The sequence below is a fragment of the Pseudoalteromonas 'SMAR' genome, assembly GCF_048515945.1.
GTDB lineage: Bacteria > Pseudomonadota > Gammaproteobacteria > Enterobacterales > Alteromonadaceae > Pseudoalteromonas.
Map to the genome: position 1 here is coordinate 1 of NZ_JBLWMW010000009.1, position 57,671 is coordinate 57,671.

Below are 57,671 nucleotides of genomic sequence, written 5' to 3' on the forward strand. Positions count from 1 at the left end.
ACCACCGACACGAGGATTTTCAATCCTCTGCTCTACCGACTGAGCTATCTGGGCGTGCGGCGTATTAAACGGGTTTTGCGGTGCTAAGTCAACCCTTTTTTTAAATACCTTTATCGTTTGCACAGTTTTCAGACAAAGCGGTTAAAATACCGCTTTTTCGATGAAAAATCAGCCTTTACTGCTCTTTTCAGCGCAATGCCGCCTCTATACATAAGCCATAGTCGCAGACAGCCAAGTGGTGGCATAGCGATTGTTGCACTTTATAATTAAGCTCGCCACCTGCGGCAAACGAATCTTGGCAATACAACCAAGCATTATTGCACTATATAAGGTTAAACAGGTCTATTGCTGGTTTACTTCCGATAGCTATAAAAACGAGAGGTAAAAAGTTAAACTAGGTGATAGGATACGGTAACTTCATTGTATATAAACGTGTTTTAGGATAGAGCATGACAGAGAATGCAAACAACGGGGTAAATGGTCGTCTACTCTTGTTAGTTATTACCATGTTACTCGTGGGCTTACTCAGTGGTGTAGGCGCTTATTTGCTTCCCAAATCAGAACCCGCGGATTCGAGTAGCAGTACCATTGACCTACCACAACAAGCACAACAGCTTGCCGCGCCTCTAGCTAGAATCACAACACAACTTGGCTTTGATGACGCCAAACAACTAATTCAAGCGTTCAGCGCCAGTAACCCTGATATTAATGCGGCACTTTATATAAACACCGGAATGGGCAGTAATAGCCTTATTTTCAAAGACGCCTCTATCACAGTAGGGCCACTTGGGCGTACAGAGTCTTACAATAAAGAACAACAGCAAGTGCACCACCAGCAACTGGTGTTAGATGAGCAAAACGTCGGCGAGCTTATATTAACCCTCGCCCCAGCCAAGCCTCAGAGCGACACTTCCGCTTCTATATCCTATGCTTTTTTTGCCTTGGCCATCGTTGTTGCGTTAATAGCGGCCTATTTACTACAGCGCAAACTAGGGAGCGCACCAAACCAGCATATTGAGCAATTAATCACTGAGATTGAACAAGTTACTGCCGAGAAAAACTACAAAGCAAGTATCGCTACTTATTACAGCGGTGGACTGGCACAAATAGCCGAAGTGATCAATAACCTATTGCAGCAAGTGCAAGCCTCCATCGAGTCGGATCAAGCAACGCAAAACGAGCTCAAGCAACTACAAGAGAGTTTAGAAACCGAAGTTCAGGCGCGCACCATAGCCTTAGAAAAAGCCATATTAAATGCCGAGCGGGCCAGTGACGCTAAAACCACCTTCTTAGCCACCATGAGTCATGAGATCCGTACTCCAATGAATGGCGTGATTGGCACTATAGACCTGCTGCGTCAAACTGAGTTAGATGGCGCACAACATCGCCTTAGTACCATCATTCGAGATTCCGCCTTCTCATTGCTGGGTATTCTTGATGACATTTTAGACTTTTCAAAAATTGAAGCGGGTAAATTAAAAATTGATAACAGCCCGTTTTCTGTTGCCGAAACCACCGAGGAAGTCGCTCGAGTGCTGTCGTCGGTGGCTAAAAAGCGCAAACTCGACCTGCAACTGTTTATCGCCCCTGACATCCCCAGCAACCTAGTGGGCGATACCGTACGTGTTAGGCAGGTACTCTATAATCTATGCAGTAATGCCATTAAGTTTACCACCACCGACGAGTCTCATCAGGGCTATGTTAAGATCGCCGTTGAAGTGGCGCAAAATACCTCCGAGCATTACACCTTAAGGTTTACCGTTACCGACAATGGTAAAGGCATGACCAAGGCGCAATTGCGCGAAATCTTCAACCCATTTATTCAGGCTGAAGGGTCTATCACTCGAGAATTTGGTGGTACTGGGCTTGGCTTATCGATTTGTAAAAGCTTAATCGAACTAATGCTTGGCAGCATTCAAGTGAACTCAGACATTGGCATGGGCAGTGAGTTTATTGTCGAGCTGCCCTTTAGCGTCGATGGCCGGGTTAACCATGTACACAAACAAGAGCTGAATGGTCGCAGCGTTGCCTTACTTACCAACAATGACGGCCGCAAGAGTATTTTATCTCGCTACTTGTCGTTTATGGGCGCTAAAGTGGCTGTGATTGATGAATCTGAAATACCTGATCATCAACATGATGACAAGTTGATCTGGGTACTCGACGGTCTCGATGGCATGGATAAGGTCAATGAACAATTACGCACTTTGGTGTATTCATTAGAGAATCATGACCAACAAGTGGTGGTGTTAAGCAAGATGGACGAAGCGGCACTGAACCATAAGAGCATCTTCTACCTCAACGCATCGCCGCTGTGTAAGTCGAGCTTTATGACCTCAATGTTGGTTGCTGCAGGGCTGCATAAGCCAAAAGAGCTCAAACCATCACGGACCCTCAATGACTTTTTAAGTGTCGATGAAGCCAGAGCCAGCGATAAGCTGGTGTTATTGGTCGAAGATAATATGCTTAACCAGCAGGTTTTAACCGATCAGCTGCATTTGCTAGGCTATGGTGTAGAGGTCGCCGAAAATGGCGAAGAAGGATTGCAACTTTGGAAACAGGACCACTTCCCTATCGTCTTAACCGATCTGCATATGCCTAAAATGTCGGGCTACGATATGGTCAAAAACATTCGTGATTTTGTCGAGCAGTCTGATGACTACGATCAGCCTTATGTCATTGCCGTTACGGCTAATGCCCTAAAAGGTGAGCGAGAGCGCTGTGAAGCGGCTGGCATGAATGACTACATCACCAAGCCGGTAGAGCTAAATATTTTAGAAAAAGCGCTAAACAAGTACGCTGAGAGTAACACTAAAAAAGCCGCTACGGCAAAGCAGCAAACCACCGCAGTGGATGAGCAAAGTGATAAATCTGTAGTAGACGAACAAAGCGATAAACCTGCTGATAATGACAATGCCACGTCACAACCAAGTACCCCAGCTGAGCAAACGGTGGTTTCTGAGGTAGAGGATGAGCCTACAGCGGCAGAAGAGGTAGAGGGACAAGAGCAGAGCGAGCAGCCGGCTATTAATCTCGATATGCTCGATAAGTACGTTAACTACGATGAAGCCAAACGTAACCGCTTCTTTAGAATGTACCTCGAACAAAGCAGCCAGCTCACTCGAGACGTTAACGGTGCAATTATTGCCATGAGCCAGGAAGAAATCATCGAAGCCTGCCACCAGCTGAAATCGATATCCAAAACCATAGGAGCTGAACAAGTCGCTGCTACCGCCGCTGAATTTGAGTCTATGTGTAAAGAAAACACCCTAACAACAGATCAGCTCATTCAAATGCGCGACAAACTGGAGCAAGACTTTTTAGCAGCCACAGAGTTTATTCAAGCGTTTTTAAGCCAAGACGCGTAAAACCCGCTCCCACGCACAGCCCTAACCTTTCTAGGGCTGTGTTTGCGCCTCCTAATTACTCCCCCCCAAAATCACCGCTTCTCCCAATGGTTGTCAATAATGTTGCCATGCAAATTTCTATCTGATCTGGGCCTGAACCACTGAACGCAATATAGACTATTTCTGCCGCCCAGCTCTTCCACTAGCAACACCAGCTGAGTATACTTACGCGCTTTTTAAATTAGTAAGTCGTTACAAACGACAAAAGCTAATAGTAATAGGTACTGGCCTCCCGTTCAAAAAAAGTACAACTGGGTTTTAGGTGTGTGGTTGCGGTTTATTTTTATAGTTTAATATAGTTAAAAAACCAAAACTTAGCGCTTACCCCATCAATCTGTAATGAAAAGTGATTGTGCTTATTGCGCATGTGCACTTGCTGCTCACTACTCAATATAGATTGCTCACAATTAACATGGCCAGATACAACAGTTTGATTAGATTAGGAAGTACATATGAATTCAGTTCCGAAGGCTGGAGAATTTCTGGGTCACCCGAAAGGGCTCTTCTTATTATTTGGTACCGAAATGTGGGAGCGTTTTGGTTACTACGGCATGCGTGCCATCTTAGTGCTGTACTTGGTTGCACAAGTGCAAAGCGGCGGCTTTGGCTGGAATAACGCCGATGCCCTAAGCCTTTATGGTACCTTCACCATGGCTGTATACCTCACACCGCTATTTGGTGGTTGGTTAGCCGACAATGTTTTAGGGCAACGTAAAGCGATTATTATTGGTGGTGTGCTGATGGCCGCCGGTCACTTTATCATGGGTATTCCCCACAGCGTAGTTGCAGGACAAGAAGAAAACGTTTTTTATCTAGGTCTGGCGCTACTTTGTATTGGTAATGGTTTATTTAAGCCTAATATTTCTACTATGGTAGGTGACCTGTATCAAGAAGGTGACAAACGTCGCGATGGCGCTTTCACTATTTTCTATATGGGCATTAACTTAGGTGGTGCTTTAGGCCCACTTATCGCCGGCTACGTGGCCGCCGTTATCAATTGGCAGGCAGGTTTTATTGCCGCGGGCATTGGTATGGTTATCTCAGTCGTGATGCAATTATTGTTAAGCCAAAAGTATCTTGGCGATATTGGTAAAGTGCCTGCTGCAAAGCTGTCTCAGCAACAGTCTGAGTCACAAACCAAAGCACCATTAACCAAACAAGAAAAAGACCGTATTCGCGTCATTTTCACCATGAGTGTGTTTTCTATTATTTTCTGGATGGGATTCGAGCAGGCCGGCGGCCTTATGAACCTGTTTGCCAATGACTACACCGACCGTGTATTTATGGGCTTTGAAATTCCCGCTTCGTGGTTCCAATCGCTGAACTCGCTTTTTATCATCATTTTCGCTCCTCTTGTGGCCATGATTTGGTTGCGCCTTGATAACAAAGAACCCAACTCACCAGTGAAATTTGCTATTGGTTTGGTGTTCTTGGCGCTGGGCTTTTTAACTATGATGCTAGCGTTGGCAACAGAAGGCGGTAACAGCGGCGACACCTTACAGATCAGCATGATTTGGCTGGTGCTATTTTACCTGTTCCATACCCTTGGCGAGCTATGCCTGTCGCCCATTGGCCTGTCGATGGTGAGCAAGCTAGCTCCACTGCGTTTAGCCTCTTTATTAATGGGGATTTGGTTCTTATGTACCGCGGTGGCTAACAAACTCGCGGGCCTTGTGGGATCATTTATTGGTGAAGGCCAAGAAGCCATGAACAACGCCATGAGCATCTTTATTGGTTTAGGTGGCGTTGCACTCCTTTCTGCCGGACTTATGTACCTACTCAGTAATAAGTTAGTGGAGTGGATGCACGGCGCAGAAGGCCAGCACGAACCGCATACCCAAGAACATTACCTGGCAGAAGAGCTAGAAGTGACCGCTGAGAAGCAATAATTTTAGTCGAAAACCACACCTTTTCGGTGTGGTTTTCACCCTTCACCACCCTAAAGTGTAAAGATTTAAATACAACCTTACCCCATTCCAAGCCATTTCAGCTTCAAACTCATCCTCAAGGGACTCGCCACCCCGAAATAAGAAAGAATCATATAACCCATTAAAAACAGAAACTTAAAAATCATTAATCACAATTACAGTCAAACAAACCGGATAAAAAGCAAACATTTTTTAGGCTAAAATTAATTTCTCGCTCTTGCCGTCAACTGGGCTTAGTTTTTCTGACTTTTGTGCAACTAAATTTACATTCCTGTTAGCCACTATTTATAGCGCAAATCTTCCCCTTTGTGCTGTTTTGATTAATCATCCATGGCACAAATTAAAAACAGTCACCCAGTGCTTAATTGCGGGAGTATTACAATGAGTGAAGTAAATAATCCACTTGGCCTTGAAGGCATCGAGTTTACCGAATACGCGACACCAGACGCAGATTACATGGATAAAGTGTTCACTGACTTTGGCTTCTCAAAACTAAAGAAGTTTAAAGACAAAGACATCGTTTACTACAATCAGAACGACATCCACTTCTTAATGAACAATGAGCGTGAAGGCTTCTCTGCAGAGTTCGCAAAAAGCCACGGTCCTGCAATCTGCTCAATGGGCTGGCGTGTAAAGGATGCCAAAAAAGCATTCGAAACAGCGGTTGAACGTGGTGCGAAGCCTGCTACAGACTCGGCACACAAAGATTTACCCTACCCGGCTATCTACGGCATTGGCGACAGCCTAATTTACTTCATCGAGAACTTTGGCGACAAAGGCTCTATTTATGAGCAAGACTTTGTTGACCTAGACGAGCCAAGAATCGTTGAAAGCAAAGGCTTTAAGTGCATCGACCACCTAACCAATAACGTCTACAAAGGCACCATGGAAACTTGGGCCAACTTCTATAAAGACGTGTTTGGCTTTACCGAAGTGCGCTACTTTGACATTAAAGGTCAAAAAACAGCGCTACTGTCTTACGCATTGAAATCGCCTTGCGGTACCTTCTCTATTCCAATTAACGAAGGTAAAGACGATAACAACAACCAAATCGATGAGTACCTTGACGAGTACAATGGTCCTGGTGTGCAGCACTTAGCGTTCTTAACAGACGACCTAGTGGGCTCACTCGACAAGCTAGACAAGAGCACAATTGCCACTTTAGATATTGTTGACCATTACTACGACACTATTTTTGACCGTGTACCTTGGGTTAAAGAAGACAAAGATAAGATCAAAGAGCACCAAATCTTAGTAGATAGCCAAAGTGAAAACTGCTACCTACTGCAGATCTTCACTAAGAACCTATTCGGTCCTATCTTTATTGAGATGATCCAACGTGTTGATGACGGTGGCTTCGGTGAAGGTAACTTCCAAGCCCTGTTTGAGTCAATCGAGCGCGATCAAGAGCGCCGCGGCGTAATCTAAACCACATTGATGCAATAAAAAAAGCAGCTAACCTTAGCTGCTTTTTGTGGTTTACCGAAACACCATAAACCACCTAGGATCATTTAGCCTTATTGAGGCGAATTGATATTATTTTGCATTCAGGCTTGAGTTTGCGCGTTTCGGCCATAACTCAAGTGCAAAGCCCAAATTAAAGGAAAAGTAATGTCTCATATTAACGAAACTCACGACATTCAATTGAAAAGCTGGGTGTCTAGCGCCAATCAAGCTGGCACCGATTTCCCTATTCAGAACTTACCGTTTGCCGTATTCCGCCGTAAGAACAGCAATGAAGAATTTCGCGGTGGCGTGGCGATTGGCGATCAGGTACTAGACCTTGGCGCGGTTGCCGCAGCCAAGCTTTTTTCAGGTGAAGCACAGGCCGCCGTCGAAGCAGCAAATGCACCCGCTTTAAATGAGTTTATGGGCATGGGCCAAAACTACTGGTCGGCACTGCGTTTAGCACTTTCTCGTGCGTTGCGTGAGGGCTCTGAACATCAAGCGGCGTTAGAAGGCGCGCTCGTGGCACAAGACGAAGTGGAATACTCACTGCCTTGCCACATCGGCGACTACACTGACTTCTATACTTCAATCTACCACGCAACGGCTGTAGGTAGCTTGTTCCGCCCAGATAATCCTTTATTACCGAACTACAAGTGGGTACCCATTGGTTACCACGGCCGTGCGTCATCTATTGACGTTTCTGGTCAAACGTTCCCTCGTCCTAAAGGCCAAACCAAAGCGCCAGACGCCGACACTCCTTCGTTTGGTCCGTGTAAGCGCCTTGACTATGAATTAGAGCTGGGTATTTACCTTGGTAAAGGCAACGAGCTTGGCGACTCAATCGCGATTAAAAATGCTGAGGACCATGTGTTTGGTTTCTGTTTGTTTAACGACTGGTCAGCTCGAGACTTACAAGCTTGGGAATACCAGCCTCTAGGGCCATTCCTGGCGAAAAACTTTGCCTCTACGGTATCACCTTGGATTGTTACCACAGAAGCACTAGCTCCTTACCGTACTACTTGGCACCGTGATGAGAACGACCCACAACCACTGGACTACTTAGAGTCGAGTGAAAACCGTGAGTCTGGTGCCATTGATATTCGTATGGACGTATTGCTAGAAACAGAAAAAATGCGCAGCGAAAACGCGAAGCCCAGCAAGCTTTCTGAATCAAGCTTTAAGCACAGCTATTGGACCGTGGCGCAGATGGTGACTCACCACACCGTCAATGGTTGTAACTTTATGCCAGGCGATATGCTGGGTTCAGGTACTCAGTCTGGTCCAGAGCATGAAGAGGCAGGCTCATTACTGGAACTGTCACGTGGTGGTAAACAAAGCATCACTCTAGACAATAGCGAAGAGCGTAAGTTCTTAGAAGATGGCGATAAAGTGATTATGCGCGGCTGGTGTGAAGCCGACGGCTTTAATCGTATCGGTTTTGGCTCGGTAGAAGGCACGATTCTACCAGCGAAATAATCGCACATTTTATTTACTTTTAAATCAAGGGCATGGTTATTCCATGCCCTTTTTTTGTTGGTAAAACTAGAATTTTGCATAAAAATTGTTAAAGTGTCATACCAATTCGCTTAATTAAGTGGTCTATTTGAGGCAAGAAAATTCTGTCGATAACAAGGCGAAAATTTTGCTATTTAGTTGTTCTAAATAAGAAATTTTTAACGCAGTTAGCGTCGAATTTGCTCCCTCAAATTGAGTAAGTATTAATGCGGGTTGGTATAACGCTACTATAATTTTGAGGTTTCATGTTGCGAGTACTAAAGCGCCTATATAACAAGCTGTTTAAGCCTACCCAACTCATTATCCGCCAAGATGCTGAGATGAAAGTATTACGCTTACCAGCATGGCTGCAAGCGTGTACCTTAATGGTATTGCTGCTATTGGCAATCTGGTTGCTCAATAACACGGTTGCGCTCTACAAAAATAATCAACTACTGGCATCACAGCAGCAAACTCAAGCAACACGCGAAGCGAAATGGCAAGCTGAAAAACAGCAGCTAGAGCAGCAACTTCTAGAGCAGCACACCGCTTTGCAAAAGCTTGCTCAACAGCACCAAGTATTAGCGTCGTTATTAGACACAGGCGATGAGCCAACCTTAATAACCAATAGCAACACCGAGACCCTCGCTGTAACGCAGAACGTCGACTTTAGCCCTGCCGCGGAAACGTTGTTACAACAACAGCAAAGCGCCAGTGAAGCGATTAGTAGTAAACTTGCTGAAGACATCACCGCCATAGAGCAAGCAGCGGAGGAGGCTGGTGTTGAGCTTTCAGAACCAAAGCAAGTTGCCCAAGGCGGCCCCTATCATCAAGCAGAACTAAACTTGGTGGATGATAGCTTCATCACTGCTATCGATCAGCAGTCCACCTACGCGCAATTAAGTGCTTTGGTTAACCAGCTGCCTAGTAGCCTACCAGTGGTTCAAGATAAATATTACGTTTCCAGTTTGTATGGCTACCGTAAAGACCCCATAACTGGCCGCCGTGCTTATCACAAGGGCATTGATATGGCAGGTTGGGTAAAAACCGAAATCATCGCCCCTGCTGCTGGTGAGGTTGTCCGAGCCGGAAGAAATGGCGGTTACGGTAACTTTATCGAGCTAAAACATGGCAATAATATTAAAACTCGCTATGGTCACCTTCATACCTTGAAAGTCAAAAAAGGACAAACGGTCGATAAAGGCGACGTGATTGCTCTTATGGGCAGCACGGGAAGAAGTACAGCGACACACTTGCACTATGAAGTAATTCAAGGTAAAAAACACCTAAACCCAATTAAAATCACCCGCGCATTCAATCAGTAAGCTTTCAAATTGGATGCCGTGATATCGAGGTAACTTTGTTTAACTCTTTTAAAAGTACGCAGTCAGATGTACCTGCAATTATTGCCAACAGCACCACTATTACAGGGGATGTTACCTGTGACGCTGAACTGCAACTCGATGGCTGCGTTAATGGTAATTTAGAAGTGCACCAATTAACCATTGGTGAAAAAGGCGTGGTAAAGGGCAACATTAACGCCGACACCTTAATTATCTTAGGCAAGATTGAGGGCGATATTCATGCTAAAGAAGTCACATTACAGCCCAGCGCTAAGGTCTATGGCAATATTGAACATGAAACCCTAACCATTGCTGCCGGCGCCCATATCGATGGCAAGTTAACCCATATTCATGAAAAAAGTAATGTCACGGCCATCGCCAGCTCAGACAAACAATAGCCGCTCGATAACTACTTTTTCTGCTTGGCGCTGATATACATATTAATATCAGCGTGAAAGACTTTTTCTCCAGAGCTATTAAATACCTCCACTGGAACAATTAAATCTTCTTTGTCTTGCCATGTGCGCGGGTAGTCGATTTGCGCAACGGCTTCTAAATCCGTTTCCGCCTTGGCGAGATACTGCACCGTCATCCCTTTGGGGATCCAGCGATGGCTTTTATGATCAATTGTGGCATCCGTCATGACTCCACCAACTAACTCAGCCAAGTTACACATAGCAATGGCGTGTACCGTACCGATGTGGTTGTGCACCGCTTTGCGATTAGGCATGGTTGCTTTACACAGCCCTGGCTGAAGTTGCGTAATTTTAGGCTTGATGGTGCCAAAATAAGGTGCTTTTCGGCATACGGCCTTACTGAATAGCCATTTACCAAACGGTAACCAGTTTAAACGTTTATAGGTTTTTACTATCGCAGATGCCATAACATATTATTCCAATCCAATTTTGTTAAAATTAACACATCTGACCAGTTAATCAACTGGCGTCCTGACGACCATAGAAAAATTTTGTCAAATCGGCGCTTTGTCCTGTCTTTTCTATTTTCTCGCAATACAATAGCCGGCAAAAGGAGACGTCATGGCACAGTCAAATTCAAAAGCCCTTATTTTTATTCTCGCACTGCTTATTATTTTTTGCCCCCTGGGTATCGATCTCTACTTGCCAGCTTTTGTGGCAATGGAAAATAGCCTTAATGCCAGCATAGCTCAAATCCAACAAACGGTAAGCATCTACATGTTGGCGGTGGGCTTAGGGCAACTGATTGCAGGACCGTTAGCTGATAAGTTTGGTCGCAAACCCATAGTGTTAATTGGCATCTGCTTGTTTGCTCTCGGCGCCATTACCGCGAGTCTTGCAACCACCTGGTTGACCATGATGGCCGCACGAGTGTTACAAGGCTTTGGGGCCTGTGCCACCTTTGTCTGTGCCTTTGCTATTGTTCGAGATAGCTTTGGCCATAAAGGCGCGGGGCAAATGATCACCTACCTCAATGGTATTGTTTGCTTTATTCCAGCCTTGGCCCCCATCTTAGGCGCCTGGCTTACGGTGAAATTTGGATGGCAAAGTAACTTTAGTTTCTTGGCTGGGTTTGCCTTATTAGGCTTACTATTGGTTGCTGTTTTATATCGTGAGACACGCCCTAGTGACACCCATTACAGTGGTCATATTCTTGATTTGCGGCGCTTTAAGCCCATGTTTAATGACGCTACGTTTGTATTTAATGCTGCCTTAACCATGCTCGGCATGGCCGCCATGCTGGTGTTTGTTATCTCCGCACCGGGTTGGATCATGGAGGAAATGTCAGGCAGTGTTGCGGATTTTACCACTTGGTTTACCGGCAATGCGGTAGTGAGCATTGCTGCAAGCTTTATCGCACCACACTTTATTAAGCGCAATAGTCAGCGTGCGCTTATTTTTGGCCTATCGCTGTTTAGCTTTGGTGGCTTGTTGCTGCTGATGTTACCGCAAACTCAGGTCATGCATTTTGTGTTACCTATGTACCTCGCTTCCATCGGCTTTGCCTTTACCTTAGGCGCTGCAGCAGGTAAAGCGCTATCCGGGTTTGCCAAACAAGCGGGAACAGCTTCCGCTCTCATTGGGGTACTGCAGATGAGTGGTGCCGGAGTACTTGCCACCTTAACGCAACCACTGGGATTAACTGCACCAATGCAATTAGCACTGCATTTATTGCTGGTCATACCCTTTTTGTTGTTACTGGCAAGTGAACGTCGCCACCAGTTACATAGCGCCAGCTGATCTAGTCCCCATTTTGATAACTGTGATGTATGGTTAGACGTCCTGTCATAACCATACATTATATAGAAGCAATTAAATATTCTTATTCATTTCATAAATCCGCATAATTTACCTTTTACGTGACCACGAAACTGGTTATATGCTAACCAACGTTACTAGGTTGTTACCTTTTATTTACAAATGTATTCACGCAATGTAAATGAGAAAATAACAATGAAATTAAACAAGTTAACTGGGGCACTTCTAATCGCAGGCGCTTGCGCTATGGCACAGGCAAACGCATCTGATGACAGATACATCATTCAAGTCGATAACTCTAAAAAAGGTGTTGTAAAGGCGCTTGCTAAGAAGCTAGGAGCTGAGCTACATGTTGATGGCAATGGCTTCTTCGCCGCTACATTTGCAGGAAAGGATTTAAGCCAAGTTAAAGGACTTCTAAACAACCCACATATCAAACTGATTGAAGCTGACCAAAAGCGTTACCCGCTAGGCATTTATAATGATGATGCTGGTGATCCAATGCAACAGCAGATCACTCCTTATGCGGTATACCAATCACAAGCAGATCAACTCACTTTTGATGCTAACGCTGGCATGAAAGTGTGCGTTATTGATTCTGGTCTTGATCAATCTAACCCTGATTTTATCTGGGGCAATATCACTGGTGACAATGACAGTGGCACTGGCAACTGGTACGAGCACGGCGGCCCTCACGGTACTCACGTAGCAGGTACCATAGGTGCGGCAAACAATGGCCTAGGTGTAGTAGGTATGGCACCAGGTGTACCAATGCACATCATTAAAGTATTCAACGCAGAAGGCTGGGGTTATTCATCTGATCTGGCTCATGCAGCAAACCTGTGTTCACAAGCAGGTGCTAACATCATCAACATGAGCCTTGGTGGCGGTGGTTCAAACAGCACTGAATCAAATGCGTTTGAAAACTTCAGCAATGCCGGTGGTTTAGTGGTTGCAGCAGCAGGTAATGATGGCAACGACGTACGTTCATACCCAGCTGGTTACCCATCAGTAATGATGATTGGTGCAAACGATGCGGATAACAACATTGCAGACTTCTCACAGTTCCCAAGCTGTACTTCTGGCCGTGGCAAAAAAGCCACTAATGACGAGCACATCTGTGTCGAAGTAACCGCAGGCGGTGTTGATACCCTTTCAACTTACCCTGCAGATATGGCTACTTCTGCCAACATGACTGCAGATGGCAGTGCCTACGCAAGCTCAGCAATGGAAAACAGCGGATCTGCAACCGGTGACTTCTACTTTATGAGCACAGCGGAAGCCACAGACAGCGCAGCAAGCGGTAAAGTCTGCTTAATTGACCGTGGCAATATCTCATTCCATGACAAAGTGGCAAACTGCGAAGCGTCAGGCGGCATTGGTGCGGTTATTGTGAATAATGAGCCAGGCATGCTATACGGCACGCTAGGTGACACTAACACTACGACTATTCCAGCGGTTGGTGCCGCATACGAAGATCGCTCAGCACTAATGGCAGCAACAACGGCGAGCATTAGTATTGGTACTAGTGATTATGGCTTCATGAGCGGTACATCCATGGCAACTCCAGCGGTTGCAGGTCTTGCAGCACTGGTTTGGTCAAATCACCCAAGCTGTACTGGTGAAGAGATCCGTAGCGCGCTTAAGGCAACAGCAGAAGATGCCGGTGCTGCAGGCAAAGATAACTACTTTGGCTACGGTATTGTTAAGGCTGCAGATGCTAGCGCCTACTTAACAGCTAATGACTGTGCCGGTGGCGGCGATGGTTCTGGCGGTGGTGATAACCCTGCAGCAATCGACCTAACGGCATCTGGCTATAAGCAAAAAGGCACTAAGTATGCCGATCTGAACTGGTCAGGCGCTGGTACTTCACAAGTCGATATTTATCGCAATGGTAGTAAAATTGTAACAACCAGCAATGATAATAGTTACACAGACACTATCAATACCAAAGGCGGCGGCTCATACGGCTACCAAGTTTGTGAACAAGGCAGCACAGACACTTGTTCAACGACACAAACGGTGGTGTTCTAACCTCCAACCGATTGCAAAATGCCGGTCACTTTGATCGGCATTTTTTATCGTATTGAGCAAATTTTTTCGTGCTTATTTTTATTGCATCCAGAAATCTTCACCACTACTATTGCAGCGCTTCTTGCTGATAGCCAATCCGAGTACATCACCCTAATGGGTGGCAAGGCGATAGAGCAACTATCCAAGAGTGACTTTAACTGTGCCGTAATGAATTTGGCACGCTTGATGACGCTCATTCCCATTTGGAGGCTCTATGGCACAACCAGCGTTACCCCTTGGACCCGTTCACTTGCCGTTTGCGGTAGATGAAACCTTAATAACCAATCTAGTACAGCAATTTGGTTCGCCGCTATTACTGCTCGACTGTCAATCAGTGCGTCAACAGTACCAGCTGTTATGCCAGGCGTTGCCAAGCGTGGTGCATCATTTTGCGTTAAAGCCGCTGCCGCACCCTGCAGTAGTGAGAACCTTATTGGCAGAAGGCGCACATTTTGATCTTGCCACCAGCGGTGAAATCGAGTTAGTACGTTCTGTTGGCGTGCCAGCTGAGCGTACCATACACACCCACCCTATTAAGCGAGATAGCGATATTCGTGATGCCCTCGCTTATGGTTGCAACGTGTTTGTGGTGGACAATATTAACGAACTAGAAAAGTTTCGCCCTTATCATGGCCAAGTGGAGCTTTTGATCAGACTAAGCTTTCGTAACAGCGATGCCTATGCCGATTTATCGAAAAAATTTGGTTGTACCCCACAACAAGCCATTGCACTGATGACCCAAGCAAAAGCCTGGCAGATCCACATTAAAGGGTTATCGTTTCATGTTGGCTCGCAAACCAAAAGTGCAAGTAAGTATGTTGCAGCCATAAATAGCTGTAATGAGATTATGCAGCAAACCGTCAAGCTCGGCTTGCCGGCATTAAGTACATTGGATATTGGTGGTGGTTTCCCTGTTAGCTATGCAGATGAAAAAATTGATATTATTGATTTTTGCAAGCCAATTAATGCTGCTCTAGCAGGCCTGCCACAAACAGTTCAGGTTATTGCCGAACCGGGACGCTTTATCGTAGCCAATGCCATGTTAAGTGTGGCCTCTGTCATGGGGCAAGCACAAAGAGGTGAGCACACTTGGTATTATCTTGATGACGGTATTTATGGTTCCTTCAGTGGTTTGATGTTTGATGCAGCGCCGTACCCTATTCGAACGCTAAAACAAAGTGCTGAGCTATACCCCAGTGTGTTAGCAGGGCCTACTTGTGACAGTATTGATGTAATTAGTGAGAATATAGCCTTACCACAGTTAGATAATGGTGACATAGTTGTCACCGCAATGATGGGGGCTTACACCAGTGCTACGGCTACTGATTTTAACTTTTTTAAACGTGCCGAAGTAATCGTAATGAACGAAGCGGCATTAGCGAACGTAGTGATGGCTTAAAGCGAAGTCAATAATAAGATGAACAGATAGGATTTTTACCTACTGTTCATTTTCTTTTCACTTCGAGTGTCTATACTAATGAATAGTTTTGTGACAGAAGGAGTCTTACATGAGTACATCGGGTTATACCCCACCCAAAGTATGGCAACACGCATGGCAAACAGATGATGGCAATAAGTTTGCTAGCATAAACCGCCCCACGGCAGGTTCCAGATATCAACAGTCACTCCCTCAAGGTAAACACCCTCTGCAATTATACTCCCTAGCCACACCCAATGGTGTTAAGGTCACCATATTATTAGAAGAACTGCTTGCTGCTGGCCACAGTGGCGCCGAATACGATGCCTTTCTCATCGATATTATGGCTGGAGAGCAATTTAGTTCTGGTTTTGTTGCACTAAACCCTAACTCCAAAATCCCCGCCTTACTCGATACCAGTACAGAAACACCGACCAAAGTGTTCGAGTCAGGCTCTATCTTGCTGTACCTCGCGGAGAAGTTTAATGCTTTTATTCCGCAAGACTCGGCGAAACGCACCGAATGTTTAAACTGGCTCTTTTGGCAAATGGGCGCCGCCCCCTTGCTTGGCGGTGGCTTCGGTCATTTTTATGCCTATGCACCAGAGTATTTCGAGTACCCAATTAATCGTTACACCATGGAAGTAAAGCGGCAACTCGATATGCTTAACCAACATCTGGCTAATAATCAGTACATTTGTGGCGATGAGTATACCATTGCCGATATGGCCATTTGGCCTTGGTATGGCGTGCTGGCGCAGGGGCATCTGTATGATGCCGCAGAGTTTCTCGACGTCAATGGCTATGAGCATGTCATCCGCTGGGCAGCCGAAATTGCTGCGCGCCCGGCTGTAAAGCGTGGCAAGATGGTGAACCGAACTTGGGGAGAGCCCCATGAACAGCTCCACGAGCGACATGATGCCAGTGATTTTGATAGCAAAACACAAGATAAACTAAACTCTGACTAATCATCCAGCGCCGCTGCCCTGCGGCGCTTTCTCTACACAACCCTTCTTACTTTAAAGCATATAATTACCACCGTGGTCACCCACTCTGTCGTTTTGATGTTATCCCCTATCTAGATTTATTTACGCTCGCAAAAAGCCCTAAAAGTGATTATATTTAAGCAACTTTTTTTGTTAGGAAGAACTCATGCCCAAGGCTAGTGAAATAAAAAAACATGCTGCCATTGAATATAACGGCCGCGTAATGATTGTTAGAGACATTGAGCGCTCGGTACCACAAGGTCGTGCTGGCGGCAGCTTGTATCGTATGCGGATGTACGATGTGGTTGATAACTCTAAGGTTGACCAAACTTTTAAAGCAGAAGAAATGCTCACATTAGCCGATCTCAATCGCCGCGGTGCCGTGCTCTCTTACATCGATGGCGATGAATACGTGTTTATGGATGACGAAGATTACACCCCGTATCACCTCAATAAAGACAGCATTGCCGAACAACTGCTGTTTATTGACGAAGCCACTCAAGGCTTATCGGTGGTACTGGTACAAGGCTCTCCTGTTTCAATCGACTTGCCATCCAGCGTGGAGTTGGTCATTACAGAAACATCACCGTCGATAAAAGGCGCTTCTGCTAGTGCTCGAACTAAACCTGCCACCCTCACTACGGGCTTAGTGGTGCAAGTTCCAGAGCACATCTCAAGCGGTGATAAAATTAAAATCAATACCGCTGAATCTAAGTTTATGGGTCGCGCCGACTAATTTTCTCTGCTAGGCGGGTTTTAATCAGCCTTTTACAGCGCCGGTCGCATCCGCAAAAAGCGTGCAAACCTTGGCTTGCCAAACTTGGTGTAACCTTGGTAACGAAAAGTGATGCGACTACCAACCGCTGGCGGCGCTTTGCGCTCGGCATCGCTAAAGCCGGTGCCGATTTTAAATTGCTTACCTCGCTCGTCCTTTACCAACAACGACCCCATCATGCCTTTATATTTGCCATTACCAGGTAAGTGCTTAAGCACAATGGCCTCGGCATCTTGATAAGGCTTATACTTGACAATATCACTGCTGCGCCCAGGTTTATGTAAGGCATTTTTACGATGTAGCATGAGCCCTTCGGCCCCTTTCTCTAACACGGCATCATAGTAGTGATTTAACGCTTGGCGGTTTTGCAACGCAAGCTGCTCTACGGCTTGAATATGAGGGATATTTAACTCGTCAATAAGGCGTTTATAATGCTGATACCGCTTAACAAAAGGAGTCGTTTTATCGGGAGCATCAAAAATATAATAGGTGATTTGCCGCCAATGGCTATCGTTTGGTTGCTGACGGCGAGCAACCCCACTGACAAAGGCAAAGTTTTTGTAGCCAGCCCATAACTCACCATCTAACCAAACATTGGGCAAGCCTTGCGTAAACCAATCTGGCGCATGGATCACATGGCCACCACGACTAAGCAGCTGCTCACCATTCCACACCGCCCTGACGCCATCGTATTTTTCACTCACTAAATACTCTGATATGGCTTCATGACCTTGATAAATAGCGGCAAGCTGAGTGGCTGGAGGCTCGGCACTAAACAGTGAAAAGCTGTAAAAAAGCAGTCCTAAAAGCATCGTTTTCATAGCAATATCCTTTGCAGTGAAGAGTAACATCTAACTGCTTAAACATTGCACAGCTCAGCTGGTTTGTAAAATTCCTTTCGTGGCTAATTTCTAAGCCACTGATAAAACGCAGCTAAATTATTAAATTGCTGATCCGCTATGCTTAAGTCTTGCACCTGAGAGTGGCTATTGGGAATAGCCACCGCACACAGCCCAGCAGACTTTGCTGATTGCAACCCTGTGTGGCTGTCTTCAATGGCAACAGCTTGGCTGGCGGCGACCCCAAGCTGCGCTAACGCTTGTAGGTATGGCTCTGGGTGAGGTTTTGGCTGTTCAACATCGTCTTTACAGATCACCACATCAAACAATGGCAAGAGATCATGGCTGACTAACGCTGGAATGGCTTCAGCACGGCTGCTCCCCGTCACCAAAGCGATGGGCATTTGCTTGGCACTTTGCTCGACAACGGTTTGAGCGAAAGGCATGAGGGTCGGCGCCACTTCGCTTACCACGGCAACAAAGTGTGCGTTTTTATCGTCACATAAAGAGGCTGCCGATGGCGCTAGCTGATGTCGCTGTTTGAGTATGTTTGCCGCCTCTAGGGTCGGTATACCAGAGAACTCATGGCAAAACGCTTGCTCAGTGTAAGATACCCCAAGAGGCGCCAACACTTGCATCCAACTTTGATAGTGCAATGCCTCTGAATCCACTAAGGTGCCATCAAAATCAAACAATACCGCTTGAAAACGCATTATACTCTCTACCTTACTCTTGCTTTTCTCAATTCAAGCAGAAGCGCTGAGCGGTTCTGCCCTTCCAGCTCAAGCGTGTTTATACTGTGTCTCGTATTAGGCCATTATTGCTGTAGACCAGCAGGCGGCTCTGCCGACGCTTCCTCGCCCGACTCCACTTCAACCAAGGTGTAACCCCGAGGCTGTCTTACCACTTTTAAAATGGGTTTTTCGAAAGCAGATTGTAACCTTTGGCTATCGGCCTGCAACTCTTCTATGGTACGCCCAAAAGGTGCGGCACCGGTTTCAGACCAATTCGTCACCTTACCGTTAAGGTTATATTCTACTTCGTGGATTTGATAGAGCTCAGGCTCTGTTTTGGTTGCTTCACAGAAAATTACACGGTAATTCCAAAAACCTGACATAGCGACTCCCATCATAAAAATGTCAAAATAAAAGCTGATAGTAAAAAGCCCGCATTAAGCGGGCTTTGGCATATTCATTATAATCACTGTGGTGTGAATTAGAAGAATTTTACTTTAAATTCTGCACCAACAAAGCGCTCTTGATTCAGCATACCGGTGTTGTTGTTGAAATCAACTCCACCAATAACAACCTGCTCGTCGAATAAGTTACGAGCAAATACTGAAACTTCATATTCATTGTCACCGGAGAACCATAGGTAACCAGCTCGTAGGCCGGTTTCAAACAGAGCTTCACCTTCAAACTCTACCGATTTATACAAGAAGAAGTCGATTTCGCTGCGGTATGACATATCGCCGTATACAAAAAACTCACCATTTTCAGTTTCTTTGGTATAGCGTAATGTTGCATTGGCAATCCACTCTGGCGCGTGCGGTAGGCTGTTGCCATCAAGCACAGCTAGGCCTTCAGTATTAAGCGGATCTGTTACCGTACACTGAGCACAGACCTGAACAGCTAAGTTATTGTCGTTAAGCTCGGTGTTGTTATAGCTAAGGTTGAATGTTGCATTAAGCTCGTCTGTAAGTACCCATTCAGTATCAAGCTCAAAACCATAGCCGGTGGTCTCGTCGGCATTAACTAGGCGGTTAAAGTTAGCGCCACCACCTACAGCAGTAAGCTGCTGATCATTCATTTTGTAATAGAATACGGTTGCGTTAACACGACCTGAGCCATCTAACACGTCTGATTTAATACCCGCTTCAATCGAGTTAGTCGTTTCTGACTCAGCTACTGTGACGACATCACCGAATAAGATGCGACCCTGAACACTTGGCGCACGGAAACCATTAGCAATACGACCAAACAGATTAACATCATCGGTAAGTTTATAAGTAGCACTTAAATCCCAACTAACGTGGCTGTCGCTTGGATTTGCACGACCATCAAGTACATCTGGCGAACCGTTCCAAGGAGTTGGGTTTTTAGTTCGCATAGCGTAAAAGTCTTTGTCATCGTCTGAGTAACGAAGACCTGCAGTCACTTTAAGTGCATCAGATACTGAGTAGTCAAATGAACCAAATAACGCCCAAGCAGAAGTCTCTTGCTGCTGCAGTGCGAAACCGTTTTGCGCACCGAATTGGTCAAGGCTAGCATCGTAAGCAAAGGTATCAAAGCTATAGCTTTCGATTTCTAGGTCTTCTTCAAATAAGAAAACCCCAACTTGATAGTTGTAGTCACCGGCAAAGTTGCTAGATAGGCGAAGCTCTTGAGTATATTGGTCGTGATCTGGAATAACATCTGCGGTTTCTGAAGCAAACGGGATCACTCCTGGACCTTGTGTATCAAGGAATACCGCACCGTAACCACCGTCAACGTCGGCACGAGAATAAATTTCAGCACTCTCCCAAGCAGAGATTGATGTCACAGTGTGCTGATCCAAATCCCACTCAAGCTTTAAGCTCGCACCTTGAGTTTGAACTTGTTGTGTCGCACGAGAAGCAGCGTCGTGGTATACCACGTCGTTGTCATAAATTGGGTTGATGTTATTGCTGCCAGCTTCAATTAAGTTGGCGCGGAATGCGATAGGACGACCATCAAGATCACGATAATGGTAGTTAAGTAAGCCGTTGAAGTTATCACCTTCATATAAGAACTGCACACGTACAGCTTGCTCGTTGTAGCCACCTAGTGAGTCTGCTTTTTCAAAGCCTGGGGCTTTGACGTCGATGTAGTCTTCTTTTTCTTGCCATAGCGCTGAAATACGAGTTGATAAGCGATCCGTTACAGAACCACCTACCGCACCTTCAAAGTCAGTGGCACCACCGCTACCATATGAAAGGGCTGCATAACCATCAAAGTCTTGACTAGGCTTTACTGTATCAAACTTTACTAGGCCCGCAGGCGTGTTACGACCAAATAGTGTGCCCTGAGGACCACGTAACACTTCGATGCGTGCAATATCAAAAACTGGAAAGCCTTTAAGAATAGGGTTTTCTTGAACCACTTCATCGACAACCAACGAAACCGGTTGTGATGCGTTTAGATCGAAATCCGTGTTACCTAAACCACGAACGTAAAAGCGTGGGAAAGTACGACCAAAAGAAGATTCCACAGATAAACTTGGAATTTTCGCGTTCATGAAACGAATATCCATACCCGCAGAACTATAAGCGTTTAAGCCATCACCTTGCAGTGCTGATACTGAAACAGGCACCTCTTGTGCGTTCTCAACACGCTTACGCGCAGTAATCTGGATTACTTCTAGTTGGTTTGATTTTGCTTGCTCTTCTTCAGCAAGGGCAGAAAATGAAGTACCTGCTACAGCAGAGAACAACGTAGCATTGATTAACGTTGCTAACGTGGATCTTTTCATTGCTTTCATGTTGGATTTCGACCTTTTAGTGCACTCTATGTTCAACGGTATATGTTTTGGGCGCCGTTTCACGTGGCGTGAACGTTCAATTTTACGCGTTTTTCTATTAACGCGGACCTTGCAATTGAGAGTGCGATACAAATTTGCACGGCTGAACGAGACGGCGCTAATTATAGCAGCAAATTTTTACTTTGCTTCATAAACCGAACTAAAAAAGTCAATTTTTTACAACTTTTAGCTATGTTAGCTGACAGTTCACAACATTTAGCAACAAAAAACCACAAAAAGCGGACATTTGTCCTTTCGAAAACCAAGCACAAATGTTCACCCTTCCAACCTTTACCGACAACAGAAACAACATCAATTGAAGCGTTCACGAGGTCGAAGTCGTGATAACTCATAATAGATGCTGTGATGTTTTGCCACTTGCGCCCAAACAAGAACCAAAACATAGTCGGTAACGGTCATATTACCGAAAGTCGTTACTGGTCAATATGACTGTGGCAGAATAGTAAAGTTCAATATGAATTAGAAATAGGACATTAGACCGATTTAAGGAAAAAAACCGGCCTGAGTTTAATCGCTTCAGCGCTCTGGAGTTTCCATTGCTACAAACTCGGCGCGGCCAGACTCTTCATTGTAGTTAATCACTGCTATTGCTGCAGTATTAAAAATAGGCATATTGTCTGGGCACAATTGATCAACTAAGTAGCTGACGATGGGCATGTGTGCCACCAGCAACCAAGTGTTTAACTGCGGGTTTAATGAGATTAAGGTTTCAAGATAATCAATAGCCGTATTTGCCGTACCACTTGGCACAATATCTTCACAGGTTTCCACAAATTGTGGGGATTGTGGCTGCAACACCTGGGCTGCCGTTTGCTGGGCACGTACAAATGGGCTGATCAATGCCGCATCAACTTGATAATGCTGCTTTAACCAAGTGGCCATGTGTTGTGCTTGCTGTACTCCGTGCTCGGTTAACTCCCTGTTGGCATCAGTGCTGCGCAGCGCTTGCGCTTCGCCATGACGCATAATCAGGATTGTCTTCATACTATTCAGCACCTTATGATTAATTTAGACTAAACCGGTAGCTAAATCACCGATTTGTTCGCTATATTAAAACAAATGAAGCATTAACGGGAAATGAAATTCCAGTTACCTGCAATTACTTTTAACTAATTTATCGGCAGCAGCGTATTGAAACTGAGTAATAATGATAGTCGGCAGTACCAATTTATAACACTGGACAATGGTCTAAGAGTGCTCCTTGTTAATGATGCCTCTATTGCAAAATGCGCCGTGTCATTAACCGTTAATGTTGGCCACTTTGATGACCCCGAACACCGTCAAGGCATGGCTCATTTTCTTGAGCATATGTTATTTCTTGGCACCGAGGCTTATCCTGAGTCGGGCAGTTTTTCTCAATTTATTAGTCAGCATGGCGGCCAAACCAATGCTTGGACTAGCACTGAGCACTCTAGCTATTACTTCGATTGCGACGCTGAGCAACTGCAGCCGGCATTAGAGCGGTTCAGTCAGTTCTTTATTGCACCACTTTTAAGCCCCAATGACAGCGAAAAAGAACGTGAAGCCATTGATGCCGAGTTTAAACTAAAAATAAAAGACGACGGCCGCCGCATTTATCAAGTGCACAAAGAAACCATTAACCCGGCTCATCCATTTGCCAAGTTCTCTGTGGGCACACGCGAAACACTTGCCGATGGTGAACAAAATATAGCGCTTGAGTTAAAGGCTTTTTTTCAGCACCACTATCAGGCGCAATGGATGACCTTAGTCATCGCAGCACCTCAACCGCTGAAACAGTTAAATCATTATTGCCAAGTGTTTCAATGTATTCGTGGCAGCAGCGAAGTTAAGCCGGCTATTGAAACGCCAATGTATCGCCCTGACGATCTCTGTCAGGAGTTACAAATAAAGCCTCGTAAGCATATGCAAAAGTTGATCGTCAGCTTTGCCATGCCCAACCCGGCCGACCTCTACAAACACAAAAGCGTTAGTTTTCTTGCCCATTTATTGGGATATGAAGGCAAAGGCTCTTTGTACTCGATATTGAAGTCTCAAGGTTGGATTAACGCCCTGTCTGCCGGGGGCGGTATCACGGGGAGCAACTTTCGCGACTTTAACGTCAGCTTTGCACTTACCGACGAAGGCATTGAGTACTACGAAGACATTGTCGAAATGCTGTTTGAATACTTGGCACTGATCAAGCAAAACGTCATTGCCCTGCCACGGCTCTATCAAGACAAAAGCACGCTATTAAATATTGCCTTTGATAACCAAGAAATCGGCCGCACACTAGAGTGGGTGAACTCGGTTAGTGTCAACATGCACCATTATCAACAACAAGACTTTCTTTATGGCGATTATCGTATGGATGGCTTTTGTGAAGCTCAGCATAATGAATTGTTGTCATACCTAACACCACACAATATGCGCCTAGTGTTAATCCATCCTGATGCCTACGTTAACAAGCAAGCTAAGTGGTATAACACGCCATACAGTATTCAACCTTTAGCACCTGAGTGGTTAGAATCGTTAGCAAAAGTAAGTATGCCTTTGCCGCAAATGGCACTGCCAGCGATTAACCCTTATTTAAGTGCCAGTAACCCACTCCACCCGGTTGAATCATCGCAAGACAAACCGATTCGCTTAGCCGAGCAACCAGGGTTTGAGTTTTGGTTTAAACAAGATGTGACCTTTCGAGTAACTAAAGGCCATTTTTATCTTGAGATAGACTCAGCACCATCGGTGCAATGCTATAAACACATGGCGTTATCACGCTTATTTGCTGATCTGTTTATGGACGCCGTAGCGGAGCGTTTTTACAGTGCCGAGTTGGCAGGGTTAAGCTATCATATCAACTCCCACCAAGGGGGGCTGACGCTGCACACTGCAGGTCTTACAGGTAACCAAACCACCTTAATTTTGGAATTAGTAGATGCCCTACTACACCAGCCAATCCATGCCGCACGCTTTGCTGAGTACAAAAAGCAGCTGATCCGCCATTGGCGCAGTCACAATAAAAACAAACCCGTTAGTGAGTTGTTTAGTCGCCTCGGTGCCCATTTGATGCCGTGGAACCCAAGCCCTGAAGACTTAGCTAGCGCCCTGAAAAGCGTCAGCTTTAATGAGTTTCAATTGTTCCGCAAAGCATTTTTCTCCGCCATTCATGTCAAAGCGTTTATGCATGGTAATTGGCAAATAAAGCATGCTCAGCAATTGAAAACAGCAGTACACGCCTTGTTTGTCGACAGCGAAATACTCGATGATTTAAAGCGACCATTAACCGAGGTTACTGACACACTAACCGATGCCATTACCCGTGATGGCAGTGATCATGCATTTATAGAATACTTCCAGTCGCAAACTGACTCAGTAAAAGAAAAAGTCACCATGATGGCGGTGAATCACCTCATCAACCAAGACTATTTCGATCAATTGCGTTCGCAAGAGCAACTGGGCTACTTGGTTGGCGCCGGTTACGCACCTTTTAATACCCGCGCCGGAATTGCCTTCTACATACAATCGCCGAACTACGACAGCCAGCATTTGCTTGACCGCCACCGCTTATTTTTACAGCAGTTCGCTGCCCAGCTAGAAGCAATTGATGAAGACACTTGGCAACGTGCCAAAGAAGGCTTGCTACTGCACATTTCAGAGCGGGATAAAAACTTACGCCTGCGCGCACAACGGCTCTGGATTGCCATCACTAACGACTTCCACCAATTTGATATGCAAGCTCGCTTAATAGAAGCGTTAGATATGTTGACCTTGGCAGAGGTAAGCAATTATATCAATGACATGCTGGATGCAAATAGAGCAAGGTTAATTTTCACCTGTAACTAACTGCAACCACATAAAATTTCAGCTTGAAAGCCTAGCGAGTAGGCTTTCAGCCACTCTTTACCTTAACCACCCACTTGCTCAGTGCAATGTAATTCATAGTTATTTTATCTCAAGCTTAGAAAAAGCGGTCAGTTATCGTGCTTTTTGCGGTAATTGCCTTTTTCTTTTTGACTCAGCCCAAGGCTTGATTTAGATTAGAGATTGCAGTTTTAAATTACATACTCTATGAGCCGACACCTAACAATAATAAAGATTGTCTTTGTTTTATCGCTTTTCACTAGCCCAAGCTACGCTAGTGTATCTCTGTTAACAGCCCCGCAACTTGCTTGGCTGTTTCCGTGTGCGTTGGCTTTACTTTCGATTCCCTACTTATTGTGGTCAAATCAACGGTTAAAAAAGTCAACCCGACAATTAAAGCATTCAGAGCAACGCTTTAAAAGCACCATTGAAGGCAGTGGCGATACGCTGTGGGACTGGAACATTCAATCTGGTGAAATCATCCGGATTAATGACAAATACAATATGAATTCCGCCAAGCAAGGCAATAGCATCCCCAACCAAAACCGCATTCACCCCCAAGATGTCCACATTGTCGAAAAACTATTAAAACAACATTTTGCTGAAAAAACGCCTTTCTTTGAGGCCAGCTACCGCATTAAAGACGATTTAGGTCAGTATCACTGGGTGTTAGACCGCGGCAAAATAATTGAAAAAGACGATAACCTAAACCCGCTACGGATGACAGGTACGGTTCGCGATATTGGTCACTTTAAGAACACCGAAGAGCGTTTAAACCTATTTGCTAAGTGCGTTGAATCACTTACTGATGCCATCGCCATTTACGACAAAGATTACTTTTTAGTCGACCTCAACCCCAGTTACCTTAAGCTCTTTGGCGGTCAACGGGAGCATTACCTCAATAAACAATTTACCCTGCCAGGGTACGACAATAAGTTTATTGCTCAGGTTAAATCGCAATTACAGCAAACTGAGCATTGGCAAGAAGAGTTAAAGCTCAGAAATGCCGCGGATGTGTTATTGCCAATGGAGATCACCATTGACGAGATTAAGAATAACCATGGCCAAATCACCAATTACGTGGTGGTCTACTCCGATTTAACCGAGCGTAAAAAAGCCGAATCACAACTGCATAACCTCTCAAACCGTGATAGAACCACTGGGCTGCCTAACCGTAATTTGTTTTTCACCAATCTACAAAAACTGTCACAGCAAGGTACCCACCATGCGCTGCTGGTGTTTGACCTCGATAACTTTAAAAAAATCAACGATTCTCTGGGCCACCAACTAGGCGACACCCTACTGGCAAAGCTTGCCATGCGCCTCAATAAGTTAGCACGTCAGCAAGATACCTTTTACCGCCTTGGCGGCGATGAGTTTGCACTTATTATTACTGGCACCAACGACATTCACACCATAACCCGCACGGCAAAACAGTTTCTAGCCGCGATAGCAACGCCGTTTCGCATCGCCAATCATGAGCTGGTGATCACCTCATCGGTGGGCATTGTGCTATGCCCAGAAGATGGCAAATCGCCAGAAAGCCTGCTGAAAAATGCAGATACTGCGATGTATCACGCGAAACAAAAAGGCAACCACTACTTATTTTTCAACGATTCGATGAATGAGCAAGCGGTTAAGCGACTGCAAATAGAAAACTTGATGCGCTATGGCCTTAAAGAAGATCACTTCGTGGTCTATTACCAACCTAAAATGAACATCAAAACCGGTGAGCTGGTAGGTATGGAAGCATTAGTGCGCTTTATTACGCCCAAAAAAGGCGTCATCAGCCCGGGAGTGTTCATTCCCATCGCCGAAGAAACTGGGCAGATTATCGACATTGGTGAAGTGGTGCTCGATAAAGCATGCCAAGATGTTAAACGCTGGATAGACAAGGGACTGTTTAATGGTCGAGTAGCCGTCAACCTATCAGCGAAACAATTTAGTCTGCCAGACTTAACTACTCGCATTGATATCATTTTACAAAAGAACCAACTGCCGTCTTACTTTCTTGAACTAGAAATCACGGAAGGCACGGTAATGGATGACCCCAAAGAAGCCATCGACATCATGCAGTCACTCAGTGCTCGCGGTATACATTTGGCCATGGATGACTTTGGTACCGGCTATTCGTCATTGGCCTACTTAAAACAGTTCCCACTGAATACGCTCAAAGTGGATAAAGCCTTTATTGATGACATGGGGAACGAGCGTGGCCGTAACATGGTCGATTCCATCGTTACCATCGCCCATAACCTCGACTTACATGTCGTTGCCGAAGGCGTTGAGCAAAAGCAGCAGCTGCAATTATTAGAGCAGCTCAACTGTCAGACGGTGCAGGGATACTATTTCTCAAAGCCTTTATCTAGCGCTGAGTTTGAGCAATTCCTACTGCAACACCAACAACCCGAACATGCCCCGAACCTGCAATTAGTGCAGTAACACTCATATCTGTTATGGCAGCCACCTCACCAAATTGCCACAGCGTCGTAACCAAGCTCTACGGTAATGCACTCGAAATAAGATTAATGCAATTGGGCCACTAAACAACGCCAAGGTGAACCAGCGCCGTTGCGGCATCCCGGTTTTCAGCGCTTGGGTATAAATGGTTATGGCACACAGTAAAGCTAGGATGACAAAAATCACGGCGACTCCAACAAATCGTTTTCTACTTAACAGCGTAGCTGCATACATCGTTAGCGATAACTCATTTCCATGTTATGACCTTGAACTGCACAGTACGGCAAAGCCAATTAGCTATTGCTTTGTTTCTTAATAGGTATTTTAAAGCCACCAGAGGCTAATACCTATTCCTGAGGTACCACAAAGCAAGGTTTACCAGGCTGTTTACTAACGCGGTCAGCGAGTCTACACAACGCTCACTATTTAAGCAACAAAAGAAAATATTGTTGCAAAATTTTGCATTATTTAATTTAATAGCGGACTGTCTTATGGATTTAGCAGTTCATCTTGGTTATGTCTTAAAGCAATGGCGTTGCGGCTCAGTGTCGATAACCGCTTAAGATAACCGCAATACGGTGCTGCTGAACTGAGGTTCAGCAAAACACGCCGGGCAAGTCAAAGTGAACGCTATTTCTGTCACCAAAACGCACAAGCATGCAAATTAGCACACGTGCTTTGGTGAACACCCCGCTGGGGATGTGGCAAGTATGGAAATAAAGCGTTGGCAATTGTTTCCAAGCATTGTCCACTTTAGTTATGAAAGTTAAGCCGGATATTAAGTACCGTTAGGAAGGCCGCGGTCAGAAAGTTAAAATAGATTTTCTAAAACCCTATCTTAATGAATAAAAGTACTTTTTATTGCAGTCTTAAGATAAATTGAGAGTTGTATAGAAAAATCATGAAAAGTCTGTACTTATTCAAGAATTTTCTGCGTTATCACGCTTTGGTATAGACGATCTGATAGTTTTTACCGATACACAATTACAGTATTATCCTTAGAGCTGCTAAACTTAACTTCATGTTGTATTAACTGTTACTTCAAGGACACGGGCTATGGATCAGAAAAGCGTACATGAATATTTGCAGGCTAAACCTGCAACGTTTATTACGAAACCTTTTGCACAAGATGTAGATGTATATAAGGTTCAACATAAAATGTTTGCCACTTTGACTGAGGGGAAAGAGGGGCAAGTCGATGACAATGGTGAACCGGTTTGGTGGTTGAATGTAAAGTGCGACCCTGATGAAGCCTTATTGTTACGTGATAAGTACGAATCAGTGGTACCTGGTTATCACATGAACAAGCGACTGTGGAATACAGTGATTTTAGATGGCACAGTACCTGCGGACGCGATTAAAAAAATGATCGATGACTCCTACCAAATTGTGGTAGACAACCTGCCTACAGCGCAACGCGAAGAGTTAGAAAAAAAGATTGCACAGCAATAACAGCAAACGGCACAGGTACTACCTTCTGTGTCGTTTTCTTTTTCCAATCTCTGCATAATACCAATCCAGATCAACTTGATAGCCTCTAGATATCGTAGTATACCAATATCATGATCACCTAAGCGCCAGGCAAGGAATACAACCATGAGTAAAAAAATAGCCATACTAACCAGCGGCGGCGATGCCCCGGGAATGAACTCTGCTATTCGCTCAGTGACACTGTCAGCGCTACGCTGTGGGTTTGAATGTATTGGCTTTTATCATGGCTATAACGGCTTAATTGAACAAGAGTTCTGCAGCCTATCGGCGCACAGTGTCACCGATATAACGCAGCAAGGTGGCACCATTTTAAAAAGTGCTCGGTGTCCGGCTATGCACACTGAAGAAGGCGTACAACAAGCGGCAAACAGCTTGCGTAAACTGCACGTGGATGCCCTTATTGTTATTGGCGGCGATGGCTCATTTCGGGGCTTGGAGGCCCTTTGGCAACATTGGCAACATTGGCAAGGGACGCTTATTGGTTTGCCCGGTACCATAGACAATGATTTAGCCGGCTGTGATAACACCATTGGCTTTTCTACTGCGGTAAACACAGCCACCAGCGCCATTGATAAAATCCGGGATACCGCCAACGCCTTTGAACGCGTCTTTATCACTGAGGTGATGGGTCGCCACAATGGCCACATTGCTTTTCATGTCGGTATTAGCTGTGGCGCCGAGGCCATCTTGTCCTTTGAGAACTGTGACCCCAACAACCACCAAGCCATCGAAGCACAATTAATTGCAGCCATTACTAAACAACAGCAAAAGCATGGCAGCTTTATGATAGTACTGGCTGAGAACCTTTGGCCCGGAGGCTCACAAGCGCTAAAAGCACAGCTGAATAATCAGACCGAGATAAACGCGGCCATGTGTGTACTTGGCCATATTCAACGTGGCGGCGCGCCAAGTGCAGAAGACCGAATACTCGCCACTGAGCTGGGAATTGCCGCAGTAGAAGCGATTGTCGCTGGCACAGTGACAACTCCAACCATGATTGGCAAAGTACAAGGCCAGCTGCTGCAAAGTGATATCGCCGAGATATTACAACAGCAAAAGCCCGTTTCACCGCAGTGGGTTAAGCGCTACCAGAGTTATTTGGCAGAGCTGTAAATCGCAGCCCTGCCACCCAGATTAACCAAATACACTGAAAGCATGTTCGTTTAACCATAAGTGGCAAACAATGCTCGCGGCATAGCCTAAGAAAATAACCGGTGTCCATTTTAAATGGCCTAAAAAGGTATAATAACCTCGAGCTTGACCCATTAACGCCACACCCGCTGCGGAGCCCACCGACAACAAACTTCCCCCTACACCAGCGGTAAGTGTGATCAACAACCAATGGCCGTGTGACATCTCGGGTTGCATCGCTAATACCGCAAACATCACCGGAATGTTATCGATAACAGCGGAAATAATACCTAAAAAGACATTGGCATAGGTCGCCGACCATTGCCCATATAAAAACTCTGACATAAGACTTAAATAGCCTAAGAAGCCAAGGCCACCAACGCACATGACGATGCCGTAGAAAAACAGTAAAGTGTCCCACTCGGCACGAGATACCTTACTAAAGACATCAAATGGCACCACACTACCGAGCTTTTCTAAGCGCTTTTTATCGCCTTCACGCTCTGCCATAGCCCGCTTTCGCGCTAATGAACCAGGCAATGTCATGCGTAAAAAGTAGCCAAAAAATTGCAAGTACCCTAACCCCATCATCATGCCCAATACCGGAGGCAGATGCAGCAGGCTGTGGCACAACACCGCGGTGGCCACCGTGAGTAAAAATAGCGCCAAAATTCGCAATGCGCCACGTTTGAGCTCAACGCGCTCATAGACCGCAGACGGTTTTTTTGCCGCCACGAAATAACTCATGATGGCCGCGGGCACGAGGTAGTTCACTAAAGCAGGCACAAACAACACCAAAAACTCACTAAAATGCACCATACCAGATTGCCATACCATTAAGGTGGTAATATCACCAAATGGACTAAATGCGCCACCAGCATTGGCAGCAATGACAATATTGATGCAACTGAGGTTGATAAAGGCCCTGTCACCTTCAGCCACTTTCATCACCACCGCACACATCAGTAATGCCGTAGTTAAGTTATCGGCAATGGGAGAAATAAAAAAGGATAAGAAACCGGTGATCCAAAAAAGATTTTGATAGCTAAAGCCTTTTTGGATCATCCATGCCCGCAGGGCATCGAATAGACGCCGCTCTTCTAGAGCATTGATATAGGTCATGGCCACCAGTAAAAACAGCATTAGCTCGGCAAATTCTAACAAGTTATGGCGAAAGGCGTGCTCGGTGACATCTGGCTGGCCCTGATTAACATAAAACGCGCCGATCATGAGCCAAATCAAACCAGCCGCGACCAGAACCGGTTTAGACTTGCGCATGTGGAGTTTCTCCTCCAACATCACTAAGGTATATGCTAAAACAAACACAATAATACAAAGCATGCCTAAGGTGGAGTCAGTGAGATCTAGGGTTCCTTGTGCTGCTAGCGTCTTAAATGGTAGGAGCATAAGCCCAGCACAAAGTAAAAACAGTGTTCCTGTGGTTTTCATTTTTTTGCCCATTGATGAGTGCAGAAGAATGGCAATTCAGCCACAGTCACTTTAGCATAGTAAAATGAATATCAGCATTGGACAGAAGTCTAACTAAACCATCAATAGGAAATAATGCTTCAACTTACGCAACACCAACAAGCTTCATTAAAACAACAATTAACTAGCGATGGCTTTGCGCGCATAGACAACATCTTAGCAGACAGCGATGCCGAACAGTTGCACCAATGCCTGCTCGGGTTAGACTATAATACCGCACTATTTCACCAAAATACGGTAAAAACAGTTAGTGATCAGCAACTTGCAGCACTTACTCCGCAAGAGCGCCAAGTACTGTTTGAAGATATCTACAGTGACGCCGCCCGAGGGCTCGGGTTTATGTACTGCAGACACTCAGTTGGAGCACATAGCCCCAGTGCATTAAACCAGTTATATCAGAGCCTCAATAATCCCGCCCTGCAACAGCTTATCTCAGAAATCAGTGGCGAGCAGATCATTCACACTTCAGCGCAGGCCACTCGCTATATTAGTGGCCAGTACCTCACTCGCCATACCGATGTGGTTGAGTCTGAAGGCCGAGTGTATGCTTATGTATTGGGAGTGAGCAAAAACTGGCACCCAGACTGGGGTGGATTACTGCAACTGTTTGAAAGAGACGGTACCCCAACCACCAGCTACGCACCTAGGTTCAATTCCTTAGTGGTGTTTGACGTCAAAAAAGTGCACTCGGTAACCTATGTCGCCCCTTATGCCAAGGGACCTCGGTTATCTGTTACTGGTTGGTTTCGTACCAAAACATAATTGCAGCAGGCTCTGCGAGTAGTGCAGAGCCATTTTATCTAATAGCGCTGAGAAATTTTCTCTATGGCAAGAATAAGCACCAAACCGGCGACCGCCAGCAGCACACAATCAAGGGTTTGCGGAGCTTGGCCATAAATCTCGCTGTACTGCCATGGCCAAATGTTTGCCTGTGTCAGCGGTTTTTCTACTCCGCTGGAATTAACATAGGTAGTGAGTACCTGCTTCCATGGCCACAAGAGGTTTAAGGAACCAATTAAAAATCCCGATAATAACGCAAAAGTTACTTGTTCATAGTGCTTAAATAGCCAACTAAGTAACCGCGAAAACGACATTAAGCCAACCACACAGCCTAATAAAAATAAGCCAATCAACAACACTTGTAACTGGGTTACCGCCAACAGTACATGGCCATACATGCCCAGCAACAGCAATATAAAGCTGCCTGAGATCCCCGGTAAAATCATGGCACAAATGGCAATGGTGCCAGATAAGAAGAACATCATGGGTGAAGCCTGGGCTTCTGCTGGCGATAACGAGGTAATAATAAACGCAATCACCGCCCCAATTAGGCAAGCACTGACATTAATTAGCCGCCAACGCGTCACTTGTTTTGCTACGTGAATAAACGACGCCACAATTAAGCCAAAAAAGAACGACCACACCAACAACTGATAATTGGCCAGTAAGTAAGTAATAACTTTCGCCAATGAAGCTGCGCTGACAATTAAGCCAGAGAATACCGCAGTCAAAAAGTTGCCATCAATGTGCTGCCAAGTTGCTTTCACCCCTTGTTGTTTGAGCAGCCGCAAGGCCTCTAAATCAACACTTTTTATCGCCGCTAAGAAACGCGCGTAAATTCCGGTAATAAAAGCAATGGTTCCACCAGAAACCCCAGGGACCACGTCAGCAGCGCCCATTCCAGCCCCCTTCAGAAACATCCAGAGATAGTCGCGTTTGCTATCTTGATACTGCACTCATGCTCTCCTTTGTATTTTTATGGCGCTAATCTTACCGTAATTTCACGCCAAATAGCGACCGCTAAAGCTTTTCACTTCGTTGCCGATAAAAAATCATGTCTGTGGATGCTATTACGTTATGATTATCATCGTTTTCTTATTTATTGTTTGGGGCTTATGTGGCACCGCCCTGGCTGCTGAACACATTAATCCGCCGTCGCTAGAGCATTTTTACCAACAAGATGCCGAACGTTTTTATGAGTCCTCTGAGCTTGTAACATTGCAATCAGAAGGCGAGGATTTTTATGTTTTTCATCAGCCCTACATGGCAGCCGCCAAAGCTGGGACAGTGGTATTAATTCCCGATATGCTAGCGCCGCCACTCAACAGCAGTGGCATTAGCTTTTTAGCCCAGCGCTTAAGTGATGACGGCTTTGACACCTATACCATTACCGCTCCAGCCGTAAGCAGCAGTGCTGATATTTTGCCCCCAGATCTAGGTGCAGCAACGCCTGAAAAAAATCAGCAAGCAGGCAACAAAGTACTTACTGGCGTCAGTGAGCGCAACCTTGATGACTACAAAACCGCCCTAATTAGCCGCTTTGAAGCGCTCTACAAAACCCTTAGCAAAAGCCCAGAAGAGCAACTGGTGGTGGTGGCCTTTGGTAACAGCGCGGGCGTATTTGTAGAGCACTTAGCTACCTTACCGAGCTTGCAAATCGATGCGGTGACGGTAATAAGTCCACAACTGCCTAATGCCGCCCGACAAAAGCACCTTGCTGCAAACTTATCTTTGGTGAGCCCAGCATTACTGGATATCTATTATTCTTTTGACAACCCCAGTGTGGTCGACAGTACCAACATGAGAAAGCGTTGGGCGCTGCGTAATAATAAATACGACTACCGCCAACGCGAGCTATTTGGCGTTAAAACCGATCCGCTTCAGCATCAACGTTTACGCAAAGAATTACTGGGCTTTTTACGGGTGCTTTAGGTTGCCAGTTTCGTGCCTCAGGCGTTTGCTTTTTTAAGGTACTCGTAAGCGCTTTGAATATCTTGGCTCTTGCGTTTAGCAACTTCCATCATGTGCTCTGGTAAGCCTTGCGATACCAATTTATCGGGGTGGTGTTGCGCCATCAATTTGCGATATGCCTTTTTAATTTCGCGTTCACTGGCGCCTTCACTTAACCCCAGCACCGCTAAGGCTTGAGTGCGACTCAAGCCCGGATCGGCGGCAGCTTGGCGTTGACCACTGTGGCGTTGCCCCTGCCCTGTTGCATTCGAGCGACGGAATTCAAACTCAGCTTGGTAACGCTTTAATAAAAATAAGAAGTGCGTTTCAGCAAAGCCTAAGGATTTTGCCACTTGCTTAAGTAAAGTTTTCTCAGCATCGGATACGTGGCCATCACAAAACGCCATTTGAATTTGAATTTCTAAAAACAGCTGGCGTAAATCATAACGCCGAGCAAAAGCTTCTTTAAAGTCGCCCACCGCTTCTTTAATCGAAAAGTCAGCTGCCTTTCCGGCATTGAAGGCACGTTGTGCTTCGCGGCGCTCTTCCCCTTCAAGTCCCATTTCGGTCATAAATGCTGATGCGGCTTGAATATGAATTTCACTGACGCGACCATTTGACTTGGCAATATGCCCCATTACCGCAAAGCAACTAGAGAAAAACAGCGCCTGACGTTCGTGAAGGTCTTCCCCTTTCATAAACCCTTGAAAGCCGCCTACTTTGTCAAAGTCTTGCTTTAAACCACGGTCAAATAAGTGGCCTAGATAAAAGCCTAGAATCGCGCCTAACCAGCGACCAAATAAGAACCCAAAAATGGTGCCGAGTAACTTACCCCACATGCTAAATCCTTCCTACTTTGTCATTTATCAACGCCAAACGCTCTGGGGTGCCAATATCATCCCACTGACCAAGATACAGCTCGGTTGAGACGCAATGATTATTAAGGCCTTCTGCAAGCATAGGGCCCAGCTTTAAAAACTCAGCCGTGTGATGGCCAAAAAAATCGCGATGATACTTACCTATGCCAGCAAAGGTGTACTTATTACTGTTCAGAGGCTGATGCGCCAGCGCAAAGTCGCCATCAGGGTTATGTTCTGGGTTTTCCACCAACACAATATGCGCTAAACATTCGCCTGGGCTATCACTGCCCAACTGCAAAGCGGTTAAACTGCTGCAGTCATAGTCCGTGAACACATCGCCATTAATCACCACAAACTGGTCACTGTCTTGGCATAATAACGGCAAGGCTTTTATAATCCCACCTGCAGTCTCCAACCCCCCTTCGGGCTCCTGACTATAACTAATAGTGACACCAAACGCGCTGCCATCACCAAAATAGTCTTTGATGGCTTCGCCCTGCCATGCCAAATTAATCACCACCTCGTCAATGCCGGCATCACGTAAACGCTGCAGATGGTGCTCTATTAGCGGTCGACCAGCGACCTCCAACATGGGTTTAGGCTTGCTTGCGGTCAACGGCATCATGCGTTTGCCTCGCCCCGCGGCTAATATCATTGCTTTCATGTGTTAACGCTTTGTTTGAGTCAGTTTTGCTGCCACTTGAGGCATTATGTCATTTTCGATCCAGCTTGCAAGCCATTGAAAGCTTTCGTGCTTTTTAGACACATCGAGAATATATTGCAGTGTTGGCTGAATATTGTCGAGGTAACCTGCCTTGCCGTCCCGTTGTAATAGTCGAGTAAAAATCCCCGCCGCTTTTAAGTGGCGCTGAATACCGGTAATATCAAAGTAAAATTGATACTCTTGGTAGCTCATGTCAGCCAGTAGCTGAGTGTCTTGCAGTAGCTGATAGCTGTATTGTTGTAACTGGGCAAATTGTTCCGCCGGTAATCGCGTATAACAATCTCGCAGTAATGACACGGCATCGTAAGTGACAGGCCCGGTGACCGCATCCTGATAATCAATTAGAAACCAGCGCTGCTGATGCCAAATCACATTACGGCTATGAAAGTCACGATGCATGGTGACCTGAGGCTGTTGCAACATCAGCTTGACTAAACTCTCGCTTAATTGTTGCCATTGTACTTGTTGGTAAGGACTCAGCTCAGAGCCAAGCCACTTTTCCACCAACCAGTGACGAAAGATATCCAGCTCCATAGCAATAAAGTCTGCATCATATGGCTTCATTAAGGGATGATGAGAGGTCTTAGCAATAGCGGGGATCTGCTGTAATAAGGCTCGATAGTCAGCGTTAACACTGTCAAGTTCAAGGCGGTCGGCAAGGTGCTCGGTGCCCAAGTCTTGCAGTAGCAATAAGCCATTGCTACTGTCTTCGGCAATAATCTTTGGGACATTCAGCCCGTGCTGAGCAAAATGCTGAGTCAGTTCAACGAACACAGCATTGTCGAGTTTATCGGTTGGGCTTTGCATCAACACCCAAGCATGCTGGCCTTGCCAGACACGAAAATAACGCCGAAAACTGGCATCTGAGGTGATCGCTTGGTAGCGGTAGTCGCGGCCGCCTAAAGCCGACTGTAAAAAGACATCAATGGCCGTTGGATTATTCATGAGGTCGTTGTCACACCTTGTTGTTGTAATTGTGTAAATGCTACTGTATTTCGGACCGTTTTCATTTATCATGAGCAGTCTAATCGTAAACGCTTGGCAAATAGGTTATTAAATGCGCAAAATTTGGGGCTTAGCTGTATTTTCGTTATGTCATACTGCAGCTTTTGCTAATACGAACATTGTCGCCGCACAATGTAAAGACTATATGCGACCAGCGAGCTGGAAGCCAGTCGCCGATCTGCCCCAAGGTGCTATTGATATTGTTGCCAATGACGTAGAGCTACAAGGCGTAGACAGCGCCGAATTTTCCGGCAATGTGGTGATTAACTCAAACACCATGAGTCTTGAAGCTAAGCGTGCGCTTATTGACAAAAAAGAAGGCCTGTTAAGCGCCTCTGGGCCACTGCTGTATCGTGATAAATTTACCAAAGTCCACAGTAACGGTCTGTTTGCCGATCTCAATGCTAACACGATAAGCTTGCTTGGTGCTGAATATGAGTTAACCGAGCAACGCGGCCGCGGTGGTGCGGAAAAGCTCTACGCCGCTGATAATCAAATCTCATTACAAAACTCAAGCTTTACTACCTGCCCAAGCGCTGAGCCATTTTGGCAAATTGAAGCCAGTAGTATAGTGTTGTCGCGAGAAGATGGTTGGGGAAAAACCTACAACACCGTATTCAAAATTATGGATACTCCGGTGATTTATTTGCCTTACTTCACCTTTCCCATTGATGATAGACGTAAATCTGGGTTGCTCACGCCCACCATTTCCAGTTCCAATAAGTTTGGTTTAGAGTTAATTGCGCCTTATTACCTCAATATTGCCCCTAACTATGATGCCACTTTTTCGCCGCGCTACATGGCCAATAAGGGGTTACAGCTGATCACTGAGTTTCGTTACTTAACCGAACAGCACCGTGGTAAAGTCGCCGTTGAATATTTGCACCAAGACGATTCTGAGCCGCAACTGGATGAACGCTATCTCGTTAACTGGCAACAAAAAAGCTACCTATCAGAGCAGTGGCGTGCCTATGTTGATATTACCAATGTCAGTGATGATAACTATTTAACCGACTTAACCTCAGACTACGCCAATGATACTGATACTCAACTCTATCGCACGGCCAGTTTAAGCTACCTGGGTGAGTCGTGGCTTATTGATATGAAGCTGCAAGATTTTGAGGTGCTCGGCGACCATATAGAGTCTTATACAGCACTGCCACAAATTAGTTTTAGCACCCGAAATAGCTATAAAATGCTGGGTTTAAATTGGAACTTTGATGGTGAGTTTGCGCACTTTAAAAACGACAGCTTAACCATTACCGATGCCACTCGCTTACATCTCGAGCCTAGAGTGTCGTTTTCGCGCAATGAATATGCTTGGTCTTTTACTTCTGAAGCCCGCTTACTGCATACTCGCTACGAACAAAAAGGCGACTTAATTAACAGTGACTATCAAGAGTCAGTGAGCCGCACACTGCCCAGCGTTAGAATGCATGGCCAGTTGAATTTTGAGCGCAACACGGCTTTTTTCTTCGATAAAGGCACGCAAACACTTGAGCCACAGCTACAGTATTTGTATACCCCGCAGCGAGAACAAAGCCAAATCGGTTGGTATGATACCACTAAGCTACAAGATGACTTTGTGGGATTATTTAGAGCGAGACGCTACTCAGGGTATGACCGCATTGCCCAAGCCAATCAATTTACCCTTGGTGCCACCACCCGAATTTATGACGAGGCCAATGTTGAACGTTTTAATTTCAGTGCTGGGCAAATCATCTATTTAGAATCGTCTGTAAAGCCAACTGCACAGTTACTCAGTGATGAGACTAACTACAATGCACTGTTTGCAGCCGAAACCATGTTACATTGGCACAAACGTTGGTACCTTTCAGGTGGCGTACAATACGATGCTGACAGCAAAGAACTGGTACAGTCACACTTTACCTTAGACTATAAAGGTGATGATAATCAGTTAGTACAATTGAACCATCGCTACGTTAATGAGGTCTCAGACTACGAAATCGACCAAGTTGGTCTATTCACCAGTTTACCAATTGACGAAAACTGGCAGTTTGTTGCAAGCTATCACCGCGACATGACAGCAGATCGAAGTGTAGAGTCATTTGTTGGCATACAATATCAATCGTGTTGTTGGGCGATTCAGTTAACTGCAAACCGTCAAATAGAAACCGATTTAAACCAAACACTGAATCACGAAAAAGCAGTGTTTGATTCTGGCTTCAGCCTGAAGTTTGTCCTTTCAGGACTGGGAAGTCAAAGCAGCGGTGATGCAAGTAAACTCCTTCAACAGGGGATTTTTGGCTACCGTAGACCGTATTTTTTGAATAAATAGAATTTAGAAAGCCGTATGAATTTAAAAAAGTTGTTATTAGCTGCGTCATTGAGCGTTAGTTTATTATCTCCGGCTCATGCCGAGCGAGTAAAATTAGATAGCGTCGTTGCTACCGTCAACGAAGGCGTGATACTAGAAAGCGAGGTTGAACAAATCATCAACCGCGTAAAAGAACAGGCAGAGCAACAAGGCACACAATTACCCAGTGAAAAAACCCTACGCTTGCAAGCAATTGATAGGCTTATTGAGCAATCGTTGATGTTACAACTAGGCGAGCGTATGGGCATGCAAATCTCCGATGCCCAACTGGACCAAACCTTAGCTAACATTGCCCGCGAGCAAGGTGCCACCATTGCCGATATGCGACGCTCAATTGAAGCCAGTGGTGAGAGCTTTCAAGCCTATCGAGAAGAAGTAAGAAAAGAAATCACCGTCAGCCAAGTAAGACGTGCCAATGTTGACCGTCGGATCTATATCAGCCCACAAGAGATTACCAATTTGCAAAAAATAATTAGTGAGCAAGGTGGTGGTAGTGAAGAGTACGATATAGGTCACATTCTGATCAAAATTCCGAGTAAAGCAACAGCTGAGGAAGTTGAAGACGCACGAGAGCGTGCTGACAACGTTATTGAATTTTTAAAAGACGGCAAAGACTTCAAACGCATCGCCATTGCTTCTTCAAGTGGCTCAAAGGCGCTTGATGGTGGTCAATTGGGCTTTATGAGCATCAATGAAATGCCAACGCTATTTGCTGAGGCCGTAAAAGGTGCGAAAAAAGAAGAAATTGTAGGCCCGCTGCGCTCTGGTGCCGGTTTCCACATTTTGAAAGTACAAGATATTCGCGGTCGAGAAGTGGTTGAAACGGTAGAAATGCGCTCACGCCACATTCTGATTAAGCCATCGATTATTCTCAGTGAGGAAAAAGCCAAATCCATGCTAGCAGGGTTCGTTAAAGACCTTCGTGCTGGCGAAGCCGACTTTGCCGAGCTTGCCAGAGAGCACTCTGAGGACCCAGGATCTGCGCTTAAAGGCGGCGAATACGATTGGACTGATCCAACCACCTATGTGCCTGCGTTTAGAGATGCATTAATGTCATTAGAAAAAAATGAAATCAGTGAACCGTTCAGAAGCTCTTACGGTTGGCATATTGTGCAGCTATTAGACAAACGCGTGGCAGATAAAACCGAACAGGCCAAAAAGAACCGTGCTCACCGCCTGCTATTTAATCGTAAATTTAAAGAAGAAAGCTTTAAATGGATTAAAGAAATGCGTGAACAAGCACATATCCAAATCATGACGGCGGAATAATACCATGACGCTTAGAATCGCAATCACACCGGGCGAGCCGGCGGGCATTGGCCCCGATCTCGTGATCAAACTGGCTCAACATGAGTGGCCTGCGCAACTGGTTGCGGTTGCCGATAAAAGCATCTTAGAAAAGCGCGCTCAAGAACTTGGTGAGCAGATAACCTTGCTGCCCTTTGATGAAACCGCGGCGCCCACGGTGGCGCCTGCAGGGTCGCTTTATTACCTGCAAGTGGATAAAGGCGCTGACGTGGTTGCTGGTCAACTGGATGACGCCAATGGTTTATACGTATTAGAAACGCTTAGAATCGCTTCGGAAAAGAACATGGACGGCACTTTTGCCGCCGTAGTGACCGGTCCGGTGCATAAAGGCATCATCAACCAAGCCGGCATCTCCTTTAGTGGCCATACCGAGTATTTTGCGCAGCAGTCTGACACCGCCGACGTAGTCATGCTGTTAGCCACCCAAGGTCTGCGTGTTGCTTTGGTCACCACCCACATTCCTTTGGCTTACGTTGCTAAGGCCATTACCCCAGAGCGCTTAACCAAGGTGATTAATATTCTTAATCACGACTTACAGACCAAATTTGGCATTGAACAGCCTAAGGTCTTAGTATGTGGTCTTAATCCCCATGCTGGTGAAGGCGGTCATTTAGGCCGTGAAGAAATTGAAGTGATTGAACCCACTCTAGAAATGCTTAATAGCCAAGGCATGAATTTAGTTGGGCCACTGCCGGCGGACACCCTATTTCAAGCGAAATACCTAGATAATGCCGATGCGGTGCTGGCAATGTATCACGATCAAGGTTTACCTGTGTTAAAATATAAAGGATTTGGTAACTCAGTGAACATTACCTTAGGCCTTCCTTTTGTTCGTACCTCGGTGGATCATGGCACCGCATTAGACTTGGCAGGCACTGGGGATGTAGAAGTGGGTAGTTTTGAATTAGCGATCCGAGAAGCAATTCAGCTCGCAACGAAAAAAGCACAGAATGCATGACAGATAAAGTACATTTAGGACACAGAGCGCGCAAACGCTTTGGTCAAAACTTTCTTCACGACAACAACATTATCGATAAGATTGTCACCGCAATAGACCCTAAACCGGAAGATAATCTGGTTGAGATTGGGCCAGGCTTAGGTGCAATCACTGAGCCGGTGTGTGACCTTAGCGGTCAGCTAACGGTTGTGGAGCTGGATAAAGATCTTGCTGAGCGCTTGATCCACCACCCATTTTTGGGACCTAAGCTAACGGTACACCAAGGCGATGCCATGAAGTTTGATTTTGCATCGTTACTGAAAGACGGTGGTAAACTGAAAATTTTCGGTAACTTGCCTTACAATGTCTCCACTCCCTTGCTATTCCACTTGTTCGAGTTTGCCGATGACGTAGAACACATGCACTTTATGTTGCAAAAAGAAGTGGTTAATCGCATGGTTGCGGGCCCAGGTAGTAAAGCCTTTGGTCGCTTAAGCGTGATGACGCAATATTACTGTCATGCCATTCCTGTGATTGAAGTGCCGCCTAGCTGCTTTAAACCAGCGCCGAAAGTGGACTCCGCAGTGGTACGCTTAGTGCCTAAGTCGCCGGAGCAACGCACAGCAAAAAGCACAAAAATTCTTAACACAGTGTGTTTAGAGGCGTTTAATCAGCGCCGTAAAACGTTGCGCAACAGCTTGTCTAACCTATTAACCGAAGAACAGCTTCGCGATTTAGGCATAGACCCCACACTGCGCGCAGAAAACCTGTCTCTTAATCAATTTATCAATATCGCCAATTGGATTTATGACAACGCAAACTAATATGGGCTCCCCTATCAAAGTATCGGTAGAAACCTTTTATGTTGAAGCGCAATCACAGCCAGAGAAAGACAAGTATGTGTTTGCCTACACCATCACCATTAAAAACCACAGCCTGTGTAACACTAAGTTACACAGCCGCTATTGGCTGATCACCGATGCCAACGGCAAAGAAACTGAGGTGGAAGGTGAAGGTGTGGTGGGCGAGCAACCTACCATTCGCCCTGGAGAGAGTTACAAGTACACCAGTGGCGCCGTGTTAGACACGCCTGTGGGCACCATGGAAGGCTACTACGTGATGCGTAATGAATTTGGTAACGAATTCAAGGCGCCTATTGATGTCTTCAGGCTTTCTTGCCCTAACATCTTGCATTAACACCTACTTTAGAAAAGCTTTTTTAGTCACGAGTAACTTCGCGAGGCAAACCCTGTGGTAGGAGCAAGTTAACCTCGCGAGCTTATACCAACTTGCATTAATACTCCCTCAAATTGAGCGCTTAATTAAGCGAGTTGGTATTACAACGTAAAAAGGTTCAAAATGGCAAAGTATGCAATAGGCGATATTCAAGGTTGCTTCACCCAATTAGTGACATTGCTCGATCAGGTGGATTTTAACCCCAGCCAAGATCACTTATATTGTGTTGGCGATATCATTGCCAGAGGGCCAGACTCACTGGCTTGCTTAGAATTTTTGCATAATAACGCGGGCGCTGTAAGTATTACCTTAGGCAACCACGATTTGCACTTTTTAGCCTGCCTAGCGTTAAATAAATCACCCAACCCAAAAGATAAGCTAGCGCCGTTATTTGCCAGCCCTAAGTGCCATACCTATGCCGAGTTCCTGCGCGCTCAACCACTGGCGATTTGGCTGCAAAAGCAGCAAACCTTTATTTCTCACGCCGGGCTACACCCACATTGGAGCATTGAGCAAGCCTGCGAGTACGCCAAATTTGCCGAGTCGATGTATCAAGGTCCTGACGCCACAGACTTCTATCGCCATATGTATGGTGATCACCCCACTAAGGCACTTACTCAGCTAGACGATAAAGATAAGTTTAAAGCCATAGTTAATACCTTTACGCGCATGCGCTTTCTCACTCCAGAGGGCGATCTTGAGCTTAATAACAAGTCGGGGTTAGACAAAGCTGGAGGCCTAGTGCCTTGGTTTGAGCTTTGCCAACTGCCACCCCAAGTGCGGGTGTTGTTTGGTCACTGGGCTGCATTAGAAGGCAAAACCAATAAGCCCAACATCATCGCCTTAGACACCGGTTGTGTTTGGGGCGGCGAAATGACGTTAATGAACATTAAAACCGGTGCGTTTTACCAGCAACGTTAAGCTTAATTCTATGCCAAAGTATAACGTTTTAATTTCTGAGAAATAAGGTACATATTTGCCGGTAACCAAGATTTACCTCCCCTCTGGGCGTTAATTTTTGTATTACGGCCTTTTTTACTGAAATTTTTAGTCACATCTGCTATAAAATACTTAACTTATCAGCAATAAAACCGATAAGTACTCATATCGCTTTGTAAATTTTGTAGGAAAGCCATGAACTTGACTGTTAGCCAACGAATTTGGGGTGGTTTCATCACCATCACCCTGTTGCTTCTTCTTATCGGGGGCAATTCTCTATTAAGAATTGCTAACATTGACAACTCTACTCAACAAGTAAATAACCTTTCTCTCCCTGCGCTGGCAAAAAGCTCAGAGCTTAAGGTTGAATTTACGGTAATGAGTAAAATGGCTCAGGGTAGTTTTTATGCCCGCACTGAAGACGAGCTAGCGCAGTTAAAGCAGCAGTTTGCTCAGCGCCAAAAAATATTCGATAAAACCTACTCGCAATTACAAGATGTGGTTTCAAACGATGAGCAGTTATCGGCCAGTAGCCGCCAAGTTGGCAATAGTTACACCGCCTTTGTGAAAGCCATGAATAGCCTAGTGACGGAAAAGTCTTCTGAGCTATCTCTTAAAAACCGATTGAAAGATCAACTGTTTGAAGTCGACATCGCCGCAGAAGATGCCACTATGGTCACGGTTGATATCATCGATTTAGACGGCCTGGAAGCCGCCGATCAACGCGCCTATCAAGCGGCCACTAAGATGGAGACTAACTTTACCTCTATCGTCACCAGTGCCAACGATATGCTCACCATACAAGACTTGAACACCCTCGAAATTATTCGTAACGAGCAACGCTTTGTGATTGAAGAAATCGAAGGCAACATCGAGTTAATGCGTGGTCCAGTGAGTAGTTTAGATGATGCCCTGTTAAGTGACCTAGAAGGCTATTTCAGCACCTTAAAAGAGCTGATCATTGGCAGTAATAGCATTGGCGAAAACCAAAAACGCCTAATACTGGCTCAAGAACAAACCCGTAAACAATTAAATGACGCTGAGAAAACCACCCAAGCGGCACTTAAACAGCTAGACGAATTACTGAGTCAGGCCAGCGACGTTGCTTTTGACCTGCAAGAGGGTGTAAGAAACGACGTAGGCACGGCTAACCTGTGGACCTGGATTGGTATGACAGTCGCCACCTTAATGGCAGTGGCTGTGGCTTACATTACCGTGAGTCGCATCACTACCCCGCTTTCTGAAGTCAACCGTGTGTTAAACATTGTGGCCAGTGGCGACATGACTCAGCGTTTAGATGATTCAGCCAAAGATGAATTTGGTGAACTGTCGCGCAGCTGTAATACCCTGATCACAAGTTTACGAGAGCTTATTACCGGTATTGTTTCACGCTCTACGCAATTGGCTGCTGCCTCTGAAGAGACTTCGACTATCACCACCGAGTCGAGCCAAGCAATTAAGAACCAGCAAGCTCAAGTTGAGCAAGCGGCGACAGCAACCACAGAAATGAGCAGCACCTCTCATGGTGTCAGTAATAGTGCGCACCAAGCGTTACAAGAAATCAAAAATGCTGATAAAGAAGCAGAACGTGTTAAAGGCATTTCGCAAGAAAATAAACACACCATTGAGCAGCTTGCTCGCGAAGTAGAAGAAGCTTCAACGGTGATCAACAAGTTACACCAAGACAGCGCCTCTATTGGCGGTATTTTGGATGTTATCCGTGGCATTGCCGAGCAAACGAACTTACTGGCGCTTAACGCCGCTATTGAAGCCGCGCGTGCCGGTGAACAAGGCCGAGGCTTTGCGGTCGTGGCCGACGAAGTGCGTTCTTTGGCCAGCAAAACCCAAGAGTCGACGCAAGAAATTCAGTCAATGATTGAGTCGCTGCAGTCGGGTGCCGAAGAAGCCGTATCAGCCATGTCAAAAGGCAAGCAACAGGCTGAGTCTTGTGTTACCCAAAGTGACCTCGCTGACGAAGCCCTTAATTCCATTACCACCGCGGTATCACAAGCACATGACGTCAGTGAAGAGATTGCCAGCGCCGCTAATGAGCAGCAACAAGTGGCACAAGAGATCAGCGAGCGCTTAGAGTCTATCGTTACGATTGCCGAGCAAACCGCTGAAGGCGCAAGCCAAACCTCTATCTCGAGCTCGGAGGTGGCAAAACTTGCCGAAGAACTGCGGTTATCGGTGGATCAGTTCAAGGTGTAATGAATTAATCAAGCAACAAAAAAACCCATGCAATGCATGGGTTTTTTTATACCTTTTTGCTCATTGATACAGTCCAGCGTTAGGCTGGACTGATGGCATTGGCATTAGAACAAGGCATTGGCCTTTTCTACTACGTTGTCTACGGTAAAGCCAAATAGCTTGAACAGCTCGCCTGCTGGTGCTGACTCGCCAAAGGTAGTCATGCCAACAATTGCGCCATTTAGGCCAACGTACTTGTACCAGAAGTCAGCAATGCCCGCTTCAATGGCAACACGACGTGTTACCGCGCTTGGCAGTACGCTTTCTTTGTACTCAGCAGATTGCGCATCGAATACGTCAGTCGATGGCATAGACACAACACGTACCTTTTTACCGCTAGCACGCAGCTGCTCGGCTGATTCCACAGCAAGCTGAACTTCTGAGCCTGTTGCAATCAAGATAATTTCTGGCTCGCCATCGCACGACAGTACATAGCCACCTTTCTTAATCGCTGCTACCTGCTCAGCACTGCGCGGCTGCTGCTCTAGGCCTTGACGCGTAAATACCAACGCACTTGGACCGTCAGCCCGCTCAACCGCTTGCTGCCATGCTACCGCTGATTCAACTTGGTCACATGGACGCCAGCTAGTCAGGTTAGGCGTAGTGCGAAGGTTGGCCATTTGCTCTACTGGTTGGTGAGTTGGACCATCTTCACCTAGGCCAATTGAGTCGTGAGTATAAACAAAAATACTTCTTTGCTTCATCAGTGCCGCCATGCGCACCGCATTACGAGCGTATTCCATAAACATTAGGAAAGTAGCACCGTAAGGAATAAAGCCTTTATGCAGGGCAATGCCATTCATGATGGCCGACATACCAAACTCACGCACCCCATAGAAAATGTAGTTGCCTGAAGCATCTTCTGCAGTAACCCCTTTTGACTGATCCCAAAGGGTTAAGTTAGAACCTGCAAGGTCAGCAGAGCCACCCATAAACTCAGGTAAAATTGGGCCATACGCGTTTAGGGCATTTTGTGATGCTTTACGCGTCGCTGGGTTGGCAGGGTTTGCTTGTAGCTCGGCAATATACTGCTCTGTCTTTTGTGACCAATCAGCCGGTAGCTCGCCTTTCATACGGCGCTCAAACTCGGCAGCTAGATCAGGATAATGCGCTTGGTATTCAGTGAACTTAATCAGCCACTCGCTTTGCTGGTTTTGACCACGTGATGTTGCATCCCACTTAGCATATACATCTTCTGGTACTTCAAATGCGCCATGTTTCCAACCAAGGAATTCACGTGCTGCTTTGATTTCATCATCACCTAGCGGTGCACCGTGGCAGTCGTGGCTGCCTGACTTATTAGGTGAGCCATAACCAATGACGGTTTTACAACAAATAAGCGTCGGCTTATCCGATTCAGCTTGTGCCGCCTCAATGGCCGCTTTAATGGCGTCGCTATCGTGGCCATCCACGTCAGCAATAACATGCCAGCCATAAGACTCAAAACGTTTTGGCGTATCGTCGCTGAACCAGCCCTCGACTTCACCGTCGATTGAAATGCCATTGTCATCCCAAAATGCGATGAGCTTACCTAAGCCCAATGTGCCTGCCAGTGAACAAGCTTCATGGGAAATACCTTCCATTAAACAGCCGTCGCCTAAGAAGGTGTAGGTATAGTGGTTTACAATGTCATACTCGTCGCGGTTGAACTGCGCTGCTAGTGCTTTTTCGGCAATCGCCATGCCCACTGCATTGGTGATCCCTTGGCCTAATGGACCCGTAGTGGTTTCAATACCAGGGGCGTAACCATACTCTGGGTGACCTGGGGTTTTTGAATGCAACTGACGGAAGTTTTTCAAATCGTCGATTGATAAATCATAACCAGATAAATGCAGTAGTGAATAAATCAGCATTGAACCGTGGCCGTTTGACAGCACAAAACGATCGCGGTCAAACCACTCTGGGTTGTTAGGGTTATGTTTTAAAAAGTCGCGCCAAAGTACTTCCGCGATGTCAGCCATGCCCATAGGGGCTCCAGGGTGACCAGACTTGGCCTGTTGTACTGCGTCCATGGAAAGAACGCGAATTGCATTAGCAAGTTCTTTGCGAGATGGCATGAATTCTCCTACCTTTATATGTGTTTCGCGGGATGTAATACCTAAATACCCTCGACAGGCTTATGCCCAAGCACTTCATTAACGAACCGCTACGCGTATTGATGTCGCTTGCTCGCGGGCTTCTTAAACAGTGAAGTAACTTGAGGGCACTTGGGTATATCAGCCCATTCTTACTTATTTGTATGGCGATGTGCAACGGCAAAAGTCATAAAAATGGCCAAAATTCGACTTTTTGCACTGACAAAAAAAGATTAAACCATTTTGGACGTCTAGGCGTAAAATAGCTGGTCAACAATATGGTTTATTGGTTACAATGAACTCCTTAATTTTTTAGCGCTGTTCCTGATGTCTGTGAAGCGCAATATTTGTGAGCATAAATACAATGGCAAAACATTTATTTACTTCTGAATCTGTTTCTGAGGGTCATCCGGATAAGATTGCCGATCAGATTTCTGATGCGGTACTCGATGCCATCCTTGAACAAGATCCAAAAGCACGTGTTGCGTGTGAAACGTATGTAAAAACCGGCATGGTAATGGTAGGTGGCGAAGTCACTACCAGTGCTTGGGTTGATATCGAGGAACTCACTCGTAAAACCGTGCGCGAAATCGGCTACACCCACTCAGATATGGGTTTTGACGCCGACTCATGTGCAATTTTAAATACCATTGGCAAGCAGTCTCCGGACATCAACCAAGGCGTTGATCGCGCTCGTCCTGAAGAGCAAGGCGCCGGTGACCAAGGCTTAATGTTCGGTTACGCCTGTAATGAAACGGATGTGCTGATGCCAGCACCGATCACCTATTCACACCGTCTAGTTCAGCGTCAGGCACAAGTACGTAAAGACGGCACTCTACCTTGGCTTCGTCCTGACGCTAAGTCGCAGGTCACCTTTGCTTATGAAAATGGCAAAGCAGTAGGTATTGATGCGGTTGTGCTTTCAACACAACACTGTGACTCAGTGTCACAAGACGACTTAGTGGAAGCGGTAATGGAAACCATTATTAAGCCAACACTGCCAGCAGAGCTTATCACTGACGCTACTAAATTCTTTATCAATCCAACAGGCCGTTTCGTAATTGGTGGTCCTATGGGTGACTGTGGTCTAACCGGCCGTAAAATCATCGTTGATACCTACGGTGGTATGGCACGTCACGGTGGTGGTGCTTTCTCTGGTAAAGATCCATCAAAAGTTGACCGCTCAGCAGCATACGCAGCACGTTACGTAGCGAAAAACATCGTTGCGGCTGGGTTAGCTGATAAATGTGAACTACAGGTGTCTTACGCGATTGGCGTGGCTGAGCCAACTTCAATTAGCATTGAAACCTTTGGTACTGGTAAACTGGAAGAAGATCGCCTCATTGCCTTAGTACGTGAGCACTTCGACCTGCGTCCATACGGCCTGCTAAGTATGCTGAACTTAGAGCGTCCGATTTACAAGCCAACGGCGGCATACGGTCACTTTGGTCGCGACGAGTTCCCGTGGGAAGCAACAGACAAAGCCGACGCTCTGCGTCAAGCTGCGGGTCTTTAACCCCAGCAAATAAGTTTTTAAAAGGCGCCTATGGCGCCTTTTTTGTTTCAGTTGATAAAAAGATCATTAATGTCGTCTTTTAAATCTTGATACTCGTCCTCACTGAGGTTGAGCTCCACCATTACTTTGTCACGAAATACATACCAATCAGCACAACTGCGAAAGTGTTTAGCTTCAAAGCAGAGGTTTTCTGCTAATTTCAACGCCGCAAAGGTTTGCGAATACTCTAGCCCATGTGACTCGTCTAAATAGCTAACATCATGGTGACGTAAAATCATCTGACAGGTTTCTTTTGGTAGGTTCCAAGAGCTGGCTAAAAAGTATCCCACCACAGTATGGGGAGCTGGATAGCGCTGCTCTTCGTAATACACTAAGGTTTGTTCAGGGCGCTCAATAGAGCAAGTGAACACTTCGTTGTAGTCTGGGTACTTTACCGCCATGGCTGGAATGCCAGCGTCATGAAATAACCCTAGCAGCTGGAGGTTTTCAGCGGGCACCGCCGACTTTAAATAACGCGCTATCACCATAGCAGCCTGTGAAATGTCAGCGGCGTTATCCCAAAACTGCTGCAACGAAATACAGCATTTCGACTGGTCAAAAGCATTTTTCAGTAAATACCCCGTCACCAGCTGGGTAATGCAAGTTACCCCCAAGAACATTACAGCTTGCTTGATATCGGTAATAGTTCTGGCCAAACCATAGGCGGGAGAATTAATGACCTTTAATACCGCCGCTGATGCCCCAACATCCGCAGCAACAATAGCAGCCACGGCAATCAGTTCAGGTTCGGGTTTTGCCAGTTCATTTTGCAGTGCTTGTAAAATTTCTGGTTTGGCAGGTAGGTTAAAACCACCACGCAGGTCGCTAAGGACTTTTTCATCTATATCTATCATTGGAGTACCTCAAGATGGATATAAAAAGTTTAGCTCAGCCAAAAATAAATGTGAGAAATTAAATTAGTTTTTTGCTGACATAAGCAGTGGCGTAAGCCACTGCTATAAAGCGTGTCTTTATGTCCAGTAAGGTTCGCTGTTCATCGACGATTGTCGGCTTTGCTCCATGGCACTGATGAGAAACTCGGACTTTTGCAGTAACCAAGACTGAACCTCTTGCAACTCCTCTGAGTTTTGGCTTTGGCACAGTTGGTGTAAATACGCCAACGTTTCTAGCTCATAAATACCATAGACAATATCAATCCATGGGGTGCGGAACTCTTTACGCGCCTCTTTATCGTACAGCTTACCTAAGCAGTTACCGCTTAACAGGGTGTTTTCCAGTTTCACCCGAACTTGCAAATAATCTTGCTGTGTTAGGGTACTGTCTTCCGGTAATAAGGCTTTTAAGTCGTGCCAATCTTTATCAAACAGCTTAGCAGCAATGTCTTTTACCGAGGCTTCTGCCGCCGTCATGGCTTTTTGATCCCAGTTCTTACGCCATGCTTTATCTACTAGCCATCGTGTCAGTGACAAAATTAAGCGGTTATAGCGGGTGCAGTGAAATAAGTCTTCGATGTCGGTGGCGGTGGGTTGCACGTCTTTTAAATCATTAATAACTTGCGCCAACTCTGGAAATTGATTGAGCTTTTTATAGTAAGCATGACGCTTAGAGGTGTAGGTTTTAAGGTGGATGGCGTTCTCAACCCACGCCAGCTCAGACAGTAACCACTTCAATTCATTGCGAATCTGTTCGGTGGAGCTCTTGTCTACAATGTCGTCGAATAACCAAAACGCATGGCGGATCAAGGCAATGCCGTCAATCACGCGCTTCAATGTGCGTAAACTTGCTTTGTTAAAGTAACATTGCTCATGCTTTTGCACGAACTGAATGCCATAGCTCACTGCTGCAATTAAGGCCTGCTCTTGCGTGACGTTTTGCTGCAGTGGCACAAAACCAATAAAGCGATCGGACTTTAACGGTTTGTCGTCGGCAATGCGATAGCCTCTGGCCGCCTTTGAGTAAAGCCCTAAGCGCATTCCAGCTTGTTTAATGAGGTGATCGGCAAGTAAAAATAAATCTTCGCGACTGCCTTCAACCAGCTCGATTTCCATTTCGTTAATGGCTTCAACCTGGCCATTGGCGGCAATCTCGCCCTTGTCTAACACCACTTCAATCTGGCTTCCTGAATCGGTTTCAATTAACCAGGTGCGGCGAATAAAGTTGGTGCTAAAAATCGGGTAAATGTTGTCGGCTATGGACTCCAACTGCATACCATGAGGCCAAATATTGGCATCAAACGCATGGAGATCAGGACGGCCTGACTGAATAGGTAAGTTGTACTCGGGGCGCTGATGGAGCCCACCAACGACCTCCCCTGCCAGTTTTATGGTTTGTTCACAGTCATCATTACAACAACGCGTTCTTAACCCTATGTCTAACGCTCGTAACTCACGATTTGGGGTATCGAAATACGCATTGGTAAGGTTTTTCGCAGGCTTGTTGGTGACCGTTTTTGCAAACTGGGTAATTAGTGCAGGGATCCGCGGAACTTCATTATCTGAAACCAAGAATTTCAGTTCTATTTCAGTATCCATTAGGGCTTTGTTTTACCTATTTGTCTAAGGGAGGATCAAAATATACAAAGGTGACGGGCTTTGCAATCTTTTTATCCGATAGAAATAAGCATTAATATGCGTCAAATCAATAAGCATGGCAGCCCTGTTGTCACTTAGATTCTAATAGGGCGTTGCCACTTAGCTTAAAAGCACAATAAAATTATTCAGTTACCTGCTGTTGCAATGGCCATAAAGGCAACTAGCTCTTGCTATTAAGCGGCGAAATCCCTACTATTTTGTTAACTTTACGTCCGAAAAGAATAAAAGGCCAACGCATGTTCAACTTAAAGCAATTTTTCATTGCGAGCCTGTTCTTCAGTTGCTTTACTGCTTTTGCTGAGGAACCTGCGCAAACCAGCACCACAGAAGGTGCAAATCCAAACGGCTATATAAGTGACGACTTATACATTTTCATGCACACCGGTCCGAGCAAAAACTATCGCATTTTAGGCTCGGTCGATGCTGGCACGCCAATTACCATCATGAGTGGCGCAGAAGATGGCTTTGTCCAAATTAAAGATGACAAAGCACGTGAAGGCTGGGTTGAGAGCAAATTTATCACCACTGAGCCGGGGCTAAAACAACAGCTAGAGTCAGTCAACCAAACCCTAGTAGACACTCAAGAAGCGCTCAATCAGGCGCAACAACAACTGCCAGTGCTGCAACAAAACAACACCAACCTACTGGCTGAAAACGCCGCCCTGCAAGACACCATTGATGGCCTAGAGCAACAGCTTGAACAAGAGCGTCAAATGCAGCAGCAAAAAGTACAAAAAGAACAGCACTTATTGCTTACATATGGTGGCGGCATTGGTATTGGTGGCATTATTATCGGGGTGATTTTAACGCTATTCTTATCGCGTCGACGCCGTTACGACGGCTGGTAATATCAGTATCAATTAAAATGGCTCAAGGTAATAGCTTGGGCCTCAATTTTAGCTTTCTACCATGCACAGTAACAACACACCTCCCACAGCATCACCGCCATACCTGCTGAACCCGTTATAAAGACAGTTGACACCTCCCCAACCTCAGCATAAGATAAAAAACCACAAAAAATAAACATTTTATAAACAAAACTACTAGGAGGTAGTCATGCGCAAATCATTTATGCTAATTGCGTTAATCACACTAGGAATATTTGCCACAATCAAGCAAGCTCAAGCAAAGCAAAACATTGTATATTTTCAAGACAGATACGGCGAGGAAGTTGAGGTTGGTTACAGTGGTACTATCGAAAACCCTCGCTCTATTTGGTTCAAAAGCAATTGTGATAAAGAGCCTTGCAATAGCGGTGCTTTTCATCAAGAAAGATTAGTTGATTTAGCAAGTGCAATAAAGCGTAAAGCCGTCTACCAATACATTAATGAGGGATCTCCTTGCTCTTCTGACAATCAAGGCTGCTCCGACCTTAATAGTCCCCCCTCTCAGCAAAACAGTAATACTGGCTTTGCACACAATGGTAGTGATATCAGCGCCAAAACCCTAGCAACAGGCATGGCAAATGGGCAAGGCACCAATGTAAAAGTCATTGTGGTTAAAACGTCTAACAATACCCCCGTAGGCGCATGCGTTATAAATGCAAACAATGAATGTTCAGCACTAGAAGAAGTCATTTTCTCCAGTGGTGAAAATGGCGATATTACCGCAGGTATGCTCGTCGACCCGGTCTCATCTGATACACATGTCGCGGTGATGGTAACCTTAATGGACTATATGCGACATCTGGATAGTAATATTGATAGTTGGAAGTGTCGTACATTAGCGACAGAGGCCTTAAAAGAGGCTAAGTGGTCTATTCTTTGTGGTTATGAGTCATGAAATACCACTAAGGCTATGTATTTATTATCGAGGTACTGAAAAAAACCGGGCCCCACTCAGTGAGCAACTGATTAGTCAGCTGCTCACCTTTTCAGGCATTAACTTTTTTCCAAACATCAGCTTCCACTTGTCCTTGTATTGGTACCGCAGAAACATCAAACTCAGGCTTTTTACCGCTGCGCTGTTGCTGATGATAATCTGCCGTTACCGCCAACACCGTGGGGGTTAAGCGCACGATGGCGATAACGTTTACCACCGTCATTAACCCCAGGGCAATATCCGCCAAATCCCACACTTGCTTTAAGGTGGCCGACGCGCCCCACAGCATCATGGATAAATAACACACTGTGTAGATGCCGCGGCCAAGCTTATTATCTAATTTAAATAAGTGCAGGTTACTTTCGGCATACGCGTAGTTAGCCACCACCGAGGTAAACGCAAATAAAGTAATGATCGCCGCAACAAAATACACGCCCCCTGCCGCAAGGTGAGCAGTCATTGCCGATTGGGTTAAGCGGATCCCCTCCATTTCACTGCCAATATCAATATCGGCCAGTAAAATAATCACCGCGGTACAGCTACACAATACAATGGTATCGAAAAACACCCCGAGCATTTGAATATAGCCCTGAGTGGCAGGGTGGTTAGGGTTAGGCGTGGCACTGCCTGCAGCATGAGGCACACTGCCCGCCCCCGCTTCGTTGGAATATAACCCCCGCTGGATACCATTTTTAATCGCCGCCCCCAGCGCGCCTGCGCCAGCCTCTTGTAAGCCAAAAGCACTGAGTAAGATGTCCTCCAACATGGCTGGAAGCTTAGCGTAATTAATTATGGCAATAATCACCGCGGCCACCACAAAAACCAAGCCCATAATGGGCACGATACGCTCAGCAAAGCGAGCAATGGCTTTAAAGCCACCTAGTATGATTGAGCCGGCCAGCAGCGTAATGACAATACCAGAATAATGGGTGGGAATAGCAAACGCGTAGTTCAGAGCGTCGGTGATGGTGTTGGTTTGCATGGCACTGAAGGTAAAGCCATAGCCGAGGAACAAACAAAACGCAAAGCACACCGCCAACCAACGGCTACCAAGACCAAGTTGAATATAATAAGCTGGGCCGCCGCGAAACTCGCCTTGGCTGTCGCGCACCTTATATACCTGACCTAGCACACTTTCGGCAAAGCCCGTGGCCATACCTAAAATGGCAATCATCCACATCCAGAACACCGCGCCACTGCCACCTAACGAGATAGCCACTGCGACCCCCGCAAGGTTACCCGTTCCTACTCGTGCCGAAAGCCCGGTACACAAGGCTTGAAACGAGCTAATACTATTTTTATCGTGACTGCTACTGCTTTTCAGTAAGCTAAACATATGAGCAAACTGACGGATCTGTATTACTTTAAGCCGAATTGAAAACCAAAACCCGGCAAATAAAAGGATATAGATCAGTAGCTGTCCATCTCCCCAAAGTAAGCCATTAATGGCCTTAACTGCGGTATCAAACATAGGCAGTTCCTGTTGTTATGATTGTTATTATGGCTGGTGCCATTTATTTTTGTGGTAAATGAATGCCTGCTATCATGCAGCGCACTGAGCCACCAGCCGACTCTATGGTCGGAATATCAATGGCTACTAGTTTAGCGCTTGCCGAGATTTGCGCTTTTTGTGCTTCGCCTAAGGCCGCAAAGGCCGTAGTTGAAAGCGCCAACACCCGCCCAGAGCTGCCCTGTAGTTCAATGGCGTTGCCACAAAACTGCTTAATTTGCGCCACTGACAAGTTAATCCCTTGCAAGCCGTTTTGTTCAAACTGCGCCAACAGCTCGCCTTGTTGTGAGGCCGGCACCATATCCAAACATAGCATGACAAACTCTGTGGCTACACACATAAGTACATTGGTGTGATAAACCGGCATGTTATTATCATCAAAGGCATTGAATACCATGGCATCTAATCCCAGCTGTTGGCAAATGCGCGCCACCAGCTCGCGGTTGGTGCGTTTAGACTCCACTGCGTAAGCCACACCATGAGCATGATCAATCACCATAGAACCTGTGCCCTCTAAAAACAACTCTTGCGCCACTAGATGGCTAAAGTCATGATGCTGAGTCATTTGGTAGTTGGCCGCTAAGAAGTCGATAATATCTTGGCGTATTTCCAGTCGCCGATTAGGCGCATACATAGGATAGGTAATAAGTTGACCATCGCTGTGGGTAGAAAACCAGTTATTGGGAAACACCGAATCGGGAGTCGCTGTGGTCATGTCTTCAAACAAATGCACCTTAACGCCCTGCAGCTCCAGCTGCTGCACCGCTTGTGTCACTTCCATGTAGGCTCGTTGGCTTGGGTGCATGTCGCTACAATGCTGCTGAAAGGCATTATCCTGCATGGTTTGTGGGTTAGAAATAAAGTGATGGGGACGGATCATCACCACCGCATTAGGAGCTTGTACTGCGCTTGTCATTAGCTTGCTTACCATTACTGTGTTGTCATTAACTATCAGTCTAGCTAGACAAGACGTCAATTAAAATGGCAAATACTTATACAAAACGTGCAAATTTTTAGCATAATGATAAGCTGTTTTAAGCAATATGAATAACATTGGCCTATTTGCTTATGACGCCTTACCTCTACGACAACCTCGACCAAGCCCTGCTTGCAGAACTGAGAAAAGATGGCCGAGCGCCCATTGCCACTTTAGCTAAAACCCTCAATGTATCCCGTGGCACAGTGCAAAACCGCCTCGATAGGTTAATCTCCAGTGGCGCCATTCAAGGCTTTACCGTACGAGTGCACGAACACATCGGCGCAGATCTAGTGAACGCCATCATGATGATAGAAGTAACAGGCAAATCCACCACTCAAGTGATAAGCGCCCTACGTGGCATTGCAGAACTAAAAAAAGTCCACACCACCAACGGCAAATGGGATCTAGTCGCCGAAATTCAGGCAGCCAACCTCAGCGACTTTGACGGGGTACTGCGGCAGATAAGAGAAACCGACGGCGTACTTAACAGTGAAACTAGCATTCTCCTGTCTAGTACTTAACATAAATGTACAGTGTCAGACTTAGGAAGTCACACGAGCGAGCGTTTAAGACAGTCAATACCTGAACTGAAATAGTGCCAAGATTAGCTACTTATTGACGGGCACTTAGATATTTAAACATCTTCAATTGACACCAAATTATGCTCACACTTAGATTAAGCGTTTGGAGATACTTGTTTCTCATAAACCTTCTACTCTAGTTAATTTTCAAAAAATAGAAGTTACCAGCTTGTTCTGCGAATGAACACAAATGAAATACACACTTTTTTCATATATCATTTTGTTACTTTACTAAGGAACTTAAGCCATGCATTCAACTTTCCATTCTAAGATTAGCTTTCGCAGGGATATTAACGGCCTCCGTGCTTGGGCTGTTCTAGCTGTTTTGCTATACCATTTCGACTTTTTCGGCTTGCATGGTGGTTTTGTTGGAGTAGATA

46 protein-coding genes (1 of these 46 running past the window's edge) are annotated in these 57,671 nt (G+C 45.7%); 29 read left to right on the forward strand and 17 right to left on the reverse strand.

Going from position 1 to position 57,671, the window contains the following annotated elements:
- Positions 1–449: 449 nt before the first annotated feature.
- The 6 genes from ACNKW2_RS05765 to ACNKW2_RS05790 all read left to right on the forward strand — a co-directional run bounded on the left by ACNKW2_RS05765 (position 450) and on the right by ACNKW2_RS05790 (position 10,019).
- Complete coding sequence (locus ACNKW2_RS05765; RefSeq protein ID WP_419147699.1) at positions 450–3,368, forward strand: ATP-binding protein; 2,919 nt, start codon at positions 450–452, stop codon at positions 3,366–3,368.
- Positions 3,369–3,859: 491 nt separating this feature from the next.
- Positions 3,860–5,296 (forward strand): peptide MFS transporter, encoded by a 1,437-nt coding sequence (locus ACNKW2_RS05770; protein ID WP_419147700.1) that lies wholly within the window; start codon positions 3,860–3,862, stop codon positions 5,294–5,296.
- A gap of 420 nt (positions 5,297–5,716) precedes the next feature.
- Positions 5,717–6,763 (forward strand): 4-hydroxyphenylpyruvate dioxygenase, encoded by a 1,047-nt coding sequence (gene hppD, locus ACNKW2_RS05775; protein ID WP_419147701.1) that lies wholly within the window; start codon positions 5,717–5,719, stop codon positions 6,761–6,763.
- 183 nt (positions 6,764–6,946) lie between these two features.
- Positions 6,947–8,260, forward strand: coding sequence for a fumarylacetoacetase (gene fahA, locus ACNKW2_RS05780; RefSeq protein ID WP_419147702.1), 1,314 nt, complete (start codon positions 6,947–6,949; stop codon positions 8,258–8,260).
- A 284-nt stretch (positions 8,261–8,544) separates the two neighbouring features.
- Positions 8,545–9,603 carry a M23 family metallopeptidase gene (locus tag ACNKW2_RS05785; RefSeq protein WP_419147703.1) on the forward strand — a complete coding sequence of 353 codons (1,059 nt, stop codon included), beginning with the start codon at positions 8,545–8,547 and terminating at the stop codon, positions 9,601–9,603.
- Positions 9,604–9,638: 35 nt separating this feature from the next.
- On the forward strand, positions 9,639–10,019 hold the full coding sequence (locus tag ACNKW2_RS05790) for a bactofilin family protein (protein WP_419147704.1): 381 nt from the start codon (positions 9,639–9,641) through the stop codon (positions 10,017–10,019).
- Positions 10,020–10,030: 11 nt separating this feature from the next.
- On the opposite strand, the gene ACNKW2_RS05795 is transcribed toward ACNKW2_RS05790, so the two are convergent.
- Positions 10,031–10,504: a hotdog fold domain-containing protein gene (locus ACNKW2_RS05795; RefSeq protein ID WP_419147705.1), complete on the reverse strand. Its 474-nt coding sequence runs from the start codon at positions 10,502–10,504 to the stop codon at positions 10,031–10,033.
- A gap of 154 nt (positions 10,505–10,658) precedes the next feature.
- Here ACNKW2_RS05795 and ACNKW2_RS05800 point away from each other — a divergent pair, with 154 nt between their 5' ends.
- The 5 genes from ACNKW2_RS05800 (at position 10,659) to efpL (ending at position 17,066) form a co-directional block, all read left to right on the forward strand.
- Positions 10,659–11,837, forward strand: coding sequence for a multidrug effflux MFS transporter (locus tag ACNKW2_RS05800; protein ID WP_419147706.1), 1,179 nt, complete (start codon positions 10,659–10,661; stop codon positions 11,835–11,837).
- A 213-nt stretch (positions 11,838–12,050) separates the two neighbouring features.
- Complete coding sequence (locus tag ACNKW2_RS05805; RefSeq protein WP_419147707.1) at positions 12,051–13,889, forward strand: S8 family serine peptidase; 1,839 nt, start codon at positions 12,051–12,053, stop codon at positions 13,887–13,889.
- Between the two features lie 253 nt (positions 13,890–14,142).
- Complete coding sequence (locus ACNKW2_RS05810; RefSeq protein WP_419147708.1) at positions 14,143–15,327, forward strand: type III PLP-dependent enzyme; 1,185 nt, start codon at positions 14,143–14,145, stop codon at positions 15,325–15,327.
- A gap of 109 nt (positions 15,328–15,436) precedes the next feature.
- A complete protein-coding gene (gene yghU / locus ACNKW2_RS05815; RefSeq protein WP_419147709.1) occupies positions 15,437–16,312 on the forward strand; it encodes a glutathione-dependent disulfide-bond oxidoreductase in 876 nt (291 codons plus the stop codon).
- 184 nt (positions 16,313–16,496) lie between these two features.
- Positions 16,497–17,066, forward strand: coding sequence for an elongation factor P-like protein EfpL (efpL, locus tag ACNKW2_RS05820; protein ID WP_419147710.1), 570 nt, complete (start codon positions 16,497–16,499; stop codon positions 17,064–17,066).
- Positions 17,067–17,098: 32 nt separating this feature from the next.
- On the opposite strand, the gene ACNKW2_RS05825 is transcribed toward efpL, so the two are convergent.
- The 5 genes from ACNKW2_RS05825 to sixA all read right to left on the reverse strand — a co-directional run bounded on the left by ACNKW2_RS05825 (position 17,099) and on the right by sixA (position 22,486).
- The gene (locus ACNKW2_RS05825; RefSeq protein ID WP_419147770.1) at positions 17,099–17,917 is read right to left on the reverse strand and encodes a DNA ligase; all 819 of its coding nucleotides are present in this window, start codon (positions 17,915–17,917) and stop codon (positions 17,099–17,101) included.
- Between the two features lie 92 nt (positions 17,918–18,009).
- Entirely contained in the window at positions 18,010–18,657 is a 648-nt protein-coding gene (locus ACNKW2_RS05830; RefSeq protein ID WP_419147711.1) for an HAD family hydrolase, read from the reverse strand.
- Between the two features lie 104 nt (positions 18,658–18,761).
- Positions 18,762–19,061 (reverse strand): hypothetical protein, encoded by a 300-nt coding sequence (locus ACNKW2_RS05835; protein ID WP_336567244.1) that lies wholly within the window; start codon positions 19,059–19,061, stop codon positions 18,762–18,764.
- Between the two features lie 98 nt (positions 19,062–19,159).
- Complete coding sequence (locus ACNKW2_RS05840) at positions 19,160–21,442, reverse strand: TonB-dependent receptor (protein WP_419147712.1); 2,283 nt, start codon at positions 21,440–21,442, stop codon at positions 19,160–19,162.
- A 576-nt stretch (positions 21,443–22,018) separates the two neighbouring features.
- A complete protein-coding gene (gene sixA, locus ACNKW2_RS05845) occupies positions 22,019–22,486 on the reverse strand; it encodes a phosphohistidine phosphatase SixA (RefSeq protein ID WP_419147713.1) in 468 nt (155 codons plus the stop codon).
- 147 nt (positions 22,487–22,633) lie between these two features.
- On the opposite strand from sixA, the gene ACNKW2_RS05850 reads away from it, so the two are divergent.
- Positions 22,634–25,303 (forward strand): insulinase family protein, encoded by a 2,670-nt coding sequence (locus tag ACNKW2_RS05850; RefSeq protein WP_419147714.1) that lies wholly within the window; start codon positions 22,634–22,636, stop codon positions 25,301–25,303.
- Between the two features lie 225 nt (positions 25,304–25,528).
- On the forward strand, positions 25,529–27,763 hold the full coding sequence (locus ACNKW2_RS05855; RefSeq protein ID WP_419147715.1) for a sensor domain-containing protein: 2,235 nt from the start codon (positions 25,529–25,531) through the stop codon (positions 27,761–27,763).
- Positions 27,764–27,775: 12 nt separating this feature from the next.
- Here ACNKW2_RS05855 and ACNKW2_RS05860 read toward each other — a convergent pair whose 3' ends face one another.
- Positions 27,776–27,967: a hypothetical protein gene (locus ACNKW2_RS05860; protein WP_419147716.1), complete on the reverse strand. Its 192-nt coding sequence runs from the start codon at positions 27,965–27,967 to the stop codon at positions 27,776–27,778.
- A gap of 870 nt (positions 27,968–28,837) precedes the next feature.
- Here ACNKW2_RS05860 and ACNKW2_RS05865 point away from each other — a divergent pair.
- Together ACNKW2_RS05865 and ACNKW2_RS05870 are read left to right on the forward strand one after the other, a co-directional pair.
- Complete coding sequence (locus ACNKW2_RS05865; protein WP_336567250.1) at positions 28,838–29,233, forward strand: MmcQ/YjbR family DNA-binding protein; 396 nt, start codon at positions 28,838–28,840, stop codon at positions 29,231–29,233.
- Positions 29,234–29,377: 144 nt separating this feature from the next.
- Complete coding sequence (locus ACNKW2_RS05870) at positions 29,378–30,385, forward strand: ATP-dependent 6-phosphofructokinase (protein WP_419147717.1); 1,008 nt, start codon at positions 29,378–29,380, stop codon at positions 30,383–30,385.
- A 21-nt stretch (positions 30,386–30,406) separates the two neighbouring features.
- Here ACNKW2_RS05870 and nhaD read toward each other — a convergent pair whose 3' ends face one another.
- Complete coding sequence (gene nhaD / locus ACNKW2_RS05875; RefSeq protein ID WP_419147771.1) at positions 30,407–31,810, reverse strand: sodium:proton antiporter NhaD; 1,404 nt, start codon at positions 31,808–31,810, stop codon at positions 30,407–30,409.
- A gap of 156 nt (positions 31,811–31,966) precedes the next feature.
- On the opposite strand from nhaD, the gene ACNKW2_RS05880 reads away from it, so the two are divergent.
- On the forward strand, positions 31,967–32,653 hold the full coding sequence (locus tag ACNKW2_RS05880; protein WP_419147718.1) for a 2OG-Fe(II) oxygenase: 687 nt from the start codon (positions 31,967–31,969) through the stop codon (positions 32,651–32,653).
- A 38-nt stretch (positions 32,654–32,691) separates the two neighbouring features.
- Here ACNKW2_RS05880 and ACNKW2_RS05885 read toward each other — a convergent pair whose 3' ends face one another.
- Positions 32,692–33,627, reverse strand: coding sequence for a polyprenyl-phosphate transporter (locus tag ACNKW2_RS05885; protein ID WP_419147719.1), 936 nt, complete (start codon positions 33,625–33,627; stop codon positions 32,692–32,694).
- Positions 33,628–33,748: 121 nt separating this feature from the next.
- Here ACNKW2_RS05885 and ACNKW2_RS05890 point away from each other — a divergent pair, with 121 nt between their 5' ends.
- Entirely contained in the window at positions 33,749–34,603 is an 855-nt protein-coding gene (locus tag ACNKW2_RS05890) for a DUF3530 family protein (RefSeq protein WP_419147720.1), read from the forward strand.
- Positions 34,604–34,620: 17 nt separating this feature from the next.
- Here ACNKW2_RS05890 and djlA read toward each other — a convergent pair whose 3' ends face one another.
- The 3 genes from djlA to ACNKW2_RS05905 are packed head-to-tail and all read right to left on the reverse strand — an operon-like array spanning position 34,621 to position 37,150.
- Positions 34,621–35,460 carry a co-chaperone DjlA gene (gene djlA, locus ACNKW2_RS05895; RefSeq protein WP_419147721.1) on the reverse strand — a complete coding sequence of 280 codons (840 nt, stop codon included), beginning with the start codon at positions 35,458–35,460 and terminating at the stop codon, positions 34,621–34,623.
- Position 35,461: 1 nt separating this feature from the next.
- On the reverse strand, positions 35,462–36,145 hold the full coding sequence (gene murU / locus ACNKW2_RS05900) for an N-acetylmuramate alpha-1-phosphate uridylyltransferase MurU (protein ID WP_419147722.1): 684 nt from the start codon (positions 36,143–36,145) through the stop codon (positions 35,462–35,464).
- Positions 36,146–36,148: 3 nt separating this feature from the next.
- The gene (locus tag ACNKW2_RS05905; RefSeq protein ID WP_419147723.1) at positions 36,149–37,150 is read right to left on the reverse strand and encodes an aminoglycoside phosphotransferase family protein; all 1,002 of its coding nucleotides are present in this window, start codon (positions 37,148–37,150) and stop codon (positions 36,149–36,151) included.
- 112 nt (positions 37,151–37,262) lie between these two features.
- Between ACNKW2_RS05905 and lptD the strand changes: the two genes are divergently transcribed.
- The 7 genes from lptD to ACNKW2_RS05940 all read left to right on the forward strand — a co-directional run bounded on the left by lptD (position 37,263) and on the right by ACNKW2_RS05940 (position 46,179).
- A complete protein-coding gene (gene lptD, locus ACNKW2_RS05910; RefSeq protein ID WP_419147724.1) occupies positions 37,263–39,509 on the forward strand; it encodes an LPS assembly protein LptD in 2,247 nt (748 codons plus the stop codon).
- 15 nt (positions 39,510–39,524) lie between these two features.
- Positions 39,525–40,817: a peptidylprolyl isomerase SurA gene (gene surA / locus ACNKW2_RS05915; RefSeq protein WP_419147725.1), complete on the forward strand. Its 1,293-nt coding sequence runs from the start codon at positions 39,525–39,527 to the stop codon at positions 40,815–40,817.
- 4 nt (positions 40,818–40,821) lie between these two features.
- The gene (pdxA, locus tag ACNKW2_RS05920) at positions 40,822–41,814 is read left to right on the forward strand and encodes a 4-hydroxythreonine-4-phosphate dehydrogenase PdxA (protein ID WP_419147726.1); all 993 of its coding nucleotides are present in this window, start codon (positions 40,822–40,824) and stop codon (positions 41,812–41,814) included.
- Complete coding sequence (gene rsmA / locus ACNKW2_RS05925; RefSeq protein ID WP_336567265.1) at positions 41,811–42,617, forward strand: 16S rRNA (adenine(1518)-N(6)/adenine(1519)-N(6))-dimethyltransferase RsmA; 807 nt, start codon at positions 41,811–41,813, stop codon at positions 42,615–42,617. The genes pdxA and rsmA overlap by 4 nt, the downstream gene beginning before the upstream one ends.
- The gene (gene apaG / locus ACNKW2_RS05930; protein WP_419147727.1) at positions 42,601–42,990 is read left to right on the forward strand and encodes a Co2+/Mg2+ efflux protein ApaG; all 390 of its coding nucleotides are present in this window, start codon (positions 42,601–42,603) and stop codon (positions 42,988–42,990) included. The genes rsmA and apaG overlap by 17 nt, the downstream gene beginning before the upstream one ends.
- A 162-nt stretch (positions 42,991–43,152) precedes the next feature.
- Positions 43,153–43,950: a symmetrical bis(5'-nucleosyl)-tetraphosphatase gene (locus ACNKW2_RS05935; protein WP_419147728.1), complete on the forward strand. Its 798-nt coding sequence runs from the start codon at positions 43,153–43,155 to the stop codon at positions 43,948–43,950.
- A gap of 213 nt (positions 43,951–44,163) precedes the next feature.
- On the forward strand, positions 44,164–46,179 hold the full coding sequence (locus ACNKW2_RS05940; protein WP_419147729.1) for a methyl-accepting chemotaxis protein: 2,016 nt from the start codon (positions 44,164–44,166) through the stop codon (positions 46,177–46,179).
- Between the two features lie 104 nt (positions 46,180–46,283).
- Here the strand turns inward: ACNKW2_RS05940 and tkt are convergent, their stop codons facing one another.
- The gene (gene tkt, locus ACNKW2_RS05945) at positions 46,284–48,275 is read right to left on the reverse strand and encodes a transketolase (protein WP_419147730.1); all 1,992 of its coding nucleotides are present in this window, start codon (positions 48,273–48,275) and stop codon (positions 46,284–46,286) included.
- A gap of 382 nt (positions 48,276–48,657) precedes the next feature.
- On the opposite strand from tkt, the gene metK reads away from it, so the two are divergent.
- A complete protein-coding gene (metK, locus tag ACNKW2_RS05950; protein ID WP_336567271.1) occupies positions 48,658–49,809 on the forward strand; it encodes a methionine adenosyltransferase in 1,152 nt (383 codons plus the stop codon).
- A 47-nt stretch (positions 49,810–49,856) separates the two neighbouring features.
- Here metK and ACNKW2_RS05955 read toward each other — a convergent pair whose 3' ends face one another.
- Entirely contained in the window at positions 49,857–50,702 is an 846-nt protein-coding gene (locus tag ACNKW2_RS05955) for an HDOD domain-containing protein (protein WP_419147731.1), read from the reverse strand.
- 117 nt (positions 50,703–50,819) lie between these two features.
- The gene (locus tag ACNKW2_RS05960) at positions 50,820–52,340 is read right to left on the reverse strand and encodes a CYTH and CHAD domain-containing protein (protein ID WP_419147732.1); all 1,521 of its coding nucleotides are present in this window, start codon (positions 52,338–52,340) and stop codon (positions 50,820–50,822) included.
- A gap of 296 nt (positions 52,341–52,636) precedes the next feature.
- Here ACNKW2_RS05960 and ACNKW2_RS05965 point away from each other — a divergent pair, with 296 nt between their 5' ends.
- Positions 52,637–53,248 carry a TIGR04211 family SH3 domain-containing protein gene (locus ACNKW2_RS05965; RefSeq protein ID WP_419147733.1) on the forward strand — a complete coding sequence of 204 codons (612 nt, stop codon included), beginning with the start codon at positions 52,637–52,639 and terminating at the stop codon, positions 53,246–53,248.
- A gap of 208 nt (positions 53,249–53,456) precedes the next feature.
- On the forward strand, positions 53,457–54,182 hold the full coding sequence (locus ACNKW2_RS05970; protein ID WP_419147734.1) for a hypothetical protein: 726 nt from the start codon (positions 53,457–53,459) through the stop codon (positions 54,180–54,182).
- Positions 54,183–54,273: 91 nt separating this feature from the next.
- Here ACNKW2_RS05970 and ACNKW2_RS05975 read toward each other — a convergent pair whose 3' ends face one another.
- Both ACNKW2_RS05975 and ctlX read right to left on the reverse strand, forming a co-directional pair.
- The gene (locus ACNKW2_RS05975) at positions 54,274–55,692 is read right to left on the reverse strand and encodes an alanine/glycine:cation symporter family protein (protein WP_419147735.1); all 1,419 of its coding nucleotides are present in this window, start codon (positions 55,690–55,692) and stop codon (positions 54,274–54,276) included.
- A gap of 43 nt (positions 55,693–55,735) precedes the next feature.
- Positions 55,736–56,647 carry a citrulline utilization hydrolase CtlX gene (gene ctlX, locus ACNKW2_RS05980; protein ID WP_419147736.1) on the reverse strand — a complete coding sequence of 304 codons (912 nt, stop codon included), beginning with the start codon at positions 56,645–56,647 and terminating at the stop codon, positions 55,736–55,738.
- A gap of 152 nt (positions 56,648–56,799) precedes the next feature.
- On the opposite strand from ctlX, the gene ACNKW2_RS05985 reads away from it, so the two are divergent.
- Entirely contained in the window at positions 56,800–57,231 is a 432-nt protein-coding gene (locus tag ACNKW2_RS05985; protein ID WP_419147772.1) for an Lrp/AsnC family transcriptional regulator, read from the forward strand.
- Positions 57,232–57,538: 307 nt separating this feature from the next.
- Positions 57,539–57,671: the 5' end (the start) of an acyltransferase family protein gene (locus ACNKW2_RS05990; RefSeq protein WP_419147737.1), read on the forward strand. The gene runs 1,835 nt beyond the window's last position; the window shows 133 of its 1,968 coding nt (coding positions 1–133); it begins with the start codon at positions 57,539–57,541; the stop codon falls past the right edge of the window.

Coding starts and splice junctions, on each gene's coding strand:
- ACNKW2_RS05765 (WP_419147699.1), top strand. CDS start 450: ATGACAGAGAATGCAAACAACGGGGTAAATGGTCGTCTACTCTTGTTA.
- ACNKW2_RS05770 (WP_419147700.1), top strand. CDS start 3,860: ATGAATTCAGTTCCGAAGGCTGGAGAATTTCTGGGTCACCCGAAAGGG.
- hppD (WP_419147701.1), top strand. CDS start 5,717: ATGAGTGAAGTAAATAATCCACTTGGCCTTGAAGGCATCGAGTTTACC.
- fahA (WP_419147702.1), top strand. CDS start 6,947: ATGTCTCATATTAACGAAACTCACGACATTCAATTGAAAAGCTGGGTG.
- ACNKW2_RS05785 (WP_419147703.1), top strand. CDS start 8,545: ATGTTGCGAGTACTAAAGCGCCTATATAACAAGCTGTTTAAGCCTACC.
- ACNKW2_RS05795 (WP_419147705.1), bottom strand. CDS start 10,504: ATGGCATCTGCGATAGTAAAAACCTATAAACGTTTAAACTGGTTACCG.
- ACNKW2_RS05800 (WP_419147706.1), top strand. CDS start 10,659: ATGGCACAGTCAAATTCAAAAGCCCTTATTTTTATTCTCGCACTGCTT.
- ACNKW2_RS05805 (WP_419147707.1), top strand. CDS start 12,051: ATGAAATTAAACAAGTTAACTGGGGCACTTCTAATCGCAGGCGCTTGC.
- ACNKW2_RS05810 (WP_419147708.1), top strand. CDS start 14,143: ATGGCACAACCAGCGTTACCCCTTGGACCCGTTCACTTGCCGTTTGCG.
- yghU (WP_419147709.1), top strand. CDS start 15,437: ATGAGTACATCGGGTTATACCCCACCCAAAGTATGGCAACACGCATGG.
- efpL (WP_419147710.1), top strand. CDS start 16,497: ATGCCCAAGGCTAGTGAAATAAAAAAACATGCTGCCATTGAATATAAC.
- ACNKW2_RS05825 (WP_419147770.1), bottom strand. CDS start 17,917: ATGCTTTTAGGACTGCTTTTTTACAGCTTTTCACTGTTTAGTGCCGAG.
- ACNKW2_RS05830 (WP_419147711.1), bottom strand. CDS start 18,657: ATGCGTTTTCAAGCGGTATTGTTTGATTTTGATGGCACCTTAGTGGAT.
- ACNKW2_RS05835 (WP_336567244.1), bottom strand. CDS start 19,061: ATGTCAGGTTTTTGGAATTACCGTGTAATTTTCTGTGAAGCAACCAAA.
- ACNKW2_RS05840 (WP_419147712.1), bottom strand. CDS start 21,442: ATGAAAGCAATGAAAAGATCCACGTTAGCAACGTTAATCAATGCTACG.
- sixA (WP_419147713.1), bottom strand. CDS start 22,486: ATGAAGACAATCCTGATTATGCGTCATGGCGAAGCGCAAGCGCTGCGC.
- ACNKW2_RS05855 (WP_419147715.1), top strand. CDS start 25,529: ATGAGCCGACACCTAACAATAATAAAGATTGTCTTTGTTTTATCGCTT.
- ACNKW2_RS05865 (WP_336567250.1), top strand. CDS start 28,838: ATGGATCAGAAAAGCGTACATGAATATTTGCAGGCTAAACCTGCAACG.
- ACNKW2_RS05870 (WP_419147717.1), top strand. CDS start 29,378: ATGAGTAAAAAAATAGCCATACTAACCAGCGGCGGCGATGCCCCGGGA.
- nhaD (WP_419147771.1), bottom strand. CDS start 31,810: ATGCTCCTACCATTTAAGACGCTAGCAGCACAAGGAACCCTAGATCTC.
- ACNKW2_RS05880 (WP_419147718.1), top strand. CDS start 31,967: ATGCTTCAACTTACGCAACACCAACAAGCTTCATTAAAACAACAATTA.
- ACNKW2_RS05890 (WP_419147720.1), top strand. CDS start 33,749: ATGATTATCATCGTTTTCTTATTTATTGTTTGGGGCTTATGTGGCACC.
- djlA (WP_419147721.1), bottom strand. CDS start 35,460: ATGTGGGGTAAGTTACTCGGCACCATTTTTGGGTTCTTATTTGGTCGC.
- murU (WP_419147722.1), bottom strand. CDS start 36,145: ATGAAAGCAATGATATTAGCCGCGGGGCGAGGCAAACGCATGATGCCG.
- ACNKW2_RS05905 (WP_419147723.1), bottom strand. CDS start 37,150: ATGAATAATCCAACGGCCATTGATGTCTTTTTACAGTCGGCTTTAGGC.
- lptD (WP_419147724.1), top strand. CDS start 37,263: ATGCGCAAAATTTGGGGCTTAGCTGTATTTTCGTTATGTCATACTGCA.
- surA (WP_419147725.1), top strand. CDS start 39,525: ATGAATTTAAAAAAGTTGTTATTAGCTGCGTCATTGAGCGTTAGTTTA.
- pdxA (WP_419147726.1), top strand. CDS start 40,822: ATGACGCTTAGAATCGCAATCACACCGGGCGAGCCGGCGGGCATTGGC.
- rsmA (WP_336567265.1), top strand. CDS start 41,811: ATGACAGATAAAGTACATTTAGGACACAGAGCGCGCAAACGCTTTGGT.
- apaG (WP_419147727.1), top strand. CDS start 42,601: ATGACAACGCAAACTAATATGGGCTCCCCTATCAAAGTATCGGTAGAA.
- ACNKW2_RS05935 (WP_419147728.1), top strand. CDS start 43,153: ATGGCAAAGTATGCAATAGGCGATATTCAAGGTTGCTTCACCCAATTA.
- ACNKW2_RS05940 (WP_419147729.1), top strand. CDS start 44,164: ATGAACTTGACTGTTAGCCAACGAATTTGGGGTGGTTTCATCACCATC.
- tkt (WP_419147730.1), bottom strand. CDS start 48,275: ATGCCATCTCGCAAAGAACTTGCTAATGCAATTCGCGTTCTTTCCATG.
- metK (WP_336567271.1), top strand. CDS start 48,658: ATGGCAAAACATTTATTTACTTCTGAATCTGTTTCTGAGGGTCATCCG.
- ACNKW2_RS05955 (WP_419147731.1), bottom strand. CDS start 50,702: ATGATAGATATAGATGAAAAAGTCCTTAGCGACCTGCGTGGTGGTTTT.
- ACNKW2_RS05960 (WP_419147732.1), bottom strand. CDS start 52,340: ATGGATACTGAAATAGAACTGAAATTCTTGGTTTCAGATAATGAAGTT.
- ACNKW2_RS05965 (WP_419147733.1), top strand. CDS start 52,637: ATGTTCAACTTAAAGCAATTTTTCATTGCGAGCCTGTTCTTCAGTTGC.
- ACNKW2_RS05970 (WP_419147734.1), top strand. CDS start 53,457: ATGCGCAAATCATTTATGCTAATTGCGTTAATCACACTAGGAATATTT.
- ACNKW2_RS05975 (WP_419147735.1), bottom strand. CDS start 55,692: ATGTTTGATACCGCAGTTAAGGCCATTAATGGCTTACTTTGGGGAGAT.
- ctlX (WP_419147736.1), bottom strand. CDS start 56,647: ATGACAAGCGCAGTACAAGCTCCTAATGCGGTGGTGATGATCCGTCCC.
- ACNKW2_RS05985 (WP_419147772.1), top strand. CDS start 56,800: ATGACGCCTTACCTCTACGACAACCTCGACCAAGCCCTGCTTGCAGAA.